The sequence below is a fragment of the Pseudotenacibaculum sp. MALMAid0570 genome (assembly GCF_040151415.1).
Lineage (GTDB): Bacteria > Bacteroidota > Bacteroidia > Flavobacteriales > Flavobacteriaceae > Polaribacter.
In genome coordinates this window covers 57,672-115,342 of the sequence record NZ_JBDKWF010000045.1, presented here as the reverse complement: position 1 = coordinate 115,342, position 57,671 = coordinate 57,672, and the positions used below count along the sequence as shown (strand labels likewise).

Annotated in this window: 46 protein-coding genes and 4 tRNA genes (2 of these 50 cut by a window edge); 33 read left to right on the top strand and 17 right to left on the bottom strand. The window is 33.2% G+C overall.

The window, feature by feature from the left end:
- Together rpoC and AAON49_RS03755 are read left to right on the top strand one after the other, a co-directional pair.
- Positions 1-1,379, top strand: the 3' end of a protein-coding gene (gene rpoC / locus AAON49_RS03760) for a DNA-directed RNA polymerase subunit beta' (protein WP_349552751.1). Its footprint begins 2,899 nt before the window's first position; 1,379 of the gene's 4,278 nt are visible here — the last part of the coding sequence; its start codon lies off the left edge, out of view; the stop codon is at positions 1,377-1,379.
- A gap of 8 nt (positions 1,380-1,387) precedes the next feature.
- Positions 1,388-1,699 (top strand): DUF3467 domain-containing protein, encoded by a 312-nt coding sequence (locus AAON49_RS03755; RefSeq protein WP_349552749.1) that lies wholly within the window; start codon positions 1,388-1,390, stop codon positions 1,697-1,699.
- Positions 1,700-1,754: 55 nt separating this feature from the next.
- On the opposite strand, the gene AAON49_RS03750 is transcribed toward AAON49_RS03755, so the two are convergent.
- The 8 genes from AAON49_RS03750 to AAON49_RS03715 form a co-directional block, all read right to left on the bottom strand.
- Positions 1,755-3,026, bottom strand: coding sequence for a helix-turn-helix transcriptional regulator (locus AAON49_RS03750; protein WP_349552748.1), 1,272 nt, complete (start codon positions 3,024-3,026; stop codon positions 1,755-1,757).
- A gap of 275 nt (positions 3,027-3,301) precedes the next feature.
- Entirely contained in the window at positions 3,302-3,970 is a 669-nt protein-coding gene (locus AAON49_RS03745) for a hypothetical protein (protein ID WP_349552746.1), read from the bottom strand.
- Positions 3,971-4,013: 43 nt separating this feature from the next.
- Complete coding sequence (locus AAON49_RS03740) at positions 4,014-5,078, bottom strand: PA0069 family radical SAM protein (protein ID WP_349552744.1); 1,065 nt, start codon at positions 5,076-5,078, stop codon at positions 4,014-4,016.
- A gap of 137 nt (positions 5,079-5,215) precedes the next feature.
- Positions 5,216-6,115, bottom strand: coding sequence for an esterase-like activity of phytase family protein (locus AAON49_RS03735; protein ID WP_349552743.1), 900 nt, complete (start codon positions 6,113-6,115; stop codon positions 5,216-5,218).
- Positions 6,116-6,164: 49 nt separating this feature from the next.
- The gene (locus tag AAON49_RS03730; RefSeq protein WP_349552742.1) at positions 6,165-6,713 is read right to left on the bottom strand and encodes a DinB family protein; all 549 of its coding nucleotides are present in this window, start codon (positions 6,711-6,713) and stop codon (positions 6,165-6,167) included.
- Positions 6,714-6,748: 35 nt separating this feature from the next.
- Entirely contained in the window at positions 6,749-7,303 is a 555-nt protein-coding gene (locus AAON49_RS03725; protein WP_349552740.1) for a Crp/Fnr family transcriptional regulator, read from the bottom strand.
- 1 nt (position 7,304) lies between these two features.
- The gene (aroC, locus tag AAON49_RS03720; RefSeq protein WP_349552739.1) at positions 7,305-8,369 is read right to left on the bottom strand and encodes a chorismate synthase; all 1,065 of its coding nucleotides are present in this window, start codon (positions 8,367-8,369) and stop codon (positions 7,305-7,307) included.
- A complete protein-coding gene (locus AAON49_RS03715) occupies positions 8,369-9,169 on the bottom strand; it encodes a sulfite exporter TauE/SafE family protein (protein ID WP_349552737.1) in 801 nt (266 codons plus the stop codon). The genes aroC and AAON49_RS03715 overlap by 1 nt, the downstream gene beginning before the upstream one ends.
- A 169-nt stretch (positions 9,170-9,338) precedes the next feature.
- Between AAON49_RS03715 and AAON49_RS03710 the strand changes: the two genes are divergently transcribed.
- The 8 genes from AAON49_RS03710 to AAON49_RS03675 all read left to right on the top strand — a co-directional run bounded on the left by AAON49_RS03710 (position 9,339) and on the right by AAON49_RS03675 (position 16,343).
- Positions 9,339-9,423, top strand: a tRNA-Ser gene (locus AAON49_RS03710).
- 163 nt (positions 9,424-9,586) lie between these two features.
- On the top strand, positions 9,587-10,567 hold the full coding sequence (locus AAON49_RS03705; protein ID WP_349552736.1) for an SAM-dependent methyltransferase: 981 nt from the start codon (positions 9,587-9,589) through the stop codon (positions 10,565-10,567).
- Positions 10,568-10,627: 60 nt separating this feature from the next.
- Complete coding sequence (locus AAON49_RS03700; RefSeq protein WP_349552735.1) at positions 10,628-11,230, top strand: alpha-ketoglutarate-dependent dioxygenase AlkB family protein; 603 nt, start codon at positions 10,628-10,630, stop codon at positions 11,228-11,230.
- Between the two features lie 92 nt (positions 11,231-11,322).
- Positions 11,323-12,129, top strand: coding sequence for a 23S rRNA pseudouridine(2604) synthase RluF (gene rluF, locus AAON49_RS03695; RefSeq protein WP_349552734.1), 807 nt, complete (start codon positions 11,323-11,325; stop codon positions 12,127-12,129).
- A 48-nt stretch (positions 12,130-12,177) separates the two neighbouring features.
- Positions 12,178-13,308: a tRNA guanosine(34) transglycosylase Tgt gene (gene tgt / locus AAON49_RS03690; protein WP_349552733.1), complete on the top strand. Its 1,131-nt coding sequence runs from the start codon at positions 12,178-12,180 to the stop codon at positions 13,306-13,308.
- A complete protein-coding gene (locus AAON49_RS03685) occupies positions 13,308-14,393 on the top strand; it encodes an LptF/LptG family permease (protein WP_349552732.1) in 1,086 nt (361 codons plus the stop codon). The genes tgt and AAON49_RS03685 overlap by 1 nt, the downstream gene beginning before the upstream one ends.
- On the top strand, positions 14,380-15,294 hold the full coding sequence (locus AAON49_RS03680) for a DMT family transporter (RefSeq protein WP_349552731.1): 915 nt from the start codon (positions 14,380-14,382) through the stop codon (positions 15,292-15,294). The genes AAON49_RS03685 and AAON49_RS03680 overlap by 14 nt, the downstream gene beginning before the upstream one ends.
- A 95-nt stretch (positions 15,295-15,389) precedes the next feature.
- Entirely contained in the window at positions 15,390-16,343 is a 954-nt protein-coding gene (locus AAON49_RS03675) for an acetyl-CoA carboxylase carboxyltransferase subunit alpha (protein WP_349552730.1), read from the top strand.
- Between the two features lie 177 nt (positions 16,344-16,520).
- On the opposite strand, the gene AAON49_RS03670 is transcribed toward AAON49_RS03675, so the two are convergent.
- Positions 16,521-17,591 (bottom strand): TlpA family protein disulfide reductase, encoded by a 1,071-nt coding sequence (locus AAON49_RS03670; protein WP_349552729.1) that lies wholly within the window; start codon positions 17,589-17,591, stop codon positions 16,521-16,523.
- 124 nt (positions 17,592-17,715) lie between these two features.
- Between AAON49_RS03670 and hutH the strand changes: the two genes are divergently transcribed.
- Positions 17,716-19,212: a histidine ammonia-lyase gene (gene hutH, locus AAON49_RS03665; RefSeq protein ID WP_349552728.1), complete on the top strand. Its 1,497-nt coding sequence runs from the start codon at positions 17,716-17,718 to the stop codon at positions 19,210-19,212.
- On the opposite strand, the gene AAON49_RS03660 is transcribed toward hutH, so the two are convergent.
- From AAON49_RS03660 to AAON49_RS03645, 4 genes are all read right to left on the bottom strand, one after another.
- The gene (locus tag AAON49_RS03660) at positions 19,209-19,667 is read right to left on the bottom strand and encodes an STM3941 family protein (protein WP_349552727.1); all 459 of its coding nucleotides are present in this window, start codon (positions 19,665-19,667) and stop codon (positions 19,209-19,211) included. The genes hutH and AAON49_RS03660 overlap by 4 nt on opposite strands.
- A 59-nt stretch (positions 19,668-19,726) precedes the next feature.
- Positions 19,727-20,314, bottom strand: coding sequence for a 2OG-Fe(II) oxygenase (locus AAON49_RS03655; RefSeq protein ID WP_349552726.1), 588 nt, complete (start codon positions 20,312-20,314; stop codon positions 19,727-19,729).
- Positions 20,315-20,417: 103 nt separating this feature from the next.
- Positions 20,418-20,801 carry a hypothetical protein gene (locus tag AAON49_RS03650; RefSeq protein ID WP_349552724.1) on the bottom strand — a complete coding sequence of 128 codons (384 nt, stop codon included), beginning with the start codon at positions 20,799-20,801 and terminating at the stop codon, positions 20,418-20,420.
- A 72-nt stretch (positions 20,802-20,873) separates the two neighbouring features.
- The gene (locus tag AAON49_RS03645; protein WP_349552723.1) at positions 20,874-23,447 is read right to left on the bottom strand and encodes an ATP-dependent Clp protease ATP-binding subunit; all 2,574 of its coding nucleotides are present in this window, start codon (positions 23,445-23,447) and stop codon (positions 20,874-20,876) included.
- 265 nt (positions 23,448-23,712) lie between these two features.
- On the opposite strand from AAON49_RS03645, the gene gyrA reads away from it, so the two are divergent.
- Positions 23,713-26,217, top strand: a complete 2,505-nt coding sequence (gyrA, locus tag AAON49_RS03640; RefSeq protein WP_349552722.1) for a DNA gyrase subunit A — start codon at positions 23,713-23,715, stop codon at positions 26,215-26,217.
- Entirely contained in the window at positions 26,192-27,487 is a 1,296-nt protein-coding gene (locus tag AAON49_RS03635) for a tetratricopeptide repeat protein (protein WP_349552721.1), read from the top strand. Before gyrA ends, AAON49_RS03635 begins: the two co-directional genes overlap by 26 nt.
- Positions 27,488-27,539: 52 nt before the next feature.
- Here AAON49_RS03635 and AAON49_RS03630 read toward each other — a convergent pair whose 3' ends face one another.
- Positions 27,540-28,310, bottom strand: a complete 771-nt coding sequence (locus AAON49_RS03630) for a C40 family peptidase (RefSeq protein ID WP_349552720.1) — start codon at positions 28,308-28,310, stop codon at positions 27,540-27,542.
- A 28-nt stretch (positions 28,311-28,338) separates the two neighbouring features.
- Positions 28,339-29,520: an acetyl-CoA C-acyltransferase gene (locus AAON49_RS03625; RefSeq protein ID WP_349552718.1), complete on the bottom strand. Its 1,182-nt coding sequence runs from the start codon at positions 29,518-29,520 to the stop codon at positions 28,339-28,341.
- Positions 29,521-29,651: 131 nt separating this feature from the next.
- On the opposite strand from AAON49_RS03625, the gene AAON49_RS03620 reads away from it, so the two are divergent.
- From AAON49_RS03620 to AAON49_RS03605, 4 genes are all read left to right on the top strand, one after another.
- Positions 29,652-31,709 (top strand): HD family phosphohydrolase, encoded by a 2,058-nt coding sequence (locus AAON49_RS03620; protein WP_349552716.1) that lies wholly within the window; start codon positions 29,652-29,654, stop codon positions 31,707-31,709.
- A gap of 127 nt (positions 31,710-31,836) precedes the next feature.
- A tRNA-Ser gene (locus AAON49_RS03615) sits at positions 31,837-31,918 on the top strand.
- A gap of 28 nt (positions 31,919-31,946) precedes the next feature.
- A tRNA-Pro gene (locus tag AAON49_RS03610) sits at positions 31,947-32,021 on the top strand.
- A gap of 127 nt (positions 32,022-32,148) precedes the next feature.
- Positions 32,149-32,222, top strand: a tRNA-Arg gene (locus AAON49_RS03605).
- A 136-nt stretch (positions 32,223-32,358) separates the two neighbouring features.
- Here the strand turns inward: AAON49_RS03605 and AAON49_RS03600 are convergent.
- Together AAON49_RS03600 and AAON49_RS03595 are read right to left on the bottom strand one after the other, a co-directional pair.
- Positions 32,359-32,547, bottom strand: coding sequence for a hypothetical protein (locus AAON49_RS03600; protein WP_349552715.1), 189 nt, complete (start codon positions 32,545-32,547; stop codon positions 32,359-32,361).
- Positions 32,548-32,606: 59 nt separating this feature from the next.
- Positions 32,607-34,166, bottom strand: a complete 1,560-nt coding sequence (locus AAON49_RS03595) for a hypothetical protein (RefSeq protein ID WP_349552714.1) — start codon at positions 34,164-34,166, stop codon at positions 32,607-32,609.
- A 135-nt stretch (positions 34,167-34,301) separates the two neighbouring features.
- Between AAON49_RS03595 and AAON49_RS03590 the strand changes: the two genes are divergently transcribed.
- The 16 genes from AAON49_RS03590 to ilvA form a co-directional block, all read left to right on the top strand.
- On the top strand, positions 34,302-35,477 hold the full coding sequence (locus tag AAON49_RS03590; protein WP_349552713.1) for a 2-isopropylmalate synthase: 1,176 nt from the start codon (positions 34,302-34,304) through the stop codon (positions 35,475-35,477).
- Positions 35,477-36,859, top strand: a complete 1,383-nt coding sequence (leuC, locus tag AAON49_RS03585) for a 3-isopropylmalate dehydratase large subunit (RefSeq protein ID WP_349552712.1) — start codon at positions 35,477-35,479, stop codon at positions 36,857-36,859. The genes AAON49_RS03590 and leuC overlap by 1 nt, the downstream gene beginning before the upstream one ends.
- Position 36,860: 1 nt before the next feature.
- Positions 36,861-37,439 carry a 3-isopropylmalate dehydratase small subunit gene (leuD, locus tag AAON49_RS03580; RefSeq protein ID WP_349552711.1) on the top strand — a complete coding sequence of 193 codons (579 nt, stop codon included), beginning with the start codon at positions 36,861-36,863 and terminating at the stop codon, positions 37,437-37,439.
- A 10-nt stretch (positions 37,440-37,449) separates the two neighbouring features.
- Positions 37,450-38,565: a 3-isopropylmalate dehydrogenase gene (gene leuB, locus AAON49_RS03575; RefSeq protein ID WP_349552709.1), complete on the top strand. Its 1,116-nt coding sequence runs from the start codon at positions 37,450-37,452 to the stop codon at positions 38,563-38,565.
- 260 nt (positions 38,566-38,825) lie between these two features.
- Positions 38,826-41,402 (top strand): phosphoenolpyruvate carboxylase, encoded by a 2,577-nt coding sequence (locus tag AAON49_RS03570; protein WP_349552708.1) that lies wholly within the window; start codon positions 38,826-38,828, stop codon positions 41,400-41,402.
- Positions 41,403-41,816: 414 nt separating this feature from the next.
- Positions 41,817-42,854 (top strand): porin, encoded by a 1,038-nt coding sequence (locus AAON49_RS03565; RefSeq protein ID WP_349552706.1) that lies wholly within the window; start codon positions 41,817-41,819, stop codon positions 42,852-42,854.
- A gap of 16 nt (positions 42,855-42,870) precedes the next feature.
- A complete protein-coding gene (locus AAON49_RS03560) occupies positions 42,871-43,209 on the top strand; it encodes a P-II family nitrogen regulator (RefSeq protein ID WP_349552705.1) in 339 nt (112 codons plus the stop codon).
- A 16-nt stretch (positions 43,210-43,225) separates the two neighbouring features.
- Positions 43,226-44,464, top strand: coding sequence for an ammonium transporter (locus AAON49_RS03555; protein WP_349552703.1), 1,239 nt, complete (start codon positions 43,226-43,228; stop codon positions 44,462-44,464).
- 112 nt (positions 44,465-44,576) lie between these two features.
- The gene (gene gltB, locus AAON49_RS03550; protein WP_349552702.1) at positions 44,577-49,082 is read left to right on the top strand and encodes a glutamate synthase large subunit; all 4,506 of its coding nucleotides are present in this window, start codon (positions 44,577-44,579) and stop codon (positions 49,080-49,082) included.
- A 2-nt stretch (positions 49,083-49,084) separates the two neighbouring features.
- The gene (locus AAON49_RS03545) at positions 49,085-50,548 is read left to right on the top strand and encodes a glutamate synthase subunit beta (RefSeq protein ID WP_349552700.1); all 1,464 of its coding nucleotides are present in this window, start codon (positions 49,085-49,087) and stop codon (positions 50,546-50,548) included.
- Positions 50,549-51,028: 480 nt separating this feature from the next.
- Positions 51,029-51,916 (top strand): branched-chain amino acid transaminase, encoded by an 888-nt coding sequence (locus tag AAON49_RS03540; RefSeq protein ID WP_349552699.1) that lies wholly within the window; start codon positions 51,029-51,031, stop codon positions 51,914-51,916.
- 1 nt (position 51,917) lies between these two features.
- Complete coding sequence (gene ilvD / locus AAON49_RS03535) at positions 51,918-53,594, top strand: dihydroxy-acid dehydratase (RefSeq protein ID WP_349552698.1); 1,677 nt, start codon at positions 51,918-51,920, stop codon at positions 53,592-53,594.
- Between the two features lie 116 nt (positions 53,595-53,710).
- Positions 53,711-55,444, top strand: a complete 1,734-nt coding sequence (ilvB, locus tag AAON49_RS03530) for a biosynthetic-type acetolactate synthase large subunit (RefSeq protein WP_349552696.1) — start codon at positions 53,711-53,713, stop codon at positions 55,442-55,444.
- Between the two features lie 2 nt (positions 55,445-55,446).
- Positions 55,447-55,974 (top strand): acetolactate synthase small subunit, encoded by a 528-nt coding sequence (gene ilvN / locus AAON49_RS03525; RefSeq protein ID WP_349552695.1) that lies wholly within the window; start codon positions 55,447-55,449, stop codon positions 55,972-55,974.
- Between the two features lie 10 nt (positions 55,975-55,984).
- Positions 55,985-57,484, top strand: a complete 1,500-nt coding sequence (ilvC, locus tag AAON49_RS03520; RefSeq protein WP_349552693.1) for a ketol-acid reductoisomerase — start codon at positions 55,985-55,987, stop codon at positions 57,482-57,484.
- On the top strand, positions 57,485-57,671 hold the beginning of the coding sequence (gene ilvA, locus AAON49_RS03515; protein WP_349552692.1) for a threonine ammonia-lyase IlvA. 1,076 nt of this gene lie beyond the right edge of the window; the window shows 187 of its 1,263 coding nt (coding positions 1-187); it begins with the start codon at positions 57,485-57,487; the stop codon falls past the right edge of the window.

The following is a 57,671-nucleotide window of genomic DNA, read 5'->3' as shown; positions in this document are numbered from 1 at the left end:
GAAATGTAACCATTGAAGACCTGAGAACTGTTCAAGGAAAAGATGCAGAAGGAAATGAAGTAGATATTGTAATTTCTAGAACAGCTGAAATTAAGGTTCAAGATAAGAAAACAGGAATTACACTAAGTTCAAATATCATCCCTTACGGTTCTGTCATTTTCAAGAAAGGAATGAAAACCATCAAAAAAGGAGATGCAGTTTGTCAATGGGATCCATTTAACGGAGTAATTGTTTCTGAGTTTGCTGGAAAAGTGAAATTTGATAACCTTGAGCAAGGAGTTAATTATCAAGTAGAAATTGATGAACAAACAGGATTCCAAGAAAAAGTAATTACTGATTCTAAGAACAAGAAAATCATTCCTTCTTTAATTATTGAAGATAAAGATGGAAATGCATTACGTTCATATAGTTTACCTGTAGGAGCTCACTTAATGGTTAATGATGGAGATGCTGTTGAAAGCGGAAAAACATTAGTGAAAATTCCACGTAAATCTGGAAAAGCAGGAGATATTACTGGAGGTTTACCACGTGTAACTGAATTATTCGAAGCACGTAATCCTTCTAACCCAGCAGTTGTTTCTCAGGTGGATGGAGTTGTTTCTTTCGGTAAGATTAAAAGAGGTAACAGAGAAATTATCGTTGAATCTAAGACTGGAGACATCAGAAAGTATTTAATTAAACTTTCTAACCAGATTTTAGTACAAGAAAATGACTTTATTAAAGCTGGTATGCCATTATCTGATGGAGCAATAACTCCAGAAGATATCTTAAGAATCCAAGGACCATCTGCTGTTCAAGAGTATTTGGTAAATGAAATTCAAGATGTATACCGTTTACAAGGAGTGAAAATTAACGATAAACACTTCGAAGTAGTTGTTCGTCAAATGATGCGTAAAGTTAGAATTATTGATTCTGGAGATACATTATTCTTAGAAAATCAATTGATTCACAAGAACGACTTTATCAAAGAAAATGATGCCATCTACGGAATGAAAGTTGTTGAAGATGCTGGTGATTCTGAAAACTTAAAAGCAGGACAAATTATTAGTCCACGTCAATTAAGAGATGAAAACTCTTTATTACGTAGATCCGATAAGAACTTGGTTGAAGCAAGAGATGCTCAACCTGCAACTGCAGAACAAGTATTACAGGGTATTACTAGAGCTTCGTTACAAACGAAATCGTTTATCTCTGCTGCATCGTTCCAGGAAACTACAAAAGTACTGAACGAAGCTGCTGTAAATGGTAAAATAGATACCTTAGAAGGATTAAAAGAAAATGTTATTGTAGGTAAGAAGATTCCAGCAGGTACAGGTATGAGAATCTATGATAATATGATTGTTGGACCAAAAGAAGAAATTGAAGAAAGCTTTAATTAAGATTTTACATGAACGATAACGAAAACAAGCAAGGACAAATAAACATCGAGTTGGATGAAAATGTTGCAGACGGAACTTATTCTAATCTAGCAATTATCAATCATTCTGTTTCTGAGTTTATTGTCGACTTTATCAATATCATGCCAGGTGTTCCTAAAGCAAAAGTGAAGTCAAGAATTATCTTAACTCCGCAACATGCTAAGAGATTAACCAAAGCATTGGCAGATAATGTAGCTAAGTTTGAACAAATTCATGGCGAAATTAAAGATTATGAGCAACCTCCAATTCCACTAAATTTTGGACCAACAGGTGAAGCATAAAACAAAAAACCGAAACGAAAGTTTCGGTTTTTTTTATAACTAATTTCAGAAATGATCAGATTAAATTTAATAAATATGCTCGTAAATCTGTTTCTTCTGATAGATGCATTTTTTTCTTAATCCTATATCTAGCTGTTTGTACAGATCTTGGGTCTATTAAAAGAATTTTTGCAATTTCTTTAGTTTGCATATGCAGTTTTATAAACATACAATGCCTAAGTTCAATTTCACTTAAAGAAGGATGTTCCTTTAAAAGATTGTCATAAAACCCAGAATATACAGCATCAAAATGTTTTTGAAAGTTAATCCAATCATTATCATTGTCTAGAGCTGTATTTATATGATAATTAATGTCTTTAATAATAGATTCGTTATTATTTTTTAGGCCTTTTATATCAGCTTTTATTTCCTTAAAATATTGTCTTGAGTGTAGAAGTTTTGTGTTCAAAGTCATCAATTCTTGATCTTTCACTTTCATTTCTTGCATAAGAGAATCGATGTTTGCATTAGTTTGTTGTTCCTTTTTCTTAGAATTCACTAAAAGAAGAATAATAACTCCAATTGAAATTGCAAAAAGTAATATAATAATAAAGAGAATGAACGTTAAGTTTTCAGATCTAGCTTCTTGAACTTGTAACTGTAAGGCAGATTTCTCAAGTAAAAGATTAGTGTTTAGACTCTTAACTTGAGTTTCCAACTCATTGTTTTTTTGTGATTTTAAGCTGATTAAATCCGAAAGTATTTTGGGATCTTTATAGCCAAACATGTCAAAGTCAAAAATACAATCACTTGAGCTTTGACTAGCTTGATGTATAGCAATAGAAATGATATTACTCCCTTTTTTAAATTTCTCAACATCTAAAATGCTAAATAAAATTTCTGATTCTTTATCTGAATCTATTCTATGAATGGCCAAAGTATTGTCAGTTAAGGTTCCCAAAGGCAAGTTATTTCTGTACACCTCTTTTCCATTAACATATATAATAATGCCATCATCCCTTTTAAACTGAAAACCATAAGCTAAATATTCATTAGGGTCATGAAGCGTTACCGACTTTTTGAAGTATTTAACTATATGTTTTTTATTTTCATCAGAGCCAAAACTAATATTCGTAACAACTTTTTTATCTCCATAACCAATTGGTGTAATTCCTTTCTTCCAATTTTTATAATCTGTAGAATTTAAGAACCATTTTGTATCAAGAGAACCATCTTCATAAAAAAACCATTCATCTCCAGACTTAATAATTTGGTCTTGACTATATACTTTTACTGAAAAAAGAAGAATGAAAAAGAGTACTATATTTTTTATAACTGTTTGTGTCAAAAAAGTAGTTTAAGAAGTTGTGCAGTATAAATATAGTAGTTTTTTATTGTTTGATATACAATTGTAGTAGATATGTATAGATTAAAAGTATTAGATATAGGTATTGAATGTTAATTTTGTTGATAACCATAAACAACATTATATAAGCCTTTGTTGGGGGACGATGGCTACAATAATTTGAAGCTGCACTTTTAAAGTGTAGCTTTTTTTATTGAGATATTTTTATAGGAATAATTATTTTGGTTTAAGAATTAACTCTAAAACGTATTAAAATTTTACCATAGAAGTTTAATCCTATGCCCTATTGCCAAAAATAAAGCTCCTGCACATAAACCATATAGAATCAAAGTAATCAAATACTTGTTCTTACCATATAAACCAGTAATAGCAAATAACATTACAAACATTGTTGGTAAGTAGGTAAGAGGAGAAGCTCCAACTTTGCGAATCCACCAATAATTAAAAGGGTTTCTGCACTTATCATTTGGAATTAGTAAAAGGAAACTTAAACAAAGTAAAATAAATATGGCTAGTTCTTTTTTCTTATTATAGTATAGTAAACCAGCTATTATAGGAATAATAAGTAAGCCAATACGAATAACTGCACTAGTAGGATAGGCAGCCATAAATATATTCCCTGTATAACAAACCGGACTTACACAAATTACTGAGATAGGTATCGCAAGCCAGAAGAAGAAAGACCATGTTCCTGAAGTAGGTTCCAAAATGGATTTCTTCAGAACATTTTTTAAGCAAATAGTTGATAATGCTAATGTAAGTATAGCGCCTACAATGAAAAGAATTGTAAAGAACTCTGGAAAGCTAAAATTTGGTCTAACATATTTGTAATTGTGTATATCTATTAAGCACTTTATCCATAATATATTAGCTATGGCAAATGCTATGACAAGCAATTTTTTATTGATCTCTTGAATTCTATGCATCACTTTTTTTTCTAAATGTATAAAATTTTAAAGATTTAGATCATTAGAACAAACGAGTTTGATTGGTTTGATGTTTATCAAACAAACTAAAATCTAATTTAGGATATTCAATATCCTTTAAATATAATTTTCTAGCTAGTTTAAATTGATCAGAGATTTGTTCAGCAAATTTACCTTCACCACTTGTTCTTAGTCCAAATCTACTGTCGTTCAAAGTACCATTATGACATTCTTTAATTTGATTCAAAACTTTTTCAGCTCTGTCTGGATAAGCTTTTTTTACCCAATCAGTAAAAAGTTGACCAATAGCTCCATTCAAACGAACTACTGTGTAAGCTACAGATTTAGCTCCCAACTTAGTTACTGTTTTAACTAATTTTAAAATCTCATGGTTGTTAATAGAAGGAATAATTGGAGCCATCATAACATTTACTGGGATACCATTTTCAGATAATATCTTTACAGTTTCCAATCGTTTTTTAATGGTTGCAGTTCTTGGTTCTAAACTCCTTCTGGTTTCTTCAGAAAGAGAGGTAATAGAAATATTTACATGAATTAAATTCATTGAAGCCATTTCTGTGAGAATGTCTAAGTCTCTTAAAATCAGTGCGTTTTTTGTGATCATGCTTGCAGGGTGCTTCAATTTCAAAAGAACTTTAAGCATTTCTCTAGTAATTTTTAGTTTCTTTTCAATAGGTTGATAACAATCAGTATTTCCTGAGAACATAATCCCATGAGGTTTCCAGTTTCTTCCTCGTAGTTTTTTCTCAAGCAATTCAGCAGCATTAGATTTGTATAAAATCTTTCGTTCAAAGTCTAATCCAGCCGAGTATCCCCAATATTCATGCGTATTTCTCGCATAACAGTAGATACAACCATGTTCACATCCTTGATAAGGATTCATAGAATACATTAAGCCAATATCTGGACTTGTTACTTTATTGATAATCGTTTTAGGAAAAATCTCTAAATAAGTAGTTTTATTAGAGTCAGCGTTTTCATTCTCTAATTCACAATAATTCAAGAAATCATCTCGAATAATGTATTCGTGCTGTAAAAATCGATTGTGGGTATTGAGTTGTGCACCACGCCCTTTGATGTATTTCATTTGTAATTCTTAAAAAGTTTGAAATGCAAACGAGAATACAATAGGAAGTGTTTGATCCTCAAAGTTTGAGCTATAAAGTTACATCAGAAAACTGAGAAAAAAAGGATTGTTGATAAATTAATCTTGAATAATAGTAACTATTTACAAGGTTGTGTCCAAGCAACTTTGTATAAAGAATGTCCATTTTTAAGCGGACCTTGAGAATCTGCAAGATAGATGTATTCATTCTTACTATCAATATAAATACCGTCTGGACGTACCATTCCCAAATCTTTAGGGATTGAAATTTCACATGTTTGGACACCATCTTTAGTAAAGCGATAGATTCCACGAAAGGTCAAAACATACAGAGTCCCATCTGGATGAGCAAACAAACCACTAGGAGAGTCGGGTACAGCAAATTCATTCACTTTTACAACAGAGCCATCCTCTTTTAAATTAATTTCGAATACTGTTTTAAGAGCTTGAATACCTACAAAATAATTTTTTGTTATAGGAGAATATGTCATAGCTTCAACTCCTTTGTCAGCTCTGGTAGAAATACCAATTGAAGCCAAATTCCACTCTTGTTCTATTGCTCCAGAAGATAGATTCATTTTGTACACATAATTGTACTCATCTCCTATATATAAATAACCTTTCTCTTCTCCATAAGTCAAGCCTTCCATATCTACTTCATGTCCATTCATACTTTTAAAAGAATATGCTCTAACTACTTTGTCAGTAATAAGTGAAGCTTTTACAATAGATTTAGGATAATAGGAGGTAAGGTCACCGCGCTGAACTGGATGTACACCATTAACTGCAAAATATGTACTATCAGATTCATCAATTACAACACCACTATTTCTAAATATTTTATCTATTCCAGCACCATCACCTGCATTTACTTGATCTGCTAAAGCTTTTCCAAAAGTTTCAACTTTGGTGTAATCTAATGTTGCTGTAATTGCATTTTTATCAACAGTTACATTGTTACCGCAGCTAGATAGGATAACTGCAGATATAATAAATATGATGGTTTTGAAGCTTTTCATGTAGTTTGGATTTTACCAAACTTATGCATTTTTTTTGATAAACAAATATTTACTTATCGCTTAAGATCTTTCTTGCTTGTTGTACATGTCTTTCATTATGATGAATCACAAAACGAAAGGTGTCTCCCAATCTGAACTTTACCAGAGGTAAAGTAGTAGAAGTTTTAATTTTGGTGAGATCTTTTTCCTTGGCCATTTCTAGCAACCTTAAAAACCAATGCTGTTGTTTAGTAAAAGTAGCAACCACTTTTTCTCTGTCTAATTTAGAATGAAGAGGGTTCTTGCTTTTAAAGGTTTTCATGGTTTTCATTCCTTCTTTCGGAAGCATGTCCATAGCAAATTTATTTCCCCAACGACCACTCTCGAAAATATTTGATTGAGGAGCCTTTGAGTTTTCCATTCTTTTTTTAATCTCTTCGATATAGAATTTCCCATATCTGTTTAGATGCTCCAAACATTCCAAGACGCTCCAAGATTTTTTGTGAGGTCTCCAGTTCAATTCTTCATCAGATTTACTATCTAAAGATTTTGAAAATTGTAAATGAGAATGAACATGTTCTGTTAATTCGTCTAGTAGCTTTTCTGTTTCAAATCTCATGGTCTTGTTTTTCACAAAGTTGAAAAAAGAAAGTATTAAAAAGATTGATTTGAATCAATGTTTTTCAGAATACGAGACAAAGTTTCTGGTGTCATTCGAAGGTAAGAGGCAATGTGTTTTTGAGGAATTTCTTGAAATAATTGTGGACTTCTATCCAATACTCTCAACAATCGTTCTTTAGGAGTAAAAGTAATTAAATCGATTTCTCTTTCTAATTGCTGATATACTAATAACTCAAGGAATTTCTGCCATAAAGATTGGTTTTCAGGAGAGCTGTGTAAAAATTCAGAGAATTTATCCTTAGATAAATATTTTAAATGAGTTTCTTTAATTGCTTGTATATAAAACTTTGTTGGTTTTTCTACTAGAAAAGTATCTAAACCTCCAGTGAACGATTTTGCATAACCAAAACGAATTGTATGTTCATTTCCTTCTTTATCAAGAATAAAAACTCGAACACTACCTGAAGTTATTAAATAAGTGTTGTTATTTAAGTCGCCTTCTTTAAGTAAAAACTCATTGCGTTTTAAAATTATTTCCTCTTCCCAAAGAGGTGCTAATTTTTGCAATAAAGTATCTTGAAGATTCAACTTAAATTTTTCTAGTTCTATTTAGTAAATAAAAATCAGCTAACACTAGTGCAGTTAAGGCTTCAACAATAGGAACAGCTCTTGGAACCACACAAGGGTCATGACGACCTTTTCCCATAATTTCTGTAGCTTCTCCTTTCGAATTAATGGTAGACTGATTTTGCATAACGGTAGCTACAGGTTTGAACGCCACTCTAAAATAAATATCCATTCCATTGCTAATGCCACCTTGGATACCGCCTGAAAGATTTGTTTGAGTAGCCCCATCTTCATTAAAGATATCATTATGCTCGCTTCCTTTCATTTTGGTTCCTTTAAAACCGCTTCCAAACTCAAACCCTTTTACAGCATTTAAAGACAACATGGCGTTTCCTAATTGAGCATGCAACTTGTGGAAAATAGGCTCTCCCAATCCTATAGGAACATTCTGAGCTACACAAGTTATTGTTCCTCCAATAGTATCGCCTTCTTTTCTAATTTCTTTGATCTTATCAATCATTTGTTCAGCCATTTTTTCATCTGGACAACGAACAATATTTGATTCGGTTTTAGAAAAATCAAGATCCTGATAGTTTTTAGACATTTCAATTTCGCCTACAGATGAAGTGTATGCATTGATAGAAATATGAGAAATCAATTGTTTAGCTAGAGCTCCAGCAACTACCCAATTAGCAGTTTCTCTTGCCGAGGAACGCCCGCCACCACGATGATCTCTAATTCCATACTTTTTGTCATATGTATAATCTGCGTGAGAAGGTCTATAAACATCTGTATTATGAGAATAATCCTTCGATTTTTGATTGGTGTTTTTTATAACAAATCCAATAGAAGTTCCAGTTGTTTTTCCTTCGAAAATTCCAGATAAAAATTCTACTGTATCAGGTTCTTTTCTCTGAGTAACAATTTTTGATTGTCCGGGTTTTCTACGATCCAATTCTTTTTGAATAGCATCCAAATCAATTATAACACCAGCAGGAAAACCATCAATGATTCCTCCAATTGCTACTCCATGAGACTCACCAAAAGTGGTCAGTTTTAATAAATTTCCAAGCGTATTAAAAGCCATTAAAACAATTCTAAAATTTGATTGGCTAAGATAGTATAAAAATCAGGAAACCATAACTTAATTGCCATGACTAAAACCATAACAATTAAAACTTTTTTAATAAGTCCATCGCCTTTATTAACAGACCATCTACTAACTATCCACCCACCTGTTGCATTTCCTACAGATAAGATTAATCCATACTTCCAATTGATAGAATCTCCATGTGTAAAAACGGCTACTGCGGCAATAGAATAAACTAAAGCGACAAATACTTTAATGGCATTACTTTTTACTAGAGAAATTCTATTGATACTTGACAAAGCTAACAAGATGATAAATCCAACTCCCGCTTGGATAAATCCGCCATAAAGACCTACAAAGAAAAAAGCAATGATTCCTAGCCAAAGGTATTTCCCTGTAATTCGTTCCATTAATTCTTGGGAAGATGATTTTCGTTTAGCGACCATAAAGATGACGACCACTACCATGACAACTCCTAGAATTTTATTAAAAACATCATCCTTTACATAATGAACAGCCAAAATAGCTCCAATAATTGCTCCTATTGTTGCTGAAAGTGCTAGATAAATACTAAAAGGAAAAGAAGAAACACCTTTGCTTTGGAATCCTCGTACAGCAAAAATATTCTGAATGATAATGGCAATTCTGTTGGTTCCGTTTGCAACGCTAGGGGGTACTCCTAAAAAGATTAGCATAGGTAAGGTTAAGAGAGAACCACCACCAGCAAGAATATTAATTCCGCCTGCAATAAGCCCAACAATGACTAAAAATATATAATCTAAAATACTAGAATCCATTGAGTGTAAAAGTATTACAAAAAGGAAAAAGAAAGCGAGAAAATAATCTTTTAAAAAAAGAAAAAATGCTTTTAGAAAACGAAAAACCTTTCTATATTTGCACCCGCCTACGGAAATAAATTTCCTTCGGCGGGTAAGCCCGCTAGAAAAGGTAAACGCAAAAGACACTGGAGAAATGGCAGAGTGGTCGAATGCGGCAGTCTTGAAAACTGTTGACTGTAACAGGTCCGGGGGTTCGAATCCCTCTTTCTCCGCAAAACAAACCCGAAACGAAAGTTTCGGGTTTTGTATTTTCAAAAGAGAATATAAATACAAAACCAATCAAGTTTTGTTTGATTTTACATTTCAGGTATAAATACGCATTGCATTCTATTTAGAATCCAACTACTTTAGTTACCAAATCATAATTAAGGGAATATGGAAACTACTACACCTACTGTAGAGTTAAAAAATCTATCACAAAAATTACTCAATGCAGATGTTAATAATAATGAAGAATTATTGAGCATTCTAAATGAGATGTATCAAATCTACCAAGAGCTTACAGGGATTAACGGAAAAGATGAAGATTTAGAGCACTTGGCCTGTTTACCAGCAGAAACTGGAGTGGCTTTATCATTAAATCATGCTGCTGCCTGTTTCCTAGATTATAGGAGAACAACTAAATTCTTAAAAGGATTTGTACAAGCTATAAAAGATAAGCAAAAGAAACATCCTAATGAAACAATTAAAATATTTTATGCTGGATGCGGACCGTTTGCTCCTTTTGTGACTTTAATAGCTCCAATGTTTGGAAAAGATGAGGTTCAATTTTCAGTATTGGAAATCAATGAAAAGTCATTGAAGATTGCAAAAAAGCTAATTCGTCAATTAGGACTCACTGATTATGTGAATGAGTATTATCAAGCTGATGCAATTAAATTTGAAATCCCTAATGCAGATGAATACCATATTCTTTTTAGTGAAACCTTAGATGCTCTGTTAAATAGAGAATGCTATGTGCCAATTTTATGGAATCTCTTACCACAGTTGAGAAAGGATATTACTGTAGTTCCAGAAAACGTTGTGATTAAGCTCAACTTTAAAAAAGGATCAGAAGAAGTTTATGAAAGTGATGTTTTTGACGTGAGAAAAGTATTAAGAGAAACAGAAAAAACAAAAGAGCTTCCGCAGAAATTTGCTCAAACAAGTGTAAGTTTATCAGATGCAGAAAAATATGACAGTGTTATTTTAGATACAGCTGTTTTTGTTTATAAAGAACATTTTTTAGAAAGATGTGAGTCTTCTTTAAGTATGGCTTTAGAAATTCCCATACACAAACCAATTACTCACAAAGCAGTAGAATTTATTTATTCCTTAAAACCAGAACCTGCTTTACAGTTAGAAATGAGAGAGTAAAATAAATTAAATTGATATTTAAAAGCCTACAGTTCGCTGTAGGTTTTTTATTTTTGAACTATGGATCTTTTCAACCAAGAAGTACAACAAAATATTCTTCCTTTTGACGGTGAAGTGATTGATTTCGGATTGATTTTAAACAAAGAACAATGTAATTTTTACTATGATAAGTTGTTTAACGAAATTCCGTGGGAGAATGATCAAGCTATTGTTTTTGGGAAACACTATGTTACAAAAAGAAAAGTGGCTTGGTTTGGTAATAAAGAGTATAACTATTCTTATTCAGGTGTAACAAAACAAGCTCACCTTTGGACTCCAGAATTATTAGAGTTAAAAAAGAAGGTCGAAGAGATTTCTAAAGCTACTTATAACTCTTGTCTTTTAAACTTATATCACGATGGTTCTGAAGGAATGGCTTGGCATAGTGATGGAGAAAAAACTCTACAAGAAAACGGAGTCATTGCATCAGTAACCTTAGGGGCAGAACGTAAGTTCTCTTTCAAGCATAAAGAAACCAAACAAAGAATAGATATTATTTTAAAAAATGGTAGTCTATTACTGATGAAAGGAGAAACTCAAAAGAATTGGTTACATAGACTTCCGCCTACAAAAAAAATACACGCACCAAGAATAAACCTTACCTTTCGAACAATTATCATTTAAAGAATAGAGAATATTGAATTAGGAATAAAGAAGTAAAGGTTCATCATTCAAAATTCATGATTTATATAACTTTGTAATTCAAAACAAATCTTTTGTCAAGCAATTTAGACTCCATTAATCTTAATAAATTCATTAGTTCAACTGGAATTTGTTCTCGCCGAGAAGCAGAGAAACTTATTACAGAAGGAAGGGTAACTATCAATGGAAAGCCCACACAATTAGGAAATAGAGTCTTTGAGGGAGATATTGTCAAAGTAGACGGAAAACCATTAAAAGCAAAACCTAAAACGCTATACATAGCCTTAAATAAACCTATAGGAGTTGTTTCTACTACCGATTCAAAGGAGCGAAAAAATATTGTTAAATACATCAATCATCCAGAGCGCTTATTCCCAATAGGTAGGTTAGACAAACCTTCGGAGGGATTGATTTTTTTGACAAATGATGGAGATATCGTTAATAAGATTCTACGAGCAGGAAACAATCATGAAAAAGAATACATTGTAACTGTAGACAAAATAATTTCAGAACAGTTTATCAAAAAAATGAGTAACGGAATTCCTATTCTTGGAACTGTTACCAAAAATTGTAAAGTTGAAAAAATAAGCGATTATGTCTTTAAAATTACGCTTACTCAAGGATTAAACAGACAAATTCGTAGAATGTGTGAGTACTTAGGGTACGAAGTAAGAAAGCTAAAGAGAACTAGAATTATGAATGTGAGTTTAGCTGGACTTAAATATGGCGATTGGAGAGAGCTCACTAAAAAAGAAATTGATACCATTAATCAATTAATTAAGACTTCCTCTAAAACAGAAGAAGCTTCCAAGGATACCAATAAGAAAAAGTCTTTTGGAAGATCTAGACCAAGATCAAAAAATAGAAGGAGAAAATCTTAAGAATCTTTTAGAGTCTGTCAACTTCCTATTTGTGTATCTTTGCACGCAATGAAATTTGAATTAAAAAGTCAAGACCCAAATAGCAAAGCCAGAGCAGGAAAAATTACAACTGATCATGGCGAGATAGAGACTCCTATTTTTATGCCTGTTGGAACAGTTGCTAGTGTAAAAGGAGTTCATCAATCTGAATTGAAAGATGAAATTAATCCTGATATCATTTTAGGAAACACTTATCATCTATATCTGCGACCAAAAACCCAAATTTTAGAACAAGCAGGAGGGCTACATAAGTTCATGAATTGGGATCGAAATATTTTAACTGATAGTGGGGGATATCAAGTATATTCATTATCAGGAAGAAGAAAAATAAATGAAGAAGGTGTAAAATTCAAGAGCCATATTGATGGATCTATGCATTTGTTCACTCCAGAAAATGTGATGGAAATTCAGCGTAGCATTGGAGCAGATATCATCATGGCTTTCGACGAATGTACACCTTATCCTTGTGATTATGGCTATGCTAAACGATCTATGCATATGACACACCGTTGGTTAAAAAGATGTATTGATCATTTAGAGAAAACTCCATTAAAATACGATTACAATCAAACACTATTTCCTATTGTTCAAGGGAGTACATATAAAGATTTACGAAAGCAATCGGCAGAATTTATTGCCTCAGTTGAAGCAGAAGGAAATGCTATTGGTGGACTCTCAGTTGGAGAACCTGCAGAAGAAATGTATGAAATGACTGATGTAGTTTGTAGTATTTTACCTGAAGACAAACCAAGATATTTGATGGGAGTTGGAACACCAATTAATATTCTAGAAAATATTGCTTTGGGTGTAGACATGTTTGATTGTGTAATGCCCACAAGAAATGCTAGAAACGGAATGCTGTTTACTGCTCATGGAACGATTAATATCAAGAATAAAAAATGGGAAAACGACTTTTCTCCTATTGATGAAATGGGTATCACTTACGTAGATACAATGTATTCCAAAGCATACTTAAGACACCTATTCGCGTCTAAAGAAATGTTAGGAAAACAAATAGCTTCCATTCATAACTTAGGATTTTATCTTTGGTTGGCAAGAGAAGCAAGAAAACATATTATTGAAGGTGATTTCTTAACTTGGAAGAATAAAATGGTCAATCAAATGAACAAACGTTTGTAATGAGAATACTCGATTGGTACATATTAAAAAGGTATTTGGTAACATTTCTGTTTACCTTACTAATTTTGATTCCAATCGCTGTGGCTATTGACATCTCTGAAAAAGTAGATAAGTTTTTAGCACATGCAGATCTTTCTGCAATGCAGATTATTGATGAATATTATAAAAATTTCATCATCTATTATTCCAATACGTTTATGCCGTTGGCATTGTTTATTGCTGTTATCTTATTTACTTCTAAATTGTCTAACAATACAGAGATTGTAGCAATGACGAATGCTAGAATCTCATTTACAAGACTTTTGTATCCATATATGATTGGAGCAACTTTGATTACAGTTTTTGCTTTGGCAATGAATCATTATGTAGTTCCTAATAGTAGTAAAGAGAGAAAACAATTTGAAAAAGAATACTTAGCACGCAAGAAGTTTACAGACAATTTAGTTCGGAATTTTAGTTTACAACTAAATGATAGTACCTATATATATTTGAAGAGTTACAATTTTAAATCCTCCAACGGTACCTATTTCACAATTGAAAATTACAAAGGCATAGAGTTAGTTCAGAAACTAACCTCAGATAATATTCGATGGAATGAAAACGATAGCACCTTCCGTCTATCTAGATATAAATTGAGAAAGTTGTACAAAGGGAATGATAGTATTTTTACAGGAGTAAATTTAGATACAGCATTTGCATTTACCCCAAAAGATTTATTATTTAAATCTGCTTTGGCACAAGAAATGCCCTCTGATGAACTTTCTGATTTCATCGAGATTTCTAAGAAAAGAGGGGTTAAGAATTTGAACTCTTACTTGGTAGAATTGCATAAGAGAACTAGTTTGCCAATATCTACATATATACTCACAATTATAGCGGTAGCCTTGGCTTTTAGAAAGAGAAGAGGAGGTATAGGAGTTAACCTAGCCTTAGGAATAGCGGTCATGTTTATTTATGTCTTTTTTATGAAAGTAGCTGAGGTGTTAGGAGCAGTAGCCGGAGCAAATTCGTTATTGTATGTATGGATTCCTAATATAGTATTTGGAGGATTAGCAGTTTATTTATATCTCAATGCAAGGAAGTAAGCTCAAAGATTATTTACACCTACATTTTATAGTTTTCATTTGGGGATTTACCGCAATTTTAGGAAAACTCATTTCTATTGATGCCATTCCTTTGGTTTGGTACAGAATGTTAATTGCTTCAGCATTCATAGCTATCTATTTCTTTATCAGAAAACGATCTTTTCAGTTAGATAGAAAAGCTTTGTTGAAGTTCTTCTTTTCAGGTATTATTATAGCGCTGCATTGGATTACCTTTTTTAAGGCCATAAAAGTATCTAACGTATCGATTGCATTAGTAACTATGAGTACAGGAGCATTCTTTACTTCTTTTATAGAACCTTTTTTCTTCAAAAGACGAATCAAGCTTATCGAAATTTTTTTAGGAGTGTTAGTAGTAGCAGGATTGTATATTATTTTCAGTTTTGAATCTCAGTATACATGGGGAATTATTTATGCATTAATCTCATCGTTTCTTTCTGCTTTATTTTCTGTTTTAAACGGGCTGTACATAAAAAAGTACGATGCAGAACTCATATCTTTTTATCAGTTATTTTTTGGAACACTCTTTATAACAGGTTTTTTATTAATAACAGGAGCATTTACAGTAGAGTTCTTCACATTAGAAGGATCAGATTGGTTGTATCTTTTAATCTTAAGTAGTGTTTGTACGGCCTATGCTTTTATAGCTTCAGTACTTGTAATGAGAAATATTACACCATATACTGTAATGCTTACCATTAATTTAGAACCTATATATGCTATTATTTTAGCATTGATTGTTTTTGGTGATTCTGAAAAAATGAATACTCAATTTTATTTTGGAGCCTTCATTGTATTGTTTGTAGTGCTTCTGAATGGAATCTTAAAGAATATGAAAAGATTCACAGACAAAGCAAAGAAGTCAACTTTTCTAAAAAAATAAAAATCATTGCAAATTGAATCCAATTTTATAGTAAGTTTGTACACTGTAAATATTCGATTCTATCAATCGATTTTATTGAAAACAAACAACTAATTATGGAGTATTTAGACTTTGAACTACCTATTAAAGAACTAGAAGAACAATTAGAAAAATGTTATGAAATAGGTAAGGATAGCGATATTGATGTTGCTGCTACTTGCAAGAAAATTGAAAAGAAATTAGAGAAAACAAAAAAAGACCTTTATAAAAACCTAACACCTTGGCAAAGAGTTCAGTTGTCAAGACACCCAAATAGACCTTATACATTAGACTATATCAAAGCAATTTGCGGAGATACCTTTATGGAATTACACGGAGATAGAAGTGTAAGAGATGATAAGGCGATGATTGGTGGATTAGGAAAGATTGGAGATCAATCTTTTATGTTTATAGGTCAACAAAAAGGATACAATACCAAAACTCGTCAGTACAGAAATTTTGGAATGGCTAATCCAGAAGGATATAGAAAAGCACTTCGATTAATGAGAATGGCTGAAAAATTTGGAATTCCTGTAGTAACGTTATTAGATACTCCTGGTGCATATCCTGGACTAGAAGCTGAAGAAAGAGGACAAGGAGAAGCCATTGCTAGAAATATCTTTGAAATGACTCGTTTAAAAACTCCTATCATTACAATTGTAATTGGAGAAGGAGCTTCAGGAGGAGCTTTAGGAATTGGAGTAGGAGATAGAGTATACATGATGGAGAATACTTGGTATACAGTTATCTCTCCAGAATCTTGTTCTTCAATTTTATGGAGAAGTTGGGAATACAAAGAGCAGGCTGCTGAAGCTTTGAAATTAACTGGAGATGACATGAAAAAACTCAAGTTAATTGATGGGATTATTAAAGAACCAATTGGAGGCGCTCATTCTGATAGACAAGGTGCTTTTGAAGCTGTGAAAAACACAATTATTGACGCTTTAGAAGAACTGAAAGACTTAAACGATACAGATTTAGTAGCTGCTAGAATGGATAAATATGCTCAAATGGGAGTTTATAAAGAATAGTTAAAACTTTCTTTTGAAATAATCAGATTTTCTTCTTCGATCCTGTCTAGATGTAGGTTTAAATAACTTTCTAGCAACAAGATAAATGAGAATTAAGATTCCAAGTGTTAATAGCATAGCTTAAAATTACAGAATTATATTGAAAATAAAAAAGGCGAGATATATATCTCGCCTTTTTTATTTTACTCCTAATGAGATTAAATAATCTGATATTTTTGGATCTGAAGGTCTTATCTCATTATGATTGACAATATTTCCTTCTGGGTCAATTAAAATAAATCTAGGGATTCCTCTTATTAAATATTCTTGAGAAAAACGAATATGATCTTTACCAGCCCAAAGTTGCGTTCCTCCTAAATTTTTATCCTTTACCATTGTAGCCCATTTTTTACGAGCTTTACTCCAATCTCCATTAGATCTATCCTTGTTATCGGTAGATATGCTAACAAATGAAATGTTCTTTCCTTCAAACTCTTTTTCTAATTTCTTTAAGTATGGGATTTGTGCTAAGCAAGGTCGGCACCAAGTTGCCCAAACATCAATATAAACAAAGTTTCCTCTAAAATCTTTGAGCGATTTCTTTCCGCCTTTAAAATCTTCATAGTTAACAAATTCAGGAGCAGGTTTCCCCTTTTCCAATTTAGCCATTGCTTTTTCTTGTGCTACAAAAGCATCATGAGATTTATCATAATTTGTTTTTAAATATTTGTAGTAGGTTTCATTTTGCCTTTCGATTTGTTTTATGATATCATCACTAGATTTAGTATAAATTGCAGAAATACTATCCATTCCTTTTGTAAGCTGTTCTAATTTCTTTTGAAAACCTTCCTTATCTTGAATCATAAAATCACGAATAGTACCACTCTTTTTCACGTAATTATAACTTGCAATAATAAAATTGTTGCTTTGCGCTCCTTCATCATTTCCTGAATAAGAAAAACTATTTAAGAACTCGTTAGAATCACCTTTTAAGTGGAGGTCATATCCATTTCGAAGATATAAGAACCCTCTTTTTCCGCTGTTGGTAGTAATAGAAAAAGTATTAGGTTTAGCAACCTTTAGAGAATCTTTAAAGGTGCCATCTTCATTTAATTTAATTACTTTCTTCACAGCAAATCCAGAAATTGTAAGGATACTATCCTTATTGTTTTCTAATTTTCCTGAAATACTTAAATAATCTTTTGGATGTTCTTTCGAGCATGAAACCAATATCAAAAGTGATACGATAAGCAATCCTAATTTTTTCATTGATGATGATGTTTTATAAAGCTTCAAAGATAAAAACTAATTGAAAAGAAAAATTGTTAAATTTTGTTGCATATTCAACCCTGAATTTAGACTTTTATATCCACAATCAATCAAAACAAACCTGATGCATTCTATAGACTCAAATCCTTTAGATCTTGCTACTATACATACAATACTTAGCAGCAATGAGAAACTGTCGTTATCACAAAGTGCTATCGAAAGAATTCAAAAGTGTAGAGCCTATCTAGATGAAAAGATGTCATCAATGTCTACACCCATCTATGGAATCAATACAGGATTTGGAGCCTTGTACAATGTGAAAATTAAAGGAGAGAACCTTCAAAAACTTCAAGAGAACCTAGTAATGAGTCATGCATGTGGTACTGGTGATGAGGTTCCTCAAGAGATTGTTAAACTCATGCTGTTGTTAAAAATTCAATCGTTGAGTTATGGTCATTCTGGAGTTCAACTAGCAACGGTGAATCGTTTGATTGATTTTTATAACAACGATATTTTTCCTGTTGTTTATGAACAAGGATCTTTAGGAGCTTCAGGAGATTTATCGCCATTGGCGCATTTAGCATTACCACTTATTGGTTTAGGTGAAGTAGACTACAAAGGAAAACGAATTTTAGGTGAAGAGTTACTCAATCAATTTGGTTGGGATAAGATTAACTTGCAGTCCAAAGAAGGATTGGCTTTGTTAAACGGGACTCAATTTATGAGTGCTTATGGAATTCACAGTTTATTAAAAGCACATAAACTTTCCTACTTAGCAGATTTAATAGGAGCCATTTCTTTAGAAGCTTTTGATGGTCGTATAGAACCTTTTAATGAATTGGTGCATTTGGTTCGTCCGCACAGAGGTCAATTAAAAACAGCAAATAGAATTCAAGAGTTTTTACAAGACAGCGAATTAATTGCCCAAGAAAAGCAACATGTGCAAGATCCGTATTCTTTTCGCTGTATACCACAAGTTCACGGAGCAACAAAAGACACCATTCGTTTTGTAACCAAGACTTTTTTAACAGAAATTAATGCAGTAACCGACAATCCTAATGTGTTTGTTGATGAAGATGAAATTATTTCTGGAGGAAATTTTCACGGACAACCTTTGGCTTTAACCTTAGATTACTTATCCATAGCTATGTCTGAATTGGCTAATATTTCTGAAAGAAGAATTTATCAATTGGTTTCAGGCCATAGACATTTGCCTCCTTTCCTAGTTTCAAATCCAGGATTGAATAGCGGATTTATGATTCCGCAATATACAGCTGCCAGTATTGTAAGTCAGAATAAACAATTAGCCACACCAGCAAGTATCGACTCAATTGAATCTAGCAACGGACAAGAAGATCACGTAAGTATGGGAGCCAACGGGGCTACCAAAGCAAGAAAAGTAGTGAACAATGTACAAACTGTATTGGGAATTGAATTGTTTACAGCTTCACAAGCTTTGTCGTTTGGAAAAGCAAAGAGTTCACCATTTCTAGAATCTTTTTTAAACTCATTTAGAGAAGAGGTTTCTTTGGTTCAAGAAGACAGAGTGATGCATAATAGCATGATGGCTGCTTCTCAGTTTATCGATTCTTTGGATATTGATTCTGAGGAGTTGTTTTAGTTTTTTATAGATTTAGATTTCCATTCATTCATAAGCTCAGATAATTTTTGTGCGGACATGCCGTAAGTTTCAGGCAAAGCTTTTGATAACCTTTTACCAAAGGTGTATTTAGTATGATTTTTATGATAATCAAACATGACCATTTTGTTATAACTATACCAAGTTCTAATGCTATTTACCCTAAAATTTTCAACATCATTCCATTTGGTAAAGTGTGATCGATAAAGACTTCTAATTTCAAAACCTTCTTTAGTTAATTTCAAATAAGAGCTTCCAGGTATTAATTTTAGTATTGCTACAATAACTCCCAAGCCAAAAAATATAATAGTTCCCCATGCAATGTTTGGTTCAATCTCTATTCTGAAGAAGCCTAAATACACAAAACTACTACATATCACTAGCAGTAATAAGTATTTGAATATACTTGGAGATAGTTTTTTTGACTGAATTATCATAGTGAAAACAATTTTTTACAAAAATAGATCTTATTTTCAACTTCACTATAATGTTTTAATTATCTATAAGGAGGTCCCCAAACCCAACCTACTATAGATTGGCGTATTCCTTTGGTAATAGGTGTTACTCTGTGCATTACAAAAGAAGGGAAAATGATAATAGTTCCTTTTTCTCTTGGAGCGTTAATGACTTTTTGATTGGCCATAAATTGTAAATCTCCACCTTCATATTCATCAGGATCCGACAATTGAACAGTAATACTCAGTTTTCTAGCTGAAATATCTCCAGCACCAAAATCCATGTGCCAGTCGAAAAAGTCACCTTCAGAATAGCGTGTTAATTGTAACTCTTCTTGAAAACCTAACAAATCGAACCAGTAGCGTTCGTTATTTGTTTTTACAGCCAATCCTGCCATTTTATCATACACCCATTTATTTTGGGGATTGTTTTTAATAAACATAACAGAACTCTTTCTGAGTTCATCTACATATTCACCAGTTTCGCCAGATGAGAGCGTTGCTTTAATAGTCTCATCATTACTCCACATATCTAAAATCATCTTGATTTCGTGAGGTAGGAATAGTCCATTGTAATAAATCTGTTCAGCGAAATTGTGCTTTAAAGGAAGTCCAAATGAATAGTTCATCGACATAAATATAATATAGTGATACCAACGAATTTAACAGAAAAGTTGTTAGAATCAATACATCAATAAAAGAACAGGTAATTATACCTATAGGAATTAAGGTTTACTCTTCTTTTTCTAAATAAATTTTACCTTCTTGACCTCTCTCCTCTAAAACTAGAACGAGTGACTCTTTGTTTAAAGTTTCAAGTTTCATTTTCTTTTCTAAACCTTTTTCTGTTGTAAAGAAAATAGAATCTTTATTTTTTGTGAATTTCCAAGTTCCTTTTTTAACCGTGTTATTTGTGTTTACTTTATGAACACCGTCTTTTTCAAAAATCATCCACATTTGATTTTGTTCTCCAGGAGGAACAGGCATTTTATTTTCACCCATCTCGATATATTTTGCGAACCATTTTTTGCCGCATAATAAATCTGTTTTAGATTCCTGAAGGAAAGTGCTAGTAAATAAGAAAACAAAGGATAGAGTAATAAATTTAAGTTTCATAGAATTTTATTTATGAGTTGTTAATGACGTTAAAGGTAAAAGAAAAATCCCAAACTCTCGTTTGGGATTTTTTTATTCTTCAGATGGAGTCTCCGAATGTGTTTCGGGAGCTTTCTTTCCTTTTTTTATTTTAATGGTGAGTTCATTCTTTTTTTCATCTAAATCCATTCTAATGGTATCGCCTTCGGTAAGTTTAGAATTCACTATTTCCTCAGCTAAAGCATCTTCAATATATTTCTGAATAGCCCTTTTAAGAGGTCTTGCGCCATACTTTTTATCAAAACCTTTGTCTGCTATATAATCTTTTGCTTTTTCGCTTAGCTTTAATGTATAGCCTAAATCAGAGATTCTATGCAGTAGTTTGTCAAGTTCTATATCAATGATTTTGTGAATATCCTCTCTTTCTAATGCATTGAAAACAATTACATCATCAATTCTATTTAAGAATTCAGGTGCAAAAGATTTTTTCAGAGCACCTTCAATGATTCCCTTTGCATGTTCATCTGCTTGTTCTTTTTTGGCGCTAGTTCCAAAACCAACTCCAGACCCAAAATCTTTTAATTGACGAGCCCCAATATTAGATGTCATAATAATGATTGTATTTCTAAAATCAATACGTCTTCCTAAGCTATCTGTAATATGTCCATCATCTAAAATCTGAAGCAACATATTGAACACATCTGGATGGGCTTTTTCTATTTCATCCAAAAGAACTACAGAATATGGTTTTCTTCTTACTTTTTCTGTTAATTGACCACCTTCTTCATAACCTACATAACCTGGAGGCGCTCCAATCAATCGAGAAATGGCAAATTTTTCCATGTATTCACTCATATCTATTCTAATGAGCGATTCTTCTGTATCAAATAATTCTTTAGCTAATACTTTGGCTAATTGAGTTTTACCAACTCCAGTCTGGCCTAAGAAAATAAAAGAACCAATAGGCTTGTTAGGATCTTTTAGTCCAACTCTATTTCTTTGAATAGCTTTCACCACTTTCGCAACAGCTTCATCCTGACCAATTACCTTTCCTTTGATCATATTCGGTAATTCACCTAAACGACTGCTTTCAGCTTCAGCAACTCTGTTCACAGGAATACCTGTCATCATAGAAACTACTTCAGCAACATTATCTTCAGTTACAATTTCGCGATTTAACTTAGAATCATCTTCCCATTGTCTTTGAGCAGATTCTAAAGCAGCTTCCATATTCTTTTCATCATCACGTAGCTTGGCAGCCTCTTCATATTTCTGTCCGTTAACAGCATTAGTTTTGCGTTCACGAATCGATTCTAATTGCGCTTCTAATTCTAATACTTGTTGAGGAACCACAATATTGGTAATATGAATTCTAGAACCAGCTTCGTCCATAGCATCAATAGCTTTGTCCGGAAGGTATCTATCTGTCATATATCTATTCGTTAATTTCACGCAAGCTTCAATAGCCTCATCTGTGAAATCAACATTATGATGCGATTCATATTTACTTTTGATGTTATGTAAAATCTGTACAGTTTCATCAACACTTGTAGGGTTTACAATGATTTTTTGAAAACGACGTTCTAAAGCTCCGTCCTTTTCAATATTAGTTCTATACTCATCTAAAGTTGTAGCACCAATACATTGAATTTCTCCTCTAGCCAAGGCAGGTTTTAGCATGTTGGATGCATCTAAAGAACCAGTAGCCCCGCCAGCACCAACGATAGTATGAATTTCATCAATAAACAATATAATGTCGTCATTCTTTTCCAATTCATTCATCAAGGCTTTCATGCGCTCTTCAAACTGACCTCTATATTTTGTTCCAGCAACTAAACTTGCAAGATCAAGAGATACAATCCTTTTATCAAAAAGAATACGTGAAACTTTTCTATTTACAATTCGCAATGCCAACCCTTCAGCAATAGCAGATTTACCTACCCCAGGTTCACCAATTAACATTGGATTGTTTTTCTTTCTTCTACTCAAGATTTGAGAAACACGTTCTATCTCTTTATGTCTACCAACAACAGGATCAAGTTTTCCAGCTTCAGCTAATGCAGTTAAATCTCTACCAAAATTATCCAAGACTGGAGTTTTCGATTTTTTAGCTGATTTTCCTTTTTGAGGTTGCTCATAAGGGTTTGGTTTGTCTGCAGAAGAGAATTCATCGTCATCAGAAGGAGTTTCTGCTATTGGGCTAATAGGTAGGTCATTATCAGAATTTTCTACGTGTAATTCTTTGTATAAAGCTTTCGATTGATCATAATCTACATCGTACTTGTTTAAAAGTTTTGTAGTTGGATCATTTTCATTACGAAGAATACATAGCAACAAGTGTGCAGTATCTATAGCATCGCTTTGATATAGTTTAGCTTCTAAAAAAGTTGTCTTTAAAGCTTTTTCTGCTTGTCTTGTTAAGTGTAAGCTCTTTTTCTGATTACCTTCTAAAGAAGGAGCGGACGGATTTAATTGCTCCAATTTTTTTCTAACCAAATCTAGATTCACATCAAATGTCTCTAGAATTTCGATTGCCTTTCCTTCTCCTTTTCTTATCAAGCCAAGTAAAAGATGTTCAGTTCCAATAAAATCGTGCCCTAATCTTAAAGCCTCTTCTTTACTGAAAGTAATCACATCTCTAACCTTTGGTGAAAAATTATCGTCCATATATAGGGTATTAACTATTTGTAAATTTAGTCCTTTTTTCACTAAAAAATTACAAAAAGAGTGCCAGTAGACAAATGCTGCCATTTTGACTTGCAAAAACCTGACGGAAACGCCTGTAAATCAAGGGTGTAAAAAATGTCAAAAAATTATTAAGAAATGTTAATAACTCTAGGGTTTTACAGGTGAAATTTGTTTGTTAAAAACACGAATTATAGTAACTTGCTAGTTATTAAATTTAGTAAAAAATTAACAATACATTTAGCGTATGGCAGACGGAGAAAAGTTAATTCCAATTAACATTGAAGAGCAGATGAAATCTGCTTACATTGATTACTCAATGTCAGTGATTGTTTCAAGAGCATTACCCGATGTAAGAGATGGTTTAAAACCTGTGCATAGAAGAGTTTTATTTGGAATGCATGAATTAGGAATAAAGGCTACGGGAGCCTATAAAAAATCAGCAAGAGTTGTAGGAGAAGTTTTGGGTAAATATCATCCACACGGAGATACTTCTGTATATGATTCAATGGTACGTTTAGCTCAAGACTGGAGTGTGCGTTATATGATGGTTGATGGGCAAGGAAACTTTGGTTCTGTTGATGGAGATAGCCCTGCAGCAATGCGTTATACAGAGGTGAGAATGCAAAAAATATCGGAAGAAATGCTTTCTGATATTGATAAAGATACAGTTGATCACAAGTTAAATTTCGATGATACGTTAAAAGAGCCTACGGTTCTTCCTGCTAGAATTCCAAACTTATTAGTAAATGGAGCTTCTGGTATTGCAGTTGGAATGGCAACAAATATGGCGCCACATAACTTAACTGAAGTCATAAACGGAACCATTGCATACATAGATAATAGAGAGATAGAAATAGATGAGTTAATGCAACACATCAAAGCTCCAGATTTCCCAACAGGAGGAACTATCTATGGATATGACGGTGTAAGAGATGCTTTTCATACAGGAAGGGGTCGAATTGTAATGCGAGGAAAAGCAACAATTGAAGAAGTAAAAGGCCGTGAATGTATTATTGTTACTGAAATTCCCTATCAAGTAAACAAAGCAGACATGATTAAGAAGACTGCTGAGTTGGTAAACGATAAGAAATTAGAAGGAATTTCCAATATCCGTGATGAGTCTGATAGAAAAGGAATGCGTATCGTTTATGTTTTAAAGCGTGATGCAATTCCTAATATTGTTTTAAATAAACTTTATAAATACACGGCTTTACAAACTTCTTTTAGTGTTAATAATATTGCTTTAGTTAAAGGAAGACCGCAACAGTTAAACTTAAAACAACTCATTCAATATTTTGTAGAGCATAGACATGAAGTTGTTGTTCGTAGAACTCAATATGAATTAGATAAAGCTGAAGCTAGAGCCCACATTTTAGAAGGATTAATTATAGCTTCAGACAATATTGATGAGGTTATTGAATTAATCAAATCTTCGGCAAATGCAGATGAAGCTCGTGAAAAATTAATTGCTCGTTTTGAATTGACAGAGATTCAAGCAAAAGCAATTGTTGAGATGAGATTACGTCAGTTAACAGGTCTAGAACAAGATAAGTTAAGAGGTGAATATGACGAAATCATTAAGACAATTGCAGATTTGAAGGATATCTTATCTAATGAACCTAGACGTTATGGAATTATCAAAGACGAATTAACTGTAATTCGTGATAAGTACGGAGATGAACGCCGTTCTGAAATTGAATATGCTGGTGGAGATATGAGAATCGAAGACATGATTCCAGATTCTAAAGTAGTAGTGACAATTTCAAATGCAGGTTATTTAAAACGTACAAATCTAGATGAATACAAAGTTCAAAATAGAGGAGGTCGCGGTCAAAAAGGAGCCACCACAAGAAATGAAGATTTCTTAGAACATTTATTTATTGGAACAAATCACCAATACATGTTGTTCTTCACTCAGAAAGGTAAAGTGTTTTGGATGAGAGTATTCGAAATACCAGAAGGAGGTAAAAACTCTAAAGGTAGAGCAATTCAAAACTTAATTAATATCGAGCAAGATGATAAAGTAAAAGCTTTCTTGGTTACCAAAGATCTTAAAGATGAAGACTACGTTAATAACCATTATGTTATCATGGCTACCAAGAAAGGTCAAGTAAAGAAGACATCTTTAGAGCAATATTCTAGACCAAGAACAAATGGTATTAATGCGATTACCATACGTGAAGGAGATGAATTGTTAGAAGCAAAATTAACTACGGGAGATAGTCAGGTAATGTTGGCGCTAAAATCCGGTAAGGCAATTCGTTTTGAAGAAGCTAAAACAAGACCTATGGGTAGAACAGCTTCGGGTGTAAGAGGAATTACTTTAGCCGATGATAATGATGAAGTAATTGGAATGGTAGCGGTTAATGATATGGAGAGTAATATCTTGGTGGTTTCTGAAAAAGGATATGGAAAACGTTCTAAATTAGAAGATTATAGAATTACCAACAGAGGAGGTAAAGGTGTTAAAACATTGAATATCTCAGAAAAAACAGGTAATTTAGTCGCGATAAAGAATGTAGATGACTCTAATGATTTGATGATTATCAACAAATCAGGAATCACTATCAGAATGGCTGTAGAAGATTTACGTGTCATGGGAAGAGCTACTCAAGGAGTGAAACTTATCAATATCAAAGAAAATGATAGTATTGCTGCTGTAGCTAAGGTAATGCACGAAGAAGAAGATTCTAGTGAAGAAGAAAATGGCACAGAAATTGAAAATGAAACGAACGAGAATCAAGAATAAAAACTTAGAATTAAATAAACTAGTAATGAAAACTAAAGTATTAGCGCTTTGTTTAGGATTAGCTTCTTTAGCTACTTTTGCGCAAAAGAATGAAATAAAGGCCGCTGAAAAAGCGCTTAAAAAACAGGATATTACCACTGCAATGACAGCATTAACTGCAGCAGAACCACTTATCTCTAACGCGCCAAAATTAGCATCGAAATTTTATTTCTTAAAAGGACAAGCTTATGCAGCAAAGAAAGATTTTAAAGTAGCTGCTGAGGCCTACAATAAACTTTTTGATGTTGAGAAAAAAGCAGGTAGATTAAAGTATACTGATCAAGCTAAACCTTTGTTGGAAAAATTAATGAATGATATTGTGAATGAAGGGTTTGCTCATTATGAAGCTAAGAACTTCAAGAAAGCATCTGAATCTTTCTACATGAGATATTCTTTAAATAATAAGGATACGCTATTTTTATCCAATGCTGCTCAAACTGCTTTTCAAGCTGATGATTTAGAAACATCTTTAAAGCATTACAAAGAGCTTAAGAAAATTGGATATACTGGAATTGCTACTACTTATTTGGCTACTAACAAGGAAACTGGAGTTGTAGAGAATATGGGAGGAAAGAAGCAAAGAGATCTTGTTGTTAAATATGGAACTCATAACAATCCACAAGACAAAGTTTCAGAATCTAAAAGAGGAGATGTTATCAAGAATATAGGAATTATCTTAACAAGACAAGGAAAAGTAGACGAAGCTATGGTAGCTGTACAAGAAGCTAGAAAAGCGAATCCAGATGATATGTCTTTACTTTTTACTGAAGCAGATTTGTATTTGAAGTTGAAAAAGATGGATAAGTTTGGTGAGTTGATGGAAGAAGCAATTAAGAATGATCCAAATAACCCAATATTATATTACAACTTAGGTGTTGTTAATTATAATGAAAACAAGTATGAAGATGCTAAAAAGTATTATAAAAAGGCTATAGAATTAAAGCCAGATTATTATGATGCGCATATGAACATGGCTGTAGCAATACTTGAGAAAGAAAAAGAGATTGTTGAAGAAATGAACAAAAATCTTTCTGATTTTGACAAGTATGATGCTTTAGTAGAAAAGCAAAAGCAAGTGTATAAAGATGCATTACCGTATTTAGAAAAAGCAGATAAAGGAGCTAGAAGTATAGATACAGTAAGAACATTATTAAATATCTACGAAACTTTAGAAATGGAAGATAAAGCGAAAGTATACAGAGAGCTTTATAAAACATTAAGATCTAAATAGTTTCTTAGCAAGAAATCATAAAAAAAAGCCGAAGCAATTGCTTCGGCTTTTTTTATATAATTTTTTTAATGACTCGTAATTTGTGTGTGTGAGTTTTGGTATCTGTATTGTATATTCCACTATGATCTAATACGTCAATACGAACCTTACCATGAGCATGAATGATATAATAATCATTCATAATAATACCTACATGCGTAATAACTCCTTCTTCATTATCAAAAAAAGCCAAATCTCCAGGTTCACTTTCCTCTATAAAACTTAAAACTTCTCCTTGAGTAGCCTGATCTTTTGCATCTCTTAAAAGAGGATAACCACATAATTTATAGACCATTTGAGTAAAACCAGAACAGTCAATTCCAAAAGGAGTTTTACCACCCCATAAATATGGAGTGTTTAAGAACATGAATGCCGTTCTAATTATTTCAGACCTATCTAATTTTCCATGAAAACAATTTCCTTCATAAGAATATTCTTTCTGACCAATAGAAAACTTTTGACCTTCATAAAAAGGAAGTCTAGATCCAATAGAAATTGTACTTAAATGATTATTATTGTCAGTTATATAATCCAATAGCTCTGAAGAATAATGATAATCGGAAGTTGATAATTTGTCAAAAAGATCTTTGTCAATCTCCTCGTATTGTTTATTGTCTATATATCCTTCGTATTCGTCAAAATGTATTTGAATTTTGCTCCATTTTTTTGTTTTTTCAATTATTGTAAAGTGTTCTCCTAAAAGAACCTGAGAAACCATTTCTGAAGCATCACTAGGTTCAGATCTGAGAGGTACAATACTTAAATTACAAATACCGAAAGACATTAATAACAGTTTTAATGAAGAAAAGTTTTTATAACTTTTCGATTACCATTGCACTAGCTCCACCACCACCATTACAGATTCCAGCAGCACCAATTTTGGCATTATTTTGTTTTAAGATAGATGTTAAAGCTATTACAATTCTGGCCCCAGAAACACCCAAAGGATGCCCTAATGAAACGGCACCACCATTTACGTTTACCTTATCGTTATTCAATCCTAATATTTTCATGTTAGCCAACCCTACAACAGAAAAAGCTTCGTTTAATTCAAAATAATCTACGTCATTAATAGAAATACCAGCTTTATCTAAAGCTTTTGGAAGCGCTTTAGCAGGAGCAGTAGTAAACCATTTTGGTTCTTGGGCAGCATCAGCATAACTTCTAATTTTTGCAATTGGTTGTATTCCTAACTCTTTTGCTTTTTCAGCAGACATTAAAACCAAAGCAGCTCCACCGTCATTTATAGTCGAGGCATTTGCAGCAGTTACGGTACCTTCTTTACTAAAAGCTGGCCTTAAAGCAGGAATTTTATCCATTTTTACATTCTTATATTCCTCATCTTCAGAGATTACAATAGGTTCACCACGTCTTTGTGGAACTTCAACTGGAACTACTTCATCAGCAAATTTTCCAGCAGCCCAAGCTTCAGAAGATCTTGTGTATGACTGAATCGCATAATTATCTTGATCTTCTCTAGAAAAATCATATTCAGTAGCACAAGCATCTGCACAAACTCCCATGGCTACTTGATCATAAACATCAACTAATCCGTCCTTTTGCATTCCATCTTCCATTTTAGCTGGACCAAATTTTGTTGCTTTCCTGGCATGATAATAATGAGGAATAGAACTCATATTCTCCATTCCACCTGCAACAACAATATCAGCATCACCCAAAGCAATAGCTTGAGCTCCCAACATGATAGATTTCATTCCTGAAGAACAAACTTTGTTTATTGTTGTACATGGTACATTATTAGGAATCCCTGCAAACATAGCTGCTTGTCTGGCAGGAGCTTGTCCCAATCCAGCAGAAACAACATTACCCATAAATACTTCTTGAACAAGGTTTGGATCTAAATTGATTTTATCTAAGGCTCCTTTTATGGCAACAGCACCTAACTTAGGAGCTGGAACACTTGATAAACTTCCCATAAAGCTTCCCATTGGCGTTCTTGCAACCGATACAATCACTACATCTCTAGTACTCATATATTTGTTTTATTTTAATCTTGATTTGTACTGCGAAATTAACCATTTTATATCAATTTGATTAGGATTATTAAGCTTGAATTTTTGACCTCCATTTTTTTAAGTTAAGTTTGTGTCTCTAACAAAAAAGTATGAGCAATACGGTTAATAAGTTATACAAGCATAACGCAGTTATATATAAAGTTATTCTTTTTCTAATTACTGCTTCCGCCATTGTATATCTTTTTCCTAAAGGAGGGCAATTTAAATACGACTTTACCAAAGGGAAACCTTGGCAATATGATAATCTCTATGCACCTTTCGATTTTGCTATTGAGAAGACAGAAGAAGAAATTGCTGAAGAAACCAATGAAATTGAAGCAAATACCAAGCCCTATTTCTTATATGATAAAGCAGTAGTTCAAGAAGTAAAAGATGATTATGAATTAAGAGCCTCATTCATTCAAATAAGTGATTCATTATCTAGTGATGATCTTGAAACGATGAAATTGCTTGGAAACTCAATCATTGCATCTATTTATGATGTTGGTTTTTTAGAACCTGTGAGCTTAAGTGCCGTTTCAGATAAGAATACAATTATAGCTTTAAAAAAAGACAACGAAGTAGAAGATATTATTTATAATAGTTTACTATCTACACAAGATGTTTTCAATATTATTTCAGATAGGTTAGGAGATCAGCCGTACAATTATGTTCAAGCACTAAACCAAACTCTTTTATCTGAATTAATAAAACCCAATGTTTCTTATGATGAAGTCTTTACAAGAAAAGTTGTAGACGAAGCAATAAAAACAATTTCACCCACAAGAGGTAAGGTTTCAGTAAACGAATTAATCATCTTAAAAGGCGACATAGTAGAAGGCAAGAAACTTGCTATGCTGTATTCACTTAAAAAAGAATCAGAATCCAAATTATGGACAAAAGCTAATTACTACTGGATTGTTTTCGGATATGCTGTTTTGGTTTCTTTAGCTCTTTTAATGCTCTTACTTTTCTTACGAAAGTACAGATCTGAAATTTTTGAGAATAATAACAAAGTAACATTTATTTTCTTCAATGTCAGTTTTATGATCTTGCTGCAAACTCTTGTTATTAAGTATAATTCTGATTATTTGTACGTTGTGCCTTTAAGCATACTTCCTATAGTATTAAAAGCGTTCTTTGATGCCCGTTTAGGGTTGTTTACTCATGTACTTACGGTATTGCTTTTAGGATTTATAGTTCCAAATAGTTTCGAGTTTATCTACCTTCATATGATTGCTGGTATAGTAACTATACTTACAGTATCTGAACTATACAAAAGAGCCAATTTGTTTATATCTATAGGACAAATTACATTAATCTACATGATTACCTATTTGGCTTTCTCAATTATTAAAGAAGGAAATGCTAGTCAAATAAAATGGGAATACTTAATTATGTTTGCAGCCAATGGATTGTTGTCTTTCTTGTCTGTTTTCTTTATTTATTTATATGAAAAACTTTTCGGATTGGTTTCTGATGTTACACTGCTAGAATTGTCCAACACCAATACTAAATTGTTGCGAGAGCTTAATGAGAAAGCACCAGGAACATTTCAGCATTCAATGCAAGTAGCCAATTTAGCTGAAGCAGCAGCTAATGAGATAGGAGCAAACTCTATGTTGGTTAGAACTGGAGCTCTCTATCACGATATTGGAAAGATGTTAAATCCAATGTATTTCATCGAAAATCAATCTACTGGAGTTAACCCACATAATGATTTATCACCAGTAGATAGTGCCAAAATCATTACAGATCATGTAATTAAAGGAATAGAATTAGCTAAGAAAAATAACTTGCCCGATCGTATTATAGATTTCATTAGAACCCATCATGGTACTAGCTTGGTTTACTATTTTTATATGAAAGAAAAAGAACTAAATGAAGATGTAGATATCAAAAAATTTCAATATAAAGGTCCAATTCCTTTTTCTAAAGAAACAGCAATTTTAATGATTTGCGATGCAGCAGAAGCAGCTTCTAAAAGTTTGAAACAACCTTCAGCTCAATCTATCGATGATTTAATTAATAAGATTGTTGAAAAACAAAAATCTGATAATCAATTTATCAATTCTAATATCACTTTTAGAGAGATTGAGAAGATTAAAAAAGTGATTAAGAGGAAATTGATGAACATCTATCATCTACGAGTAGAATATCCAGATTAAATTTATTGTAAAAAGCAATAAAAAGTCTTGCGAAATTGTATTTCTAACCTTACATTTGCACCCGCCTAAACGATAAATCATTTATCGGGCAGGCTCGCAATTTTAAATCTAACATAGTTAGTTTTAAGGAGAGGTGGCAGAGTGGTAATGCAGCAGCCTGCTAAGCTGTCATCCTTAGGGATGCCCGGGTTCGAATCCCGGTCTCTCCGCAATAAATTGCAAAGTTCATTAGCTTATCGGGGTGTAGCGTAGCCCGGTCATCGCGCCTGCTTTGGGAGCAGGAGGTCGCAGGTTCGAATCCTGCCACCCCGACAAAATAAAGCATTGTGTTTTTGTAGAGAGCTTGCTTTCTAAAAAACAAGAAGCTTTGTTAACAAATTAAAGCAAAGTTTTAGTTTGTAATACACCATACTCAGGATTAACAAAGTTAATCCTTAATGGTCGCGTAGCTCAGCTGGATAGAGCATCTGCCTTCTAAGCAGACGGTCACAGGTTCGAATCCTGTCGCGATCACATAAAGCCTTACTAGAAATAGTGAGGCTTTTTTGTTATTACTTAATCCTTACTAATGTTATTGTATTCGCGTATCATTACTAATGCCCAAATAAGAACACAAATACCAACAAAAATCGAAAAGTATAATACGATGTTATTTGCGCTCATGACTTACTAATTTTAAATAAATCATTACTCCTAGCAGAGTAGGAGCCCAAAGTCCAAGAAATATTCCGTGCAGCTCGTTACCGGTTAAGAAAAGGTATTCAGCTACTATAATAATTGCAATACAAAGAATCAACATCAAAAGATTCCCCGTTCCCATTTTTTGAAAGAAACTCATCGGTTAGTTAATTTCCTTAAAGTTAAAAAAAAATAACTGAACTTTTAGCTTAAAAAGCACTAACGAAAATGCTCTTTAGCTTTTTCTCGAATGATATAAGCGATAGGTTTATTTTCAATTTTGCTTTCTAACCAAGATAAAATATCTAAATACAAAAAAGCTCTCTTTTCATAAGCATGATCTTCAAACTCTTTCAGCTTACTATGAATTTTCTGAAACTCTTTTTTAAATTCATGAGGATATAATTCTCCCAAAGATTTAATCGACTCAATAAATACTTTTTGAACCTCCTGCAAATTCTCCATTTTCAATAAGAATTTATAGGTGTCTTTAAATTGCTTCTCCAAATGATAATCTAATCCACACTCATAATGAGCTATTAGATTTAAAATCCTAGCAAAACATTGTAAATCTTCACCAACATAGAGTTTTTTTGCTTCAATTATTTTCGATAAGTATTCAATGCACTCACGATTTTTACCCATTCCAAAATACAAACAAGCTATTTTGTAGTAGAGCGTTACTATATGATGTTTATCTAATCGAGTGCTATAATCTTTAATTTTTTGATTGATCTCATCAACTAAATATTCACCTTGTTCAAATGTTCCCTCAAGAAAACATTTATGTAGCTGATTTGCATAATAATATTGAAAGATTAATATCTCTGTATTTCCATTAATTGGAATTCTATTTTCTTCAATTTCTTTTTCGAAAAAATCTAGCTCTTTACAAAATTTATTTCGATGCTTTATCAGAAATAATGATTCTAATAAATAATTCTTTCCTTTTAGATAGAAGACCGGATTCAGCTGAACCATTTTTGGGTACTTCTTAAATAATTCAACCCATTTCGAAGCGTACTTATACCCCAATAAGAAATCCTGCACCAAAAAACTTCTCCACAAATGAGCTTTATACAACCAAAGTAAATCTCTAAATCCTAGAGAATTATAATCATATTTTGGAAGACGAGAATTGAAATAACTATTTATTTTTTGAAGTTCTTTGTCATTTCTAACGTATCCAGTTTTTAGTAAAATACCATATAGTTGTAGTGATAAATTTGAAAGTTTACTGGCTATAACATTAGACTGACTAATCATCTTAGCTTGCACAGATAATTCATCGGCTCTAGTACTAATACTTCTTGTAATATATTGAGTTTCAATATTCTTTTCTAATTCGATAATCTCATAAGCAATATTTTTTTCTTCATTTTCAATAGCCAAAGCTTTTGCCTTTTCCAAGATTTTCAAACTTTGTTTGTATAATCCTTTTTGATATAAAACAGTAGCAAAATCTAATTGTTCTCTAATTTGAATTCGAATGTTTTTATGGGCAGGGTTCATTCTTAAACTCGTTAGAATTTGCTTATATAAGTGAGCTTTTAAATTTGAAAGTTGAAGTTTGCTAACAATTTCACTTTTTAGAATTGCCTTTTCATCATACTTCTTTTGTTTGTCTAAAAATTTAAAAAGAGCGAAAAATTTTGCATCAGTATTACCTCCTAATCTACCTACATACAAATGAAATTGACGTTTTTCAGATTTGGTCAAAGACTTGATTAAAGTAAATAAAGCATCATTATGTTGATTAGTGCTTGTAAAATTTTTCATTTCAAAATATTGTATATCAGTACTTTACAATGTTTCTATTCCGTTTAAGCGTCGTAGAGTTCTAATACAAGATTAAACCCTTAGAAAATCCAATATATACATTTGAAATCTATTTAGGCAATCATTATTTAAAATATGCAGGACAATAAAGTTCAAATTTTTGATACCACCCTACGAGATGGAGAACAAGTGCCGGGATGTAAGCTAGACACTCAGCAAAAATTAATCATCGCTGAACGATTAGATACTCTTGGAGTAGATATAATAGAGGCGGGTTTTCCAATCTCTAGCCCAGGAGATTTTACCTCTGTAAATGAAATAGCTAAATTGGTTAAAAATGCTACAGTTTGTGGTTTAACCAGAGCTGTGAAAAAAGACATTGAAGTTGCAGCTGAAGCTTTAAGAGATGCTGTAAAGCCTAGAATCCATACAGGAATAGGAACTAGCGAATCTCATATTAAGTTTAAATTTAATAGTACAAAAGAAGATGTAATCTTAAGAGCAAAAGAAGCTGTTTCTTACGCCAAAAACTTTGTTGATGATGTCGAGTTTTATGCCGAAGATGCAGGCAGAACAGACAATGCTTTTTTAGCAAAAATTTGTGAAGAGGTTATCAAATCTGGAGCAACTGTCTTAAATATACCAGACACAACAGGTTATTGTTTACCTGAAGAATATGGTGCTAAAATAAAATATTTAAAAGAACACGTTAAGGGAATAGAAGATGTTATTATCTCTTGTCATTGCCACAACGATTTAGGTTTAGCAACAGCTAATTCTATTTCTGGAGCAATTAATGGAGCACGTCAAATAGAGTGTACTATCAATGGAATAGGAGAAAGAGCTGGAAACACTGCCTTAGAAGAAGTGGTGATGATTTTAAAACAACACCCATATTTAAATCTTCAAACAGATATCAATACAAAGTTATTGTATGACACTAGTTTAATGGTAAGAGAAAAAATGGGAATGCCAGTGCAACCTAACAAAGCAATTGTTGGAGCTAATGCATTTGCTCATAGCTCAGGAATTCATCAAGATGGAGTGATAAAGAATAGAGAAACATACGAAATAATAGATCCAGCTGATGTTGGAGTAACTAATAGTGCTATTGTTTTGACTGCTAGAAGCGGTAGAGCAGCTTTGGCTTATAGAGCTAAAAAAATTGGTTATGAATTAACCAAAATTCAATTGGATGCAGCTTATAAAACTTTCTTACAATTTGCAGACAGACAAAAAGAAGTAATAGATGAAGACATTCATTTAATTATGAAGCAAGTAAATAAAATCTCAAAAATAGCAATTGCATAATGGGAAAGACATTGTTTGATAAAGTATGGGATGCTCATGTAGTAGATACAGTTGAGAACGGACCTCAGGTTTTATACATAGATCAACATTTAATTCATGAAGTAACAAGCCCGCAAGCTTTTAACGAATTAAAAGAACGGAATATCCCAGTTGCCAGACCTGATAAAATTGTGGCAACAGCTGATCATAATACACCAACAAAAGATCAACATTTACCAGTAAAAGACGAACTTTCTAGAAATCAATTAGAACAGTTAACTCGCAATTGTAAAGAAAATAACATCACATTATATGACTTGGGACATGAATACAATGGAATTGTTCATGTAATAGCTCCAGAACTTGGAATTACACAACCTGGAATGACTATTGTTTGTGGAGACAGTCATACATCTACTCATGGAGCTTTTGGTGCCATTGCTTTTGGTATTGGGACTAGTCAAGTAGCACAAGTTTTTGCTAGTCAGTGTTTACTACTTCAAAAACCAAAAAAACTAAGAGTAAATGTCAATGGAAAACTCAAAAAGGGAGTTTTACCTAAGGATGTTATTTTATATATCATTTCAAAATTAGGAACAAACTCAGGAACAGGATATTTCTGCGAATATGCGGGAAATGTGTTTGAAGAAATGTCTATGGAAGGCAGAATGACTGTTTGTAATATGAGTATAGAAATGGGAGCTAGAGGAGGAATGATTGCTCCTGATGAAACTACTTTTGAGTATGTGAAAAATAGAAATTTTGCGCCCAAAGGAGAATATTTTGATCAAAAATTAGCGTATTGGAAAACTTTGAAGACTGATGACGATGCTGTTTTTGATCAAGAATATTCTTTTGATGCAGAAGATATAGAACCAATGATTACCTATGGAACCAATCCAGGAATGGGAATCAAAATCACAGAAACTATTCCAAAGGAAAATGACGCATCATTTAAAAAGTCACTATCCTACATGAATTTTCAAGAAGGAGAAAGTTTAATTGATAAGCCTATCAATTATGTTTTTATAGGAAGTTGCACAAATTCTAGAATAGAGGACTTTAGAGTTGCAGCATCCTATGTAAAAGGGAAACAGAAAGCGCAAAATGTAAATGCTTGGTTAGTTCCAGGATCACAACAAGTAGCGAAACAGATTAAAGAAGAAGGATTACAGAATATTTTTGAAGCGGCCGGATTCGAATTACGTCAACCTGGGTGTTCAGCTTGTTTGGCAATGAATGATGATAAAATCCCTGAAGGAGAATACTGCGTTTCTACATCAAACAGAAACTTTGAAGGAAGACAAGGACAAGGTGCTAGAACAATTCTAGCGAGTCCTTTAATAGCAGCTGCAACAGCAATAGAGGGAAAAATTATTGACATAACAAATCAATTGAATTAATATGAAAAAGTTTGTCAAATTAACAGATACAGCAATTCCGTTAACAACAGAAAATGTTGATACAGATCAGATTATTCCTGCCCGATTTTTAAAGTCTACAGACAAAAAAGGTTTTGGCGATAATGTCTTTAGAGATTGGAGATATCATAAAGATGGTAGCCTTAACAAAGACTTTGTATTAAATGACGAAAAATTTGAAGGAAGTATTTTAATTGCTGGTGATAATTTCGGCTGTGGTTCAAGTAGAGAACATGCGGCATGGGCCCTAGCGGGATATGGATTTAAAGTAGTCATTTCTAGTTTTTTCGCTGATATTTTTAAAGGAAATGCTCTAAACAATGGAATCTTACCAATTCAGGTTTCTGAAGACTATTTGAAAGAATTATTGAAAACAATTGTAAAAGAACCACAAACAAAAGTAACTGTAGACTTAGAACAACAACTACTAATTACTCCTGTTGGTTCTGCGAATTTTGAAATCAACTCTTATAAAAAAATATGTTTACTTAATGGTTATGACGACATTGATTTTCTATTAAGTAAAAAAGATAAAATTGAAGCCTTTGAGGCAACATTATAAAATAAAACAGATGAAATTTAACATTGCTGTAATACCTGGAGACGGAATAGGCCCTGAAGTAACAAAACAAGCTCAAAAAGCCTTGAATGCTGTTGCCGATGTATATGGATATACTTTTTTGTATAAAGAAGCATTAATGGGAGCCTGTGCAATTGATGAAACAGGAAATCCTTTACCAGAGGAAACATTAAATACCTGTAAGAAATCTGATGCAATCTTATTTGGAGCCATTGGAGATCCAAAATATGATAATGATCCTTCTGCTAAAGTTAGACCAGAACAAGGTCTATTGAAATTGAGAAAAGAGTTAGGATTGTTTTGCAATGTTCGTCCAGTAAAAGCCTATGATACCTTGATAAAAAACTCGCCGCTAAAAGAAGAAATTATCAAAGGAACAGATACTGTTATATACCGTGAATTAACTGGAGGAATTTATTTTGGAATAAAAGAATTAAGTGAAGACGGGAAAATTGCTTTTGATGGTTGTTCGTATTCTATAGAAGAAATAGAAAGAATGGCACATTTAGCTTTCAAAGCAGCTCAAAATAGAAAAAGAAAAGTAACATTGGTAGATAAAGCCAATGTATTAGAAACATCAAGATTGTGGAGAAAAACAGTCACAGAATTAGCAAAACAATACCCAGATGTTGAGTTAGACTTCTTATTTGTAGACAATGCAGCAATGCAACTAATTCTTAATCCAAATCAATTTGATGTCATCTTAACAGAAAACCTTTTTGGAGATATTATTTCTGATGAAGCTAGTGTTATAGGAGGTTCTATAGGATTATTAGCTTCAGCATCAGTAGGAAAAGAAAGCGCTCTTTTTGAACCTATTCACGGTTCTTTTCCGCAAGCGAAAGGAAAAGATATTGCTAATCCATTAGCGTCAATTTTATCCGCAGCTATGATGTTAGAACATCTTGGATTACATGAAGCAGCTCAAGCTATAGACGATGCTGTTCAAAAATCATTAGAACTTGGATTTACTACAGAAGATATCAATTCTGTAAATCCATTTTCTACAAGTAAAGTAGGAGATTTTATTGCAGATTATATTCAAAATAAAGAAGACAGTAATTTAAATTTTAACAACATCCATTTAGGTCAGAGTACTATCATATAATTTCGAGTTCTAAAAGCACTAATTTTTTTCAACAATAGTGCATTTTTATGAAATCAATAAATATGAGCCTCAGATTTATGCATCTCACATTTTTTAACAGATTATGAGATGCTATTTTAACGGATTAAAATTTTTTACACTGTTTTTTTGAAGCATTACTTTTTTTGAAAACGTTTTCGAAATTGTAAAACTGTCTAACCATTTGGTTTTGAGTATTTTTTGTTAAAAATTAGCAGTAAAATCTTAAATAAAACAATAAAATGCAAACCCAACCTAAGTTAATCAGGTTTCAAAAAAACATCCTTTCAAAGTATCAGATATACAATAGTATATTTACCACATTACCTTTTGATACGATTACCAAAACAGGAGTGTTGTTACCGTTGTTTTTTGAAACTTGTAAAAAGGGATTTGCTAATAACGAAGATCCAACAACTATAGTTAATACCTTCTTTACAAAATATCAAGCAAGAAGATCAGAAAAAAGTAAGATTAATTTATTATTTCGATTTATCCAATACATAGAAAGACAAGTTGTATTGTTTGACGCTATAGAAGATGCTGCCTTTCCAACTGTTAACAATATGAATGGAATAGGTACCTTAAGGAACTTGAAAGAGTCTGCTATAAATGAAGACAAATTAAAAGAACTTAAAAAGTTTATAGAAGAATTTAAAGTAAGAATTGTTCTTACTGCTCATCCAACACAATTCTATCCAGACACTGTGTTAGGAATTATTACAGATCTTTCTGAAGCTATTAGGGTTGGTGATCTAGATACAATTACAAACTTGTTAATTCAGTTAGGAAAGACTAAATTTTTCAATAAGAAAAAACCAACACCATATGACGAAGCAGTAAGCTTGATATGGTATTTAGAAAATGTTTTTTACGATTCTTTTGGAACAATTCACGATTATATTCAACAGAATATTTTTGAGAACACTTCCGTTAATAATGAAACTTTAAGCATTGGATTCTGGCCTGGAGGAGATAGAGATGGAAACCCTTTTGTAACTCCAGAAATTACTACAAATGTAGCTGCTAGATTAAAAAAGACAATACTTACATGTTACCATAAAGACTTACGTAAATTAAAACGAAAGTTAACATTTGATAATGTGTATGATGATGTAAAATTACTTGAACAAAAAGTATATAAAAGTAGTTTAGAAGAACTAAATCATTTATCATTAGAAGAGTTGAAATCAAACCTATTAGAGATCAAACACAAACTCATCAATGATCATCAATCATTATATCTCACTGAGGTAGATAGTCTTATAAATAAGGTTAATCTTTTTGGTTTTCATTTCGCTTCCTTAGATATCAGACAAGACAGTAGAATACATGACAAAGTATTTAGAAGTCTTGTAGATAAATCAATAGAAAAAGATCAAGGCATCTTTCCAAAAGACTACCACAGCTTATCTGAAGAAGAACAAATTAAAATACTATCCTCAGTTTCCAAAAAAATAGAGCTTTCTGGGTTTTCAGACGAATTGGTAAACAACACACTAGAAACAATAAAAAGAATTAAAGATATACAAAAGCTCAATGGTCAAGAAGGCTCTAATAGATACATTATTAGTAACAATCAAACAGCTTTAAACGTAATGCAATTATATGCAATGCTAAAGCTTATTTCTTTTGGAGATGATTTAACTGTTGATGTGGTTCCTTTGTTTGAAACCATTACAGATTTGAAGAATGCGCCAGCCGTTATGAAGCAATTGTATACCAATGAATCCTATCGAAAACATTTGAAAACCAGAAAGGATAAGCAAACCATTATGTTAGGTTTTTCAGATGGAACAAAAGATGGAGGATATTTAATGGCTAACTGGTCTATCTACAAAGCAAAAGAGTTACTTACTCAAGTTTCTAGAGAATATGGTATCTCAGTAGCATTTTTTGATGGAAGAGGGGGGCCACCAGCTAGAGGTGGAGGTAAAACGCACCGTTTTTATGCTTCCTTAGGTGAAGATATAGAAAGTAAAGAAGTACAGCTTACTGTTCAAGGCCAAACCATTAGTTCTAATTTCGGAACATTAGAGTCTTCGCGATATAATCTAGAACAATTGATAAGTTCAGGAATATCCAATAGATTGTCAAATACTAAAAACAAACTTTCAGCAGTTGATAAAGAGGTAATGAATGATATTGCCAATAAAAGTTTTCAAGCCTATAGTGATTTTAAAAAGCACCCAATGTTTATTCCTTATTTAGAAAGAATAAGCACTTTAAAATACTACGCAAAAACCAATATTGGAAGCAGACCCTCAAAAAGATCCAATTCAGATTCATTGGTTTTTTCAGACTTACGCGCTATTCCTTTTGTAGGATCATGGAGTCAATTAAAACAAAATGTACCTGGTTTTTTTGGAGTAGGAACAGCCTTGAAAGAATATGAAGAAGCAGGAGAGCTACATAAAGTAATAGAACTGTATAACAACTTTAGTTTCTTTAAAACTTTAGTAGAAAATAGTATGATGTCTCTTACCAAATCATTCTTCGGTCTTACGAAATACATGGCAGAAGATAAAGAGTTTGGAACCTTTTGGACAATTATTTATGAAGAATACTTAACAACAAAACGTTTGCTCTTAAAGATTACGGGTTCTCAAGAGTTGATGGAAAATGAACCTGTAGGAAAAGCTTCTATTGAAACACGTGAAGACATTGTATTGCCACTACTTACCATTCAACAATATGCCTTGAAGAAAATTCAAGAGCTGGAAAAAGAAGAAGATCAAAAAGACTTGATTCATACTTTTGAAAAAATAGTCACACGATCACTATTTGGAAATATTAATGCTAGCAGAAACTCTGTTTAAAAGACTTTCATTTTTTCTTTTTTTTGCCTGTTTGATCAAAAATCCACGTTCTTGGTTAAATTTCAATTATCATATTATCAATAAAATAATCATTTAATTAGTAATTATTTACTTTTTTATGTTTTTTAAATGATTTAAAAATATAAAAATAAGTGTTTTTGCATTTTTATTGATTTTTTTTCAATAAAGATGCATTTTTACGAGATTGACAATTTTTGACTTCATTTTTAAACATTTCTTATTTTGAAATAACATTTGAGATATCAATTTAAAAGATTGAAATTTTCACCCCCTTTTTTTTAACACCCTACTTTTTTTAGAAAACGTTTTCGGAGACGTTGAGCCCTTTAACCATTTGGTTTTGAGTGATTTTTGTCGAAAATTAGCGGTGCGCAAAAATTAAAAAATAACATTATGACAAGAATCAAATTAACCGCTTTTAGTTTGTTGCTTTTTACAAGCTTTAAGATTTTTTCTCAAGGAGAAAAAAAGACAGAAAAAAACTTTTCATTAAGTGGAAGTGTTGATGCCTACTTTAGGTCTAATTTAAATGCTCCAAATGATGAAAATTATGTAGCACCAGGATCTTCATTTGCAAACCTTCCAGGTTTTGCATTAGGGATGGTAAATTTAGTTGGAACCTACGAAGGCGAAAAAGTTGGCTTCGTTGCCGACTTAGTTTTTGGTCCAAGAGGTGAAGATGCAGTTTTTGCTTCCCCTTTCCTTAGACCTGGAGGAAGTTCCAATACTGTAAATCAATTGTATGCTTATTGGAATGTTAGCAAGACGGTAAAGCTAACCTTAGGAAACTTCAATACTTTTTTAGGATATGAAGTTATCTCACCAACAGGGAACTTTAATTACAGTACATCTTATATGTTCTCTTATGGTCCATTTAGCCACACAGGTATCAAAGCAGATATTGAACTTTCTGAAAAAGCAAGTTTGATGTTAGCGATTATGAACCCTACTGATGCTACAGAGTATAATCCAAATGGGAACTATGCATTCGGAGCCCAATTAGGTATCTCTGATCAATACTTAAATGTATTGATAGACCCAGCTTTTTTTGAAATCGACTTTACAGGAGGATTTAACGTCTCTGATGATTTCTTCTTAGGAATCAATGCAGCTTACTTAAGTGGAGATGATGATGGCCCAGGATTTTATGGAGTAGCACTCTATCCACAGTATGCAACATCAGAAACATTTAGCATAGGATTAAGAACAGAGTACTTTGTTGAGGATGGAATCTTTGGAGCTATAGGAACTGGAGTAGCAGATTCTAGTGTTTTTACAACAACACTTACAGGGAACTATCAAGTAGGAGATTTAATGATCATTCCAGAAATTCGATTGGATTCAAGTTCAGATGATTTCTTTTTAGATAGCGATTTATCAACAGAAAGTAGCCTAAGTTCATTCTTAGTAGCTGCTGTATATAAATTCTAACAAATTATTGAAAACAATGAAAAAAGTAGAAGCAATTATTAGAAAATCAAAGTTTCGTCTAGTTAAAGAAGCTTTACATGATGTAGGAGTTAATTTTTTCTCTTACTGGGATGTTACCGGATTAGGAAATGAAAAAGAAGGTCACGTATACAGAGGCGTAACCTATAGTACCAGTGATATTCAAAGAAGATATATCTCTATCGTGGTGAATGATGATTTCGAAGAAGTAACTATCAAAGCTATACTATCTGCAGCAGCAACAGGAAATGTTGGAGACGGAAAAATCTTCGTTTCAGAAATTCAAGAATGCTATAGAATTCGTACAGGAGAAAAAGGAGGAGAAACACTAAACTAACAACACAAAAATTACAATGGAATTACTAACTACAAATAATGTATGGATGATGGTCTGTACAGCACTGGTTTTCTTTATGCATTTAGGTTTTGCATTCTTAGAAATCGGTTTAACAAGACAAAAAAACATAATCAATATACTGTTTAAAAACATTTTTATCATAACAGTTGGGCTACTGTTATACTGTATAGTAGGATTTAATTTAATGTACCCAGGATTCGCAGATGGATCTTTAGGTTTCTTTGGATTTGCTGGATGGGGGCTAGATGCACCTTTAAAAGATGGAGTATTAGACTTAGCATATAATGAAGGATATACCTATTGGACAGACTTTCTATTCCAAGGGATGTTCGCAGCTACTGCAGCTACGATAGTTTCTGGAGCCGTAGCAGAGCGAATGAAGCTAGGTCCATTTCTAATCTTTACAATTCTATATGTAGGATTGATCTATCCAATAGCAGGTTCATGGAAATGGGGAGGAGGTTTCTTGGATATGAGAGAAACACCTTTTTATGATTTTGCAGGTTCAACTTTAGTACACTCAGTAGGAGGTTGGGCAGCATTAGTAGCTGTTTGGTTGCTTGGATCTCGTATAGGGAAATTTAAAGACGGGAAACCACAGGCAATACCTGGACATAATATACCTATTGCTACAGCAGGAGTTTTAATTCTTTGGTTAGGATGGTTTGGTTTTAATGGAGGTTCTGTTTTATCTGCCGATCCAACAGGAACATCATTAACATTAGTCACTACTTGTTTAGCAGCGGCAGCAGGAGGAGTTCTAGCTTTCTTGGTATCAACAATGCTTTATAAGAATTATGACTTAACCATGTTTTTAAATGGAATCTTAGGAGGGTTAGTAGGAATTACAGCAGGTGCAGATCAAATGACACCAACAGATGCTGTAATCATAGGAGCAATAGCAGGATCAATTATTGTTTTTGCTGTAGCCTTAATAGATAAACTAAAATTGGATGATCCAGTAGGAGCTATTGCTGTTCATTTAATCTGCGGAATATGGGGAACTTTAGCTGTAGGAATATTAGGAAACTTGGCAAGTTGGGATCAGTTTGTATCTCAGTTAGTAGGAGTGTCTGCCTATGCAGTAATCTGTATTGTTTCCTCTTTCATCATCATTTTTACACTGAAGAAAACTGTGGGAATAAGAGTATCTGAAAAAGAAGAATTAGAAGGTTTAGACAAATTTGAACATGGGATTAATGCGTATCCAGATTTCAGATTGAATGAACACTAAGTAGTTGATAGATTTAACTAAAACTATAGGAAAAAATGCATTTTCAAGATGCATTTTTTCCTGCATAAACCAAAATCAAAAAACAAAGTAGAAAACATTAAACTTTAACAATATGGAAGATCAGGGATTGTACTTAAGCGAATTTGAAAGAGATAATTGTGGAGCAGGATTTATCTGTAATTTAAATGGAGAAACTTCCAATCAAATTATTCACGATGCTTTAGAGATATTAGTAAAATTAGAACACCGTGGAGCCGTTAGTTCCGATGGAAGAACTGGAGATGGCGCTGGAATTTTGATAGATATTCCTCACGAATTTTTCAAACGTGTGTGCGATTTCGAATTACCAGAACCTAGAGAATATGCAGTAGGACAAGTATTCTTGCCAAAGAAATTTAATCAAAGCAGTTATTGTCAAGATGTTTTTGAAAAAGAATTAAAACATCAAGGGTTAAAAGTGTTGGGTTGGAGAGATGTGCCTGTTGACACATCAAACTTAGGAACCATAGCGGCCAAAACACAACCTAAAACAAAACAGCTTTTTGTTGGAAAAGGAGAAGAAGAATTAACAGATTTACAATTCAACGCAAAATTATTTGCTGCTAGAAAAATAACAGAACATACCATTGAGAAATCAAAAATCTCTGAAAGTAAATATTTCTATTTACCAAGTTTTTCAACAACAACAATTATTTACAAAGGATTATTAATTCCAGAAGACATTGGTCGTTTTTATGTGGATTTACGTCAACCAGATTTGGTAACAAGATTAGCATTGGTACACCAACGATTCTCAACCAATACTTTTCCTTCATGGGATTTGGCTCAACCATTTCGTTTTATGTGTCACAATGGAGAAATCAATACATTAAAAGGAAATGTAAGTAGAATGTTAGCGAGACAAGAGTTGATGATAAGCGACTTATTTGGTGATGACATAGATAGAATTTTCCCAATCATTACAGAAGGAAAGTCAGATTCAGCTTCCATGGATATGGCTGTTGAATTATTATTAATGACAGGAAGATCTTTACCTGAAGTAATGATGATGATGGTACCAGAAGCTTGGGAAAAAGATACTACTATGGATAATCAGAAAAAAGCTTTCTATGAGTATAATTCCTGTATCATGGAACCTTGGGATGGCCCAGCTTCAGTTCCTTTTACCGATGGGAATTTCATTGGAGCTTTGTTAGATAGAAACGGATTACGTCCATCAAGATATACCGTTACTAAAAATGGAAATGTAGTCATGTCTTCAGAGATTGGCGTTTTAAATATCAAACCAGAAAATGTTGTTAGACACGGACGTTTAGAGCCTGGGAAAATGTTTTTGGTAGATATGAATGCAGGAAGAATTATAGAAGACGAAGAGATAAAAAAAGAAATCGTTTCGAAACACCCGTACCAAAAATGGATCAAAGAAAATACGCTTCCTTTAGGTGACATTCCGTACACAAACAACACAATACCAACAGAAGAAACAGATTACAAAACCAGACTTCGTCTATTCGGATATACAATTGAGGAAATCAATCATGTGATTGCTCCAATGGCAGTTAATTCTAAAGAAGCTTTAGGTTCTATGGGAACAGATACACCATTAGCGGTACTATCAGACAAGCCTCAATTAATCTACAATTATTTCAAACAGCTCTTTGCTCAGGTAACCAATCCACCTTTAGATGGAATTCGTGAAGAGATTATTACAGATATCAGTTTAGCCATCGGCGCTGATCGAAATATCTTTGATGTAATTCCTGAACAAGCAAGAAAGCTTAGAATTCAAAATCCAGTAATTTCTAATGAGGATTTAGATAAAATTAAAAATGTTAACCATCCAGATTTTAAAGCTTCTTCTATTTCAATTTTATTTCCTTTAGATGAAGGAGTCAATGGAATTGAAAGAGCTTTAGATACGATGTTAGATGAGGCAGTAAAAGCTGTAGATTCAGGTTCGAACATTATCATTCTTTCAGATAGAGGAGCAACTAAAGATATGGCTCCGATTCCTGCTTTATTAGCTTGTTCATATTTGCATCATTCATTAAATAAGAAAGGAAAACGTTCTAAGTTTGGAATCGTATTAGAATCTGCAGAACCAAGAGAACCACATCATTTTGCGACCTTATTTGGATATGGAGCTAGCGCAATTAATCCATATATGGTGAATGAAATCATCGCCAAACAAGTAGAAGATGGAGAGATCAAAGGAGTAAAAGCAGAAGAAGCTGTTCGGAACTTTAACAAAGCTATTGGCAAGGGATTGTTGAAGATTATGAACAAGATCGGAATTTCAACATTACACTCTTATAGAGCCTCTCAAATCTTTGAAATCTTAGGGCTGAAAAAAGCCTTTACCGATAAATATTTTCCAGGAACACCTTCAAGAATTGGAGGAATAGGATTGTATGTTTTACAAAAAGACATTTACAAACGATGCAAAGAAGCTTATCGTGAAAATGAAATTGATAATGTTTTAGACTTAGAAGTTGGAGGAGACTATCGTTGGAGAAGAAATGGTGAGAGACATATGTTCAACCCAACTACAGTCTCAAAATTGCAACAGGCAGTTCGCTTAAAAAGTAAGGAAAGTTATAAAGTCTATTCAGACAAGATCAACAAACAATCTAAAGAACTAATGACCTTAAGAGGATTGTTTGAATTTAACAATTTAGATCCAATTCCAATTGAAGAAGTAGAACCTTGGACAGAAATTGTAAAACGTTTCAAAACAGGAGCAATGTCTTATGGATCCATTAGTCAAGAAGCACATGAAAATTTAGCAGTTGCTATGAATAGAATTGGCGGAAAATCCAATTCAGGAGAAGGGGGAGAAAATAAAAATAGATTCAAGAAGTTACCAAACGGTGACTCTAAAAATAGTGCCATCAAACAAGTTGCTTCTGGACGATTTGGTGTGACCAGTAATTATTTAACTAATGCCAAAGAGATTCAAATCAAAATGGCGCAAGGAGCGAAGCCAGGAGAAGGCGGACAATTACCAGGTCAAAAAGTATTACCATGGATTGCTGAAGTTAGAAATTCAACTCCATACGTAGGATTGATTTCACCACCGCCACATCACGATATCTATTCTATTGAAGATCTTGCACAATTAATTTTCGATTTAAAGAATGCAAATAGAGAAGCAAGAATTAATGTAAAGTTGGTTTCAAAAGTTGGTGTAGGAACAATTGCTGCTGGAGTAGCTAAGGCAAAAGCCGATGTGATTTTGATTTCAGGGTTTGATGGAGGAACAGGAGCTTCGCCATTAACGTCTCTAAAGCATGCAGGATTACCATGGGAATTAGGAATTGCTGAAGCACAGCAAACTTTGGTGATGAATAATCTTCGAAACAGGGTAGTAGTTGAATGTGACGGTCAGTTAAAAACGGGGCGTGATGTTGCCATTGCTTGTTTATTAGGTGCTGAAGAGTTTGGTTTCGCAACAGCCCCATTGGTAGCTTCAGGATGTATTATGATGCGTCAATGTCACTTGAATACTTGTCCTGTTGGAATTGCAACACAAGATCCAGAATTAAGAAAAAACTTCAAGGGAACACCAGAACACGTTATCAATTTTATGTATTTCGTAGCTGAAGAAGTTCGTCAGATTATGGCTTCATTAGGATTCCGTTCTATTAATGAAATGGTTGGACAAGTTCATAAGATCAATGCAAGTCCTGCTGTAGATCATTACAAAGCAAAAGGAGTTGATTTATCAGCAATTTTACATCAACCACAAGTAGAAGGAAATCCAATTCCATACAATACAGAAGTTCAAAACCACAACTTAGATAAAGTGTTGGATTTAAAGATTATTGATAATGCAAAGGCAGCTATCAAGAACAAAATCAAGTCAGAGTTTAAGTATCCAATTCAAAATACAAACCGTTCAGTAGGAGCCATTACCAGTAATGAAATTTCCAAATTACATGGAGAAGACGGATTGCCGGAAGATACATTAACCTTAAATTTTAAAGGTTCAGCCGGACAAAGTTTTGGAGCATTTGCAACCAAAGGTTTAACTATGGTTGTTGATGGAGAAACTAATGATTACTTAGGGAAAGGACTGTCTGGAGCAAAGATCATTGTGAAAAAACCAAAAGAAGCCGATTTTAAAGCCGAAGAAAATATTATTGTTGGAAACGTATGTTTTTATGGAGCAGTAAAAGGAGAAGCTTATATCAACGGAATTGCCGGTGAACGTTTCTGTGTAAGAAACTCAGGCGTAACAGCTGTAGTTGAAGGAATTGGAGATCATGGATGTGAGTACATGACAGGAGGAAAAGTTGTGGTTCTCGGGAAGACAGGAAGAAATTTTGCTGCTGGAATGAGTGGAGGTATCGCTTATGTATATGATCCTACACACCAATTTAGAAATGAACTATGTAACCTAGAAATGGTTGAGTTGGTGCATTTGGAGACTGATGATCAACACGAGTTAAAAGGTTTGATAAAAAACCATATTGATTATACAGAAAGTTCATTAGGTCAAGAAATCATAAAAGACTGGGAAGTAAACAAGATGGATTTCATCAAAGTGTTTCCTACAGATTACCGATTGGCATTAGAAAGATTAGCAAAAGAAAAACAAACAAAATTAACAGCATAGTCATGGGAGAATTAGGAGGATTTAAAAAATACGAAAGACAGCAAGAAACAAATATAGCTGTTAAAGAAAGAGTTAAAAACTACAAAGAATTTACGCAACCATTATCAGTTAAAGAACAACAAAAACAAGGTTCTCGTTGTATGGATTGTGGAATTCCATTTTGTCACAGTGGATGCCCATTAGGAAACTTAATTCCTGATTTTAATGACATGGTGCATAGGGGAGAATGGAAGAAAGCATTAGAGATTTTACATGCTACTAATAATTTCCCTGAATTAACAGGAAGGTTATGTCCAGCACCTTGTGAAAAAGCATGTGTTTTGGGAATTATAGATGATCCAGTATCTATTGAAGATATAGAAAAATACATTGTAGAAAGAGGATTTCAAGAAGGTTGGATTGTTCCAAAAACACCAACCATTAGAACTGGAAAAACTATTGCTATTGTAGGATCTGGTCCAGCAGGATTGGCAGCAGCACAACAGTTAAACAGAGTAGGACATATCGTAACCGTTTTTGAAAGAGATGATAAGGTTGGAGGATTGCTACGTTACGGAATTCCAAACTTTAAATTAGAAAAAGAGATCATAGATCGTAGAATTAAAATTTTAGAAGCAGAAGGAATCACGTTTAAAACAAATGTAAACGTAGGAGTAAATTATGACGTAGCTGAATTAAAACAATTTGATGCGGTTCTATTATCTGGCGGAGCTACAATGGCTCGAAGTATTCCTATTCCTGGAAATGATGCTAAAGGAGTTGTGCAAGCCATGGATTTTTTAACCCGACAAACAAAAGCGTTGTTTGATGAAAAAGAAGAAAAAAATGTGATTTCTGCTAAAGGAAAAAATGTGATTGTTATTGGTGGAGGAGACACAGGTTCAGACTGTGTAGGAACATCTAATCGTCACGAAGCTAAATCAGTAACTAACTTTGAAATTATGCCAAAACCTCCGATGGTTAGAAGCGAAAAAACACCTTGGCCTTTCTGGCCTTTACAATTGAAAACCAGTACATCACACGAAGAAGGTTGTGATCGTAATTGGCTAATCAATACCAAAGAGTTTATCAAGAATGATAAAGGAGAATTAACAGCCTTGAAAACGGTAGAAGTTACTTGGAAAACCATTCCAGGACAAAGACCTCAATTAGTTGAAAAAGAAGGTTCAGAGAAAATCTGGCCATGCGATTTAGCTTTACTTGCGTTAGGATTTACAGGTCCAGAAAAAACATTGCCAGAGCAATTAGGATTAGATTTAGATATGAAAAGCAATGTAAAAGCTTCTACACAAGATTATGCAACAAATGTTGCTGGAATCTTTACAGCTGGAGATATGCGTAGAGGTCAATCACTAATCGTTTGGGCCATTTCTGAAGGACGACAAGCAGCTCATCATATAGATGCATATCTTATGGGAAGTTCTCGATTGCCTTTAAAAGATCATAACGATTTATTAAGTGCTTAGAAAGTAATTTTTTTAAAAAAGAAAAAAATAATTAGGATTCTAAAAAAATAATTCTAAATATTTGTTTCAACAAATGAGAAAACAAATTTTAAATATCATTTCAATTATTGTCGTTGTGATTTCTTCACAAGGATAGGAAGTGTATTTAAGTTATATAAATTTTAAAAAGGCTTCCTGATTTCAGGAAGCCTTTTTTAGTAGAAATAAAATGAATCAGATTTTAAACAAAGTTGTAGTCATCATTATTGTCATTATTAGCTCACCGCCAAGTTGATACAGAAGACTATTGTATAAATATAAGCCTGTATCAATTTTGATACAGGTTTTTTTTATTCAGTGAATATCATAGAAATAAACATATAAAATAATGATAATCAAATAATTAAATGATTTTTTCAATCACTAAACCTTGGAGGTTAAAAGCAAAATGAAAATCAAAATAAACACAATAAAATAATTTCGAATCTCAAAACAATGAAAATGTATTTCAACGAAGAAAGTGTAGTTTTTTGCAATGGAAAATTTATCAAAGCTACAGAGTTAACAACAAGTTCCTACAGTCAAAGTATTCACTATGGAAATGGTGTCTTTGAAGGAATTAGATCTTATGACACTGATCAAGGTGCAAGAATCTTTAAACCATACGAACACTACAAACGTTTAAAATTCGGAGCAGATGTCATGGATATAAAGTTTGAATATACAGAAGAAGAACTTACCAATATCACTTACGAATTGCTAGAACGTAACGGATTAAAAGATGCATATATAAGGCCTGTTATTACAACAGGAGCAGATATGAGTTTGCTTACTTCCGATAAAACAGATTTTATAATCCAGTGCTGGGAGTGGGGGAAATATATGGGTGATAAATTATTACGCGTAAAAACATCAAAGTTTCAACGTCCTAATCCTAAATCCTGTTTTGTAGAAGCAAAAGTAACCGGACATTATGTAAACTCGATCTTATCTACAAATGAAGCCAAGAAGAATGGTTTCGATGAAGCATTACTTCTAGATATGAATGGAAATGTAGCAGAGTGTTCTGGAGCCAATGTGTTTATGGAAAAGGACGGAAAGTTATATACGCCGCCAAGAGGTCATATTATGGCAGGAATTACTCGCTCAACCGTAATTGATATCTGTAAGGAAGTTGGAATACCAGTAGAAGAGAAACACTTTACAATAGATGAACTCAAAAATGCAGATGCATGTTTCTTTACAGGAACTGCAGCTGAAGTAGTAGGATTACAATCTTTAGACAATTATCAATTTCCATCAGAATGGAAAGATACACACGGATATAATTTAATGAAACTCTATAAAAGAGAAGTTTTAGGACAACGCCAAAAAGCGAAAGCAAGCTAATATGGAATTAAATAAGTTTAGTAAACAAGTTACACAAGACGATACACAACCAGCTGCACAAGCAATGTTGCATGCAATTGGATTATCTAGCGAAGATTTGCAAAAACCATTGGTAGGAATTGCAAGTACAGGCTATGAAGGAAACCCTTGTAACATGCATTTAAACGATTTAGCAAAACTTGCTAAAGAAGGAACTCAAAATGTTGATTTAGTAGGATTGATATTCAATACAATTGGAGTATCTGATGGTATCTCTATGGGAACACCAGGAATGCGTTTTTCACTTCCCTCTAGAGATGTTATTGCAGATTCTATGGAAACAGTTGTGCAAGCAATGAGCTATGATGGTTTGATAACCGTTGTAGGGTGTGATAAAAATATGCCTGGAGCTTTGATGGCTATGATTCGCTTAAACAGACCTTCTATTCTTGTTTATGGCGGAACTATAGACTCTGGATGTCATAATGGAAAAAAACTAGATGTTGTATCTGCTTTTGAAGCGTGGGGAAGCAAAGTTGCAGGAACCATGACTCAAACAGAATATCAAAGTATTGTAGAAAAAGCTTGTCCAGGAGCCGGAGCTTGCGGCGGAATGTATACAGCCAATACAATGGCTTCTGCTATAGAAGCATTAGGAATGACATTACCATACAATTCTTCCAATCCTGCACTAAGTAAGGACAAACAAGAAGAATCAATTAGAGCAGGAGAAGCTTTACGATTGCTATTAGAAAAAGACATCAAACCTTTAGATATTGTTACCAAAAAGTCCTTAGAGAATGCTGTCCGATTGGTTACTATTCTAGGAGGTTCTACCAATGCAGTATTACACTTCCTAGCAATTGCTAGAGCAGCTCAAATCGATTTTACTTTGGAAGACTTTCAGCGAATTAGTGATAACACACCTTTTCTTGCCGATCTTAAACCTAGTGGTAAATACCTAATGGAAGATGTTCATAAAGTAGGAGGAATTCCTGCCGTTTTAAAGTACTTGCTAAAGAAAGGGTTGCTACATGGAGATTGTTTAACAGTAACAGGAAAAACATTGGCAGAGAACTTATTGGATGTTGCTGATCTAACTGATGGGCAAGACGTTATCAAGCCCCTTGAAAATCCAATCAAAATTTCTGGACACTTAAGAATGCTATATGGGAATCTTGCATCTGAAGGAAGTGTAGCTAAGATTACAGGAAAAGAAGGGTTACAGTTTTCAGGAAAAGCAAAAGTATTTGAAGGAGAGTACGAAGCCAATGATGGAATACGAGATGGAAAAGTAGAAAAAGGAGATGTAGTGGTTATTAGATACGAAGGCCCTAAAGGAGGACCAGGGATGCCAGAAATGTTAAAACCAACCGCTGCTATTATGGGAGCTGGATTAGGAAAAGATGTCGCTTTAATTACAGACGGACGTTTCTCTGGAGGAACTCATGGTTTTGTAGTTGGGCATATTACTCCTGAAGCCCAAGAAGGAGGAGCAATTGCTTTAGTAGAAGATGGTGATATTATTACAATTGATGCAGAAACCAACACCATACATCTTCAGGTCTCAGACGAAGAATTGAAAAAAAGAAAACAACTATGGTCAGCTCCTAAACTAAAATTTGATCGTGGAGTATTATATAAATATGCAAAAACAGTTTCATCAGCCTCAAAAGGTTGTGTAACAGACGAATTTTAAAAAAAAGAATAATGAGAAATGAGTAAAAATAATTGAGAAAGATAGAAAGCTTCAAGATAGAATTTTATGTATAAAACTCTTTTCTCTCTTCTCTTTACTCTTTAAATCTTAACTATATGAAAACAGCAACAAATACTATTGAAAAAAGTACACAAATAGTTACAGAACGTATCACAGGAAGTGAAGCAGTCATTAAATGTTTGTTGGAAGAAGGAGTTGATACTTTATACGGATATCCCGGAGGAGCTATTATGCCAGTGTATGATGAGTTGTATAAATATCAAGATAAGTTACATCATGTATTAACAAGACATGAGCAAGGAGCAACACACGCTGCTCAAGGATATGCACGAATTTCAGGAAAAGTAGGAGTAGCCATCGCTACTTCTGGACCCGGAGCAACTAATCTAATTACGGGAATTGCAGATGCACAAATCGATTCAACTCCTATGGTATGTATCACAGGTCAGGTTCCATCTCATTTATTAGGAAGCGATGCTTTTCAAGAAACAGATATTGTAGGTATTTCTACACCAGTAACAAAATGGAACCATCAAATTACCAAAGCCTCAGAGATTCCTGAAGTTATAGCTAAAGCATTCTACATAGCTAAGAGCGGAAGACCAGGGCCGGTTTTAATAGATATTACAAAAGATGCTCAGTTTGGTGAATTAGATTTTCACTATGAAAAATGTAAAGGAGTAAGAAGTTATAAACCTACACCTGAAGTTGATATCAACAAAGTATCCGAAGCAGCAGATCTAATCAATAAAGCAAAAAAACCTCTAATAGTTTGGGGTCAAGGAGTAATTCTAGGTGAAGCAGAAAATGAGTTAAAAGAGTTGATAGAAAAGGCGGGAATTCCAGCTGCTTGGACCATCTTAGGAGCTTCTGCAATACCAAGTTCACACCCTCTTAATGTTGGAATGGTTGGAATGCATGGTAACTATGCGCCTAATAAATTGACTAACGAATGTGATGTGTTGATTGCAATAGGAATGCGTTTTGATGATCGTGTCACAGGAAAATTAGAAACCTATGCTAAACAAGCAAAAGTTATTCATTTTGAAATAGATCCAGCTGAGATCGATAAAAATGTGAAAGCAGACATAGCAGTTCTAGGAAATGCTAAAGAAAGTCTTCAAGAATTATTACCATTAATAAAATCAAATTCTTACCCAGACTGGCATCAAGAATTTAAAGATCTATATCAAATCGAATTCGAAAAGGTCATTAAAAAAGATTTATACCCAACCAAAGAAGGTTTAACCATGGGTGAGGTATTAAAGGAAATTAATATTCAAAGTGAAGGAAAAGCAGCTATTGTATCAGATGTAGGTCAACATCAAATGATTGCTTGTAGATATGCAGACTTTAACGTTACAAAAAGTAATATTACCTCAGGCGGATTAGGAACAATGGGATTTGCTTTACCAGCTGCAATTGGAGCTAAAATGGCTGCACCAGAAAGAGATGTAGTTGCTATCGCTGGTGATGGAGGATATCAAATGACCATCCAAGAATTAGGAACTATTTTTCAAACAAAAGTGCCTGTAAAAGTAGTAGTACTTAATAACGAGTTTCTTGGAATGGTACGTCAGTGGCAACAGTTATTTTTTGATAAAAGATATGCATCTACAGAAATGACTAACCCTGATTTTGTTACAATCGCAAAAGGGTATCATTTACCTGCAAAAAGAGTAACAAAAAGATCAGAATTAAAAGAAGCGGTTGCTGAAATGATGGCAAGCGAAGAAGCATACTTTCTAGAAGTATGTGTAGAAAAAGAAGACAATGTATTTCCAATGGTTCCCTCAGGAGCCTCAGTTTCAGATATAAGATTAGAATAATTATGGGACAAGAAAATAAACTATTTACGGTTTCAATTTACACAGAAAACAATGTGGGATTACTAAATAGAATCTCGGCAATTTTTCAAAGAAGGCATATCAATGTAGAAAGCATTAATACATCTGCCTCAGAAATCAAAGGAGTTTCTCGCTTTACGATAGTTGTAAAGGTTACTGAAGAACAAATCAAAAAGATCATTGGTCAGATTGAAAAACAAGTTGAAGTAATTAAAGCCTATTATCATACAGATGAAGAAACTGTTTATCAAGAATCTTGCATGTTTAAAATGAGTTCAGATTTACTCTTCAACGAAGATGAAATTCAGAATGTTATCAAAGATAGTAAGGCAAGAATCGTAGAAGTCAATAAAAGTTTTTTTGTACTTGAAAAGTCAGGCACAAAAGGAGAAATAGAAAAACTATACAATCAATTAAATACTTACGGTTTTATGCAATTTGTTCGTTCAGGAAGAATTGCAGTAACCAAAAACGAAATGAAAATCTCACAAATGCTTGAAGCATTTAATTAAGACAATAAAAATGGCAAATTATTTTAATACACTAACATTAAGAGATCAGTTAGAACAATTAGGAAAATGTAGATTCATGGAATCTTCAGAATTTGAAAGTGGAGTTGAAGCTTTACTAGGAAAAAAAATTGTAATTGTTGGTTGTGGAGCACAAGGATTAAATCAAGGGTTAAATATGAGAGACTCTGGATTAGATATCTCTTACGCTTTGCGTCAAGCTGCAATTCAAGAACAAAGAGCTTCCTTTAAAAATGCTACCGAACATGGTTTTACTGTAGGAACTTACGAAGAGTTGATTCCAACTGCAGACCTTGTATTAAACCTAACTCCAGATAAACAGCATACCAATGTTGTAAATTCTGTAATGCCTTTAATGAAAAAAGGGGCGACACTTTCGTATTCTCACGGGTTTAACATTGTAGAAGAAGGAACTAAAATTAGAGAGGATTTAACTGTTATCATGGTAGCACCAAAATGCCCTGGAACAGAAGTGAGAGAAGAATATAAAAGAGGTTTTGGCGTGCCAACGCTTATTGCTGTTCACCCAGAAAATGATCCGGAGAACAAAGGTTGGGCACAAGCAAAAGCTTATGCAGCAGCCACAGGAGGTCATAGGGCTGGAGTTTTAGAATCTTCTTTTGTTGCTGAAGTAAAATCTGATTTGATGGGAGAACAAACCATTTTATGTGGAGTTCTACAAACTGGATCTATTTTGTGTTTTGATAAGATGGTTGAAAAAGGAATCAATCCTAATTACGCAGCAAAATTAATCCAGTATGGATGGGAAACAATTACAGAAGCCTTAAAACATGGAGGAATTACCAACATGATGGATCGTTTGTCTAATCCAGCTAAGATAAAAGCTTACCACTTATCAGAAGAGTTAAAGTCAATTATGAAGCCATTGTTCGAGAAACATATGGATGATATTATTTCAGGACATTTTTCTCAAACCATGATGGAAGATTGGGCTAACGACGATAAAAATTTATTAACATGGAGAGAAGCCACTGGTGAAACAGCTTTTGAAAAAACATCATTAACTCATGATGAAATTTCAGAACAAGAATATTTTGATCACGGAGTTCTTATGGTTGCTTTTGTAAAAGCAGGAGTAGAGTTGGCTTTTGAGACCATGGTTAGCGCAGGCATTATTGAAGATTCTGCGTACTACGAATCTTTACACGAGCTTCCTTTAATTGCAAATACAATAGCTAGGAAGAAATTGTATGAGATGAATCGTGTGATTTCAGACACAGCAGAATACGGATGTTACCTTTTTGATCACGCATGCAAACCATTATTGACAGAATTTATGAAAACTGTTGATATAAATATCATTGGAGAGTCTTTTGAGAGTTCAAATGAGGTTGATAATGTTGAATTAATTGAGATTAATGAGGCGATAAGAAATCATCATATTGAAGAAGTAGGAAAGAGATTGAGAGGAGCAATGACAGCCATGAAAGCTATTAAAACAGCTGTAAAAGAAGAAGCAGTTTTGGTATAAATGAATACTAAAGTCACATATTATCCAAGATTAGAATCTATTCAATCTGCCCAAGCTACACTAAGTGATGTTGTTTTGCAAACACCTTTTGCGAAAAGTGACAGGTATTCAAAATTGTTTTCGTCTCATATTTATTTAAAAAGAGAAGACTTACAACAAGTTCGTTCTTATAAAATTAGAGGAGCTT

What these genes read in the sequence shown, in the direction of transcription:
- AAON49_RS03740 (WP_349552744.1), bottom strand. Translation starts at nt 5,078, where the DNA reads ATGAAATACATCAAAGGGCGTGGTGCACAACTCAATACCCACAATCGA.
- AAON49_RS03670 (WP_349552729.1), bottom strand. Translation starts at nt 17,591, where the DNA reads ATGAAAAAATTAGGATTGCTTATCGTATCACTTTTGATATTGGTTTCA.
- AAON49_RS03675 (WP_349552730.1), top strand. Translation starts at nt 15,390, where the DNA reads ATGGAGTATTTAGACTTTGAACTACCTATTAAAGAACTAGAAGAACAA.
- AAON49_RS03620 (WP_349552716.1), top strand. Translation starts at nt 29,652, where the DNA reads ATGAGCAATACGGTTAATAAGTTATACAAGCATAACGCAGTTATATAT.
- AAON49_RS03755 (WP_349552749.1), top strand. Translation starts at nt 1,388, where the DNA reads ATGAACGATAACGAAAACAAGCAAGGACAAATAAACATCGAGTTGGAT.
- AAON49_RS03540 (WP_349552699.1), top strand. Translation starts at nt 51,029, where the DNA reads ATGTATTTCAACGAAGAAAGTGTAGTTTTTTGCAATGGAAAATTTATC.
- leuB (WP_349552709.1), top strand. Translation starts at nt 37,450, where the DNA reads ATGAAATTTAACATTGCTGTAATACCTGGAGACGGAATAGGCCCTGAA.
- hutH (WP_349552728.1), top strand. Translation starts at nt 17,716, where the DNA reads ATGCATTCTATAGACTCAAATCCTTTAGATCTTGCTACTATACATACA.
- tgt (WP_349552733.1), top strand. Translation starts at nt 12,178, where the DNA reads ATGAAATTTGAATTAAAAAGTCAAGACCCAAATAGCAAAGCCAGAGCA.
- AAON49_RS03705 (WP_349552736.1), top strand. Translation starts at nt 9,587, where the DNA reads ATGGAAACTACTACACCTACTGTAGAGTTAAAAAATCTATCACAAAAA.
- AAON49_RS03630 (WP_349552720.1), bottom strand. Translation starts at nt 28,310, where the DNA reads ATGTCTTTCGGTATTTGTAATTTAAGTATTGTACCTCTCAGATCTGAA.
- AAON49_RS03650 (WP_349552724.1), bottom strand. Translation starts at nt 20,801, where the DNA reads ATGAAACTTAAATTTATTACTCTATCCTTTGTTTTCTTATTTACTAGC.
- AAON49_RS03595 (WP_349552714.1), bottom strand. Translation starts at nt 34,166, where the DNA reads ATGAAAAATTTTACAAGCACTAATCAACATAATGATGCTTTATTTACT.
- AAON49_RS03730 (WP_349552742.1), bottom strand. Translation starts at nt 6,713, where the DNA reads ATGAGATTTGAAACAGAAAAGCTACTAGACGAATTAACAGAACATGTT.
- aroC (WP_349552739.1), bottom strand. Translation starts at nt 8,369, where the DNA reads ATGGCTTTTAATACGCTTGGAAATTTATTAAAACTGACCACTTTTGGT.
- ilvC (WP_349552693.1), top strand. Translation starts at nt 55,985, where the DNA reads ATGGCAAATTATTTTAATACACTAACATTAAGAGATCAGTTAGAACAA.
- ilvD (WP_349552698.1), top strand. Translation starts at nt 51,918, where the DNA reads ATGGAATTAAATAAGTTTAGTAAACAAGTTACACAAGACGATACACAA.
- AAON49_RS03590 (WP_349552713.1), top strand. Translation starts at nt 34,302, where the DNA reads ATGCAGGACAATAAAGTTCAAATTTTTGATACCACCCTACGAGATGGA.
- AAON49_RS03565 (WP_349552706.1), top strand. Translation starts at nt 41,817, where the DNA reads ATGACAAGAATCAAATTAACCGCTTTTAGTTTGTTGCTTTTTACAAGC.
- AAON49_RS03655 (WP_349552726.1), bottom strand. Translation starts at nt 20,314, where the DNA reads ATGAACTATTCATTTGGACTTCCTTTAAAGCACAATTTCGCTGAACAG.
- AAON49_RS03600 (WP_349552715.1), bottom strand. Translation starts at nt 32,547, where the DNA reads ATGAGTTTCTTTCAAAAAATGGGAACGGGGAATCTTTTGATGTTGATT.
- ilvN (WP_349552695.1), top strand. Translation starts at nt 55,447, where the DNA reads ATGGGACAAGAAAATAAACTATTTACGGTTTCAATTTACACAGAAAAC.
- AAON49_RS03700 (WP_349552735.1), top strand. Translation starts at nt 10,628, where the DNA reads ATGGATCTTTTCAACCAAGAAGTACAACAAAATATTCTTCCTTTTGAC.
- AAON49_RS03645 (WP_349552723.1), bottom strand. Translation starts at nt 23,447, where the DNA reads ATGGACGATAATTTTTCACCAAAGGTTAGAGATGTGATTACTTTCAGT.
- AAON49_RS03685 (WP_349552732.1), top strand. Translation starts at nt 13,308, where the DNA reads ATGAGAATACTCGATTGGTACATATTAAAAAGGTATTTGGTAACATTT.
- AAON49_RS03745 (WP_349552746.1), bottom strand. Translation starts at nt 3,970, where the DNA reads ATGCATAGAATTCAAGAGATCAATAAAAAATTGCTTGTCATAGCATTT.
- AAON49_RS03715 (WP_349552737.1), bottom strand. Translation starts at nt 9,169, where the DNA reads ATGGATTCTAGTATTTTAGATTATATATTTTTAGTCATTGTTGGGCTT.
- AAON49_RS03560 (WP_349552705.1), top strand. Translation starts at nt 42,871, where the DNA reads ATGAAAAAAGTAGAAGCAATTATTAGAAAATCAAAGTTTCGTCTAGTT.
- AAON49_RS03660 (WP_349552727.1), bottom strand. Translation starts at nt 19,667, where the DNA reads ATGATAATTCAGTCAAAAAAACTATCTCCAAGTATATTCAAATACTTA.
- AAON49_RS03680 (WP_349552731.1), top strand. Translation starts at nt 14,380, where the DNA reads ATGCAAGGAAGTAAGCTCAAAGATTATTTACACCTACATTTTATAGTT.
- AAON49_RS03545 (WP_349552700.1), top strand. Translation starts at nt 49,085, where the DNA reads ATGGGAGAATTAGGAGGATTTAAAAAATACGAAAGACAGCAAGAAACA.
- AAON49_RS03625 (WP_349552718.1), bottom strand. Translation starts at nt 29,520, where the DNA reads ATGAGTACTAGAGATGTAGTGATTGTATCGGTTGCAAGAACGCCAATG.
- gyrA (WP_349552722.1), top strand. Translation starts at nt 23,713, where the DNA reads ATGGCAGACGGAGAAAAGTTAATTCCAATTAACATTGAAGAGCAGATG.
- leuC (WP_349552712.1), top strand. Translation starts at nt 35,477, where the DNA reads ATGGGAAAGACATTGTTTGATAAAGTATGGGATGCTCATGTAGTAGAT.
- leuD (WP_349552711.1), top strand. Translation starts at nt 36,861, where the DNA reads ATGAAAAAGTTTGTCAAATTAACAGATACAGCAATTCCGTTAACAACA.
- AAON49_RS03555 (WP_349552703.1), top strand. Translation starts at nt 43,226, where the DNA reads ATGGAATTACTAACTACAAATAATGTATGGATGATGGTCTGTACAGCA.
- AAON49_RS03635 (WP_349552721.1), top strand. Translation starts at nt 26,192, where the DNA reads ATGAAACGAACGAGAATCAAGAATAAAAACTTAGAATTAAATAAACTA.
- ilvB (WP_349552696.1), top strand. Translation starts at nt 53,711, where the DNA reads ATGAAAACAGCAACAAATACTATTGAAAAAAGTACACAAATAGTTACA.
- AAON49_RS03735 (WP_349552743.1), bottom strand. Translation starts at nt 6,115, where the DNA reads ATGAAAAGCTTCAAAACCATCATATTTATTATATCTGCAGTTATCCTA.
- AAON49_RS03570 (WP_349552708.1), top strand. Translation starts at nt 38,826, where the DNA reads ATGCAAACCCAACCTAAGTTAATCAGGTTTCAAAAAAACATCCTTTCA.
- gltB (WP_349552702.1), top strand. Translation starts at nt 44,577, where the DNA reads ATGGAAGATCAGGGATTGTACTTAAGCGAATTTGAAAGAGATAATTGT.